At 72.4% G+C, this 57190-nt stretch carries 48 protein-coding genes (2 of these 48 cut by a window edge); 27 read left to right on the forward strand and 21 right to left on the reverse strand.

Annotated features, from left to right (window positions below; genetic code table 11):
- From ABZ851_RS04370 to ABZ851_RS04405, 8 genes are all read right to left on the reverse strand, one after another.
- A protein-coding gene (locus ABZ851_RS04370; protein ID WP_361121981.1) for an IucA/IucC family protein crosses the window boundary here: on the reverse strand, positions 1-900 show its 5' portion. It extends 882 nt beyond the left edge of the window; the window shows 900 of its 1782 coding nt (coding positions 1-900); it begins with the start codon at positions 898-900; its stop codon lies off the left edge, out of view.
- Positions 900-2177, reverse strand: coding sequence for an MFS transporter (locus ABZ851_RS04375; RefSeq protein ID WP_361123692.1), 1278 nt, complete (start codon positions 2175-2177; stop codon positions 900-902). Before ABZ851_RS04375 ends, ABZ851_RS04370 begins: the two co-directional genes overlap by 1 nt.
- Positions 2178-2182: 5 nt before the next feature.
- On the reverse strand, positions 2183-3991 hold the full coding sequence (locus ABZ851_RS04380) for an IucA/IucC family protein (protein WP_361121984.1): 1809 nt from the start codon (positions 3989-3991) through the stop codon (positions 2183-2185).
- Positions 3988-5178, reverse strand: a complete 1191-nt coding sequence (locus tag ABZ851_RS04385) for an ATP-grasp domain-containing protein (RefSeq protein ID WP_361121988.1) — start codon at positions 5176-5178, stop codon at positions 3988-3990. The genes ABZ851_RS04380 and ABZ851_RS04385 overlap by 4 nt, the downstream gene beginning before the upstream one ends.
- A 93-nt stretch (positions 5179-5271) precedes the next feature.
- Positions 5272-6285, reverse strand: coding sequence for an iron-siderophore ABC transporter substrate-binding protein (locus tag ABZ851_RS04390; protein WP_361121991.1), 1014 nt, complete (start codon positions 6283-6285; stop codon positions 5272-5274).
- A gap of 57 nt (positions 6286-6342) precedes the next feature.
- Positions 6343-7155 carry an ABC transporter ATP-binding protein gene (locus ABZ851_RS04395; RefSeq protein WP_336048809.1) on the reverse strand — a complete coding sequence of 271 codons (813 nt, stop codon included), beginning with the start codon at positions 7153-7155 and terminating at the stop codon, positions 6343-6345.
- Positions 7152-8228 (reverse strand): iron ABC transporter permease, encoded by a 1077-nt coding sequence (locus tag ABZ851_RS04400; RefSeq protein ID WP_361121995.1) that lies wholly within the window; start codon positions 8226-8228, stop codon positions 7152-7154. The genes ABZ851_RS04395 and ABZ851_RS04400 overlap by 4 nt, the downstream gene beginning before the upstream one ends.
- Positions 8225-9235 (reverse strand): iron ABC transporter permease, encoded by a 1011-nt coding sequence (locus ABZ851_RS04405; RefSeq protein ID WP_361121998.1) that lies wholly within the window; start codon positions 9233-9235, stop codon positions 8225-8227. The genes ABZ851_RS04400 and ABZ851_RS04405 overlap by 4 nt, the downstream gene beginning before the upstream one ends.
- A 335-nt stretch (positions 9236-9570) precedes the next feature.
- Between ABZ851_RS04405 and ABZ851_RS04410 the strand changes: the two genes are divergently transcribed.
- From ABZ851_RS04410 to ABZ851_RS04425, 4 genes are all read left to right on the forward strand, one after another.
- Entirely contained in the window at positions 9571-10722 is a 1152-nt protein-coding gene (locus tag ABZ851_RS04410; protein WP_361122001.1) for an NAD(P)/FAD-dependent oxidoreductase, read from the forward strand.
- A gap of 132 nt (positions 10723-10854) precedes the next feature.
- Positions 10855-11619 carry a VOC family protein gene (locus tag ABZ851_RS04415; protein ID WP_336048805.1) on the forward strand — a complete coding sequence of 255 codons (765 nt, stop codon included), beginning with the start codon at positions 10855-10857 and terminating at the stop codon, positions 11617-11619.
- Positions 11620-11805: 186 nt separating this feature from the next.
- A complete protein-coding gene (locus tag ABZ851_RS04420) occupies positions 11806-12225 on the forward strand; it encodes an SH3 domain-containing protein (RefSeq protein ID WP_361122004.1) in 420 nt (139 codons plus the stop codon).
- A 258-nt stretch (positions 12226-12483) separates the two neighbouring features.
- Positions 12484-13707: an acyl-CoA dehydrogenase family protein gene (locus ABZ851_RS04425; protein WP_361122007.1), complete on the forward strand. Its 1224-nt coding sequence runs from the start codon at positions 12484-12486 to the stop codon at positions 13705-13707.
- 55 nt (positions 13708-13762) lie between these two features.
- Here ABZ851_RS04425 and ABZ851_RS04430 read toward each other — a convergent pair whose 3' ends face one another.
- On the reverse strand, positions 13763-14338 hold the full coding sequence (locus ABZ851_RS04430; protein ID WP_361122010.1) for a CGNR zinc finger domain-containing protein: 576 nt from the start codon (positions 14336-14338) through the stop codon (positions 13763-13765).
- A 103-nt stretch (positions 14339-14441) separates the two neighbouring features.
- Between ABZ851_RS04430 and ABZ851_RS04435 the strand changes: the two genes are divergently transcribed.
- From ABZ851_RS04435 to ABZ851_RS04445, 3 genes are all read left to right on the forward strand, one after another.
- The gene (locus ABZ851_RS04435) at positions 14442-15614 is read left to right on the forward strand and encodes an epoxide hydrolase family protein (RefSeq protein WP_361122013.1); all 1173 of its coding nucleotides are present in this window, start codon (positions 14442-14444) and stop codon (positions 15612-15614) included.
- Positions 15615-15927: 313 nt separating this feature from the next.
- Positions 15928-16776, forward strand: a complete 849-nt coding sequence (locus ABZ851_RS04440) for an oxygenase MpaB family protein (protein ID WP_361123696.1) — start codon at positions 15928-15930, stop codon at positions 16774-16776.
- A gap of 25 nt (positions 16777-16801) precedes the next feature.
- Positions 16802-18922, forward strand: coding sequence for a serine/threonine-protein kinase (locus ABZ851_RS04445; protein WP_361122016.1), 2121 nt, complete (start codon positions 16802-16804; stop codon positions 18920-18922).
- Positions 18923-18943: 21 nt separating this feature from the next.
- Here the strand turns inward: ABZ851_RS04445 and ABZ851_RS04450 are convergent, their stop codons facing one another.
- A complete protein-coding gene (locus ABZ851_RS04450) occupies positions 18944-20251 on the reverse strand; it encodes a glycoside hydrolase family 27 protein (RefSeq protein ID WP_361122019.1) in 1308 nt (435 codons plus the stop codon).
- 179 nt (positions 20252-20430) lie between these two features.
- On the opposite strand from ABZ851_RS04450, the gene ABZ851_RS04455 reads away from it, so the two are divergent.
- The 5 genes from ABZ851_RS04455 (at position 20431) to ABZ851_RS04475 (ending at position 27529) form a co-directional block, all read left to right on the forward strand.
- Positions 20431-22011 carry an NAD(P)/FAD-dependent oxidoreductase gene (locus ABZ851_RS04455; protein ID WP_361122022.1) on the forward strand — a complete coding sequence of 527 codons (1581 nt, stop codon included), beginning with the start codon at positions 20431-20433 and terminating at the stop codon, positions 22009-22011.
- 122 nt (positions 22012-22133) lie between these two features.
- The gene (locus tag ABZ851_RS04460; RefSeq protein ID WP_361122025.1) at positions 22134-23237 is read left to right on the forward strand and encodes a nitronate monooxygenase family protein; all 1104 of its coding nucleotides are present in this window, start codon (positions 22134-22136) and stop codon (positions 23235-23237) included.
- Positions 23238-23256: 19 nt separating this feature from the next.
- On the forward strand, positions 23257-24816 hold the full coding sequence (locus tag ABZ851_RS04465; protein WP_361122028.1) for an acyl-CoA synthetase: 1560 nt from the start codon (positions 23257-23259) through the stop codon (positions 24814-24816).
- Between the two features lie 100 nt (positions 24817-24916).
- On the forward strand, positions 24917-26557 hold the full coding sequence (locus ABZ851_RS04470) for an acyl-CoA synthetase (RefSeq protein WP_361122031.1): 1641 nt from the start codon (positions 24917-24919) through the stop codon (positions 26555-26557).
- A gap of 171 nt (positions 26558-26728) precedes the next feature.
- Positions 26729-27529, forward strand: a complete 801-nt coding sequence (locus tag ABZ851_RS04475; protein WP_361122034.1) for a VOC family protein — start codon at positions 26729-26731, stop codon at positions 27527-27529.
- Between the two features lie 189 nt (positions 27530-27718).
- On the opposite strand, the gene paaK is transcribed toward ABZ851_RS04475, so the two are convergent.
- On the reverse strand, positions 27719-29047 hold the full coding sequence (paaK, locus tag ABZ851_RS04480; RefSeq protein WP_361123699.1) for a phenylacetate--CoA ligase PaaK: 1329 nt from the start codon (positions 29045-29047) through the stop codon (positions 27719-27721).
- Between the two features lie 121 nt (positions 29048-29168).
- On the opposite strand from paaK, the gene ABZ851_RS04485 reads away from it, so the two are divergent.
- Both ABZ851_RS04485 and ABZ851_RS04490 read left to right on the forward strand, forming a co-directional pair.
- Positions 29169-29861, forward strand: a complete 693-nt coding sequence (locus ABZ851_RS04485) for an alpha/beta hydrolase (protein ID WP_361122037.1) — start codon at positions 29169-29171, stop codon at positions 29859-29861.
- 62 nt (positions 29862-29923) lie between these two features.
- Complete coding sequence (locus ABZ851_RS04490) at positions 29924-30613, forward strand: chorismate mutase (RefSeq protein ID WP_361122040.1); 690 nt, start codon at positions 29924-29926, stop codon at positions 30611-30613.
- A 40-nt stretch (positions 30614-30653) separates the two neighbouring features.
- Here the strand turns inward: ABZ851_RS04490 and ABZ851_RS04495 are convergent, their stop codons facing one another.
- Positions 30654-32282, reverse strand: a complete 1629-nt coding sequence (locus ABZ851_RS04495; protein WP_361122043.1) for an acyl-CoA synthetase — start codon at positions 32280-32282, stop codon at positions 30654-30656.
- A 165-nt stretch (positions 32283-32447) separates the two neighbouring features.
- Here ABZ851_RS04495 and ABZ851_RS04500 point away from each other — a divergent pair, with 165 nt between their 5' ends.
- From ABZ851_RS04500 to ABZ851_RS04520, 5 genes are all read left to right on the forward strand, one after another.
- Entirely contained in the window at positions 32448-33248 is an 801-nt protein-coding gene (locus tag ABZ851_RS04500; protein WP_361122046.1) for a crotonase/enoyl-CoA hydratase family protein, read from the forward strand.
- 15 nt (positions 33249-33263) lie between these two features.
- Positions 33264-34247 (forward strand): OB-fold domain-containing protein, encoded by a 984-nt coding sequence (locus ABZ851_RS04505; RefSeq protein ID WP_361122049.1) that lies wholly within the window; start codon positions 33264-33266, stop codon positions 34245-34247.
- Positions 34247-35329, forward strand: coding sequence for a thiolase domain-containing protein (locus ABZ851_RS04510; RefSeq protein ID WP_361122052.1), 1083 nt, complete (start codon positions 34247-34249; stop codon positions 35327-35329). The genes ABZ851_RS04505 and ABZ851_RS04510 overlap by 1 nt, the downstream gene beginning before the upstream one ends.
- On the forward strand, positions 35329-36495 hold the full coding sequence (locus tag ABZ851_RS04515) for a thiolase domain-containing protein (RefSeq protein ID WP_361122055.1): 1167 nt from the start codon (positions 35329-35331) through the stop codon (positions 36493-36495). Before ABZ851_RS04510 ends, ABZ851_RS04515 begins: the two co-directional genes overlap by 1 nt.
- A gap of 161 nt (positions 36496-36656) precedes the next feature.
- Complete coding sequence (locus ABZ851_RS04520) at positions 36657-36896, forward strand: DUF397 domain-containing protein (RefSeq protein WP_042160231.1); 240 nt, start codon at positions 36657-36659, stop codon at positions 36894-36896.
- Positions 36897-37267: 371 nt separating this feature from the next.
- On the opposite strand, the gene ABZ851_RS04525 is transcribed toward ABZ851_RS04520, so the two are convergent.
- Genes ABZ851_RS04525 through ABZ851_RS04535 form a run of 3 tightly spaced genes read right to left on the reverse strand, consistent with a single transcriptional unit; the run spans position 37268 to position 39457 of the window.
- Entirely contained in the window at positions 37268-38008 is a 741-nt protein-coding gene (locus ABZ851_RS04525; RefSeq protein ID WP_361122059.1) for a leucine-rich repeat domain-containing protein, read from the reverse strand.
- Between the two features lie 43 nt (positions 38009-38051).
- Complete coding sequence (locus ABZ851_RS04530) at positions 38052-38807, reverse strand: maleylpyruvate isomerase family mycothiol-dependent enzyme (RefSeq protein WP_361122062.1); 756 nt, start codon at positions 38805-38807, stop codon at positions 38052-38054.
- Positions 38804-39457 carry a pyridoxal 5'-phosphate synthase gene (locus ABZ851_RS04535; RefSeq protein WP_361122065.1) on the reverse strand — a complete coding sequence of 218 codons (654 nt, stop codon included), beginning with the start codon at positions 39455-39457 and terminating at the stop codon, positions 38804-38806. Before ABZ851_RS04535 ends, ABZ851_RS04530 begins: the two co-directional genes overlap by 4 nt.
- Before the next feature lie 49 nt (positions 39458-39506).
- On the opposite strand from ABZ851_RS04535, the gene ABZ851_RS04540 reads away from it, so the two are divergent.
- The 3 genes from ABZ851_RS04540 (at position 39507) to ABZ851_RS04550 (ending at position 41118) form a co-directional block, all read left to right on the forward strand.
- Complete coding sequence (locus ABZ851_RS04540) at positions 39507-40115, forward strand: CGNR zinc finger domain-containing protein (protein WP_361122068.1); 609 nt, start codon at positions 39507-39509, stop codon at positions 40113-40115.
- A 9-nt stretch (positions 40116-40124) separates the two neighbouring features.
- On the forward strand, positions 40125-40520 hold the full coding sequence (locus tag ABZ851_RS04545) for an ACT domain-containing protein (protein ID WP_088796513.1): 396 nt from the start codon (positions 40125-40127) through the stop codon (positions 40518-40520).
- A gap of 97 nt (positions 40521-40617) precedes the next feature.
- Positions 40618-41118, forward strand: a complete 501-nt coding sequence (locus tag ABZ851_RS04550; RefSeq protein ID WP_018090673.1) for a hypothetical protein — start codon at positions 40618-40620, stop codon at positions 41116-41118.
- Positions 41119-41219: 101 nt separating this feature from the next.
- Here ABZ851_RS04550 and ABZ851_RS04555 read toward each other — a convergent pair whose 3' ends face one another.
- Positions 41220-43217, reverse strand: a complete 1998-nt coding sequence (locus ABZ851_RS04555) for an N-acetylmuramoyl-L-alanine amidase (protein WP_361122072.1) — start codon at positions 43215-43217, stop codon at positions 41220-41222.
- Between the two features lie 409 nt (positions 43218-43626).
- Positions 43627-44760 (reverse strand): aminoglycoside phosphotransferase family protein, encoded by a 1134-nt coding sequence (locus tag ABZ851_RS04560; protein WP_361122075.1) that lies wholly within the window; start codon positions 44758-44760, stop codon positions 43627-43629.
- Positions 44761-45045: 285 nt separating this feature from the next.
- Here ABZ851_RS04560 and ABZ851_RS04565 point away from each other — a divergent pair, with 285 nt between their 5' ends.
- Positions 45046-46575 (forward strand): hypothetical protein, encoded by a 1530-nt coding sequence (locus ABZ851_RS04565; protein ID WP_361122078.1) that lies wholly within the window; start codon positions 45046-45048, stop codon positions 46573-46575.
- Positions 46576-46757: 182 nt separating this feature from the next.
- Here ABZ851_RS04565 and ABZ851_RS04570 read toward each other — a convergent pair whose 3' ends face one another.
- The gene (locus ABZ851_RS04570; RefSeq protein ID WP_361122080.1) at positions 46758-48230 is read right to left on the reverse strand and encodes a SpoIIE family protein phosphatase; all 1473 of its coding nucleotides are present in this window, start codon (positions 48228-48230) and stop codon (positions 46758-46760) included.
- Positions 48231-48541: 311 nt separating this feature from the next.
- Here ABZ851_RS04570 and ABZ851_RS04575 point away from each other — a divergent pair, with 311 nt between their 5' ends.
- From ABZ851_RS04575 to ABZ851_RS04590, 4 genes are all read left to right on the forward strand, one after another.
- A complete protein-coding gene (locus ABZ851_RS04575; protein ID WP_361122083.1) occupies positions 48542-49957 on the forward strand; it encodes a HEAT repeat domain-containing protein in 1416 nt (471 codons plus the stop codon).
- A gap of 745 nt (positions 49958-50702) precedes the next feature.
- A complete protein-coding gene (locus tag ABZ851_RS04580) occupies positions 50703-52499 on the forward strand; it encodes a DEAD/DEAH box helicase (protein WP_361122086.1) in 1797 nt (598 codons plus the stop codon).
- 374 nt (positions 52500-52873) lie between these two features.
- Positions 52874-53515: a helix-turn-helix domain-containing protein gene (locus ABZ851_RS04585; RefSeq protein WP_361122089.1), complete on the forward strand. Its 642-nt coding sequence runs from the start codon at positions 52874-52876 to the stop codon at positions 53513-53515.
- A gap of 129 nt (positions 53516-53644) precedes the next feature.
- Positions 53645-54424, forward strand: coding sequence for a S16 family serine protease (locus ABZ851_RS04590; protein ID WP_088797868.1), 780 nt, complete (start codon positions 53645-53647; stop codon positions 54422-54424).
- A gap of 30 nt (positions 54425-54454) precedes the next feature.
- Here the strand turns inward: ABZ851_RS04590 and ABZ851_RS04595 are convergent, their stop codons facing one another.
- The 3 genes from ABZ851_RS04595 to ABZ851_RS04605 all read right to left on the reverse strand — a co-directional run.
- On the reverse strand, positions 54455-55348 hold the full coding sequence (locus ABZ851_RS04595; RefSeq protein WP_361123702.1) for a glycine betaine ABC transporter substrate-binding protein: 894 nt from the start codon (positions 55346-55348) through the stop codon (positions 54455-54457).
- A 113-nt stretch (positions 55349-55461) separates the two neighbouring features.
- Positions 55462-56343: an ABC transporter permease gene (locus ABZ851_RS04600; protein ID WP_361122092.1), complete on the reverse strand. Its 882-nt coding sequence runs from the start codon at positions 56341-56343 to the stop codon at positions 55462-55464.
- Positions 56340-57190, reverse strand: the 3' portion of a protein-coding gene (locus ABZ851_RS04605; protein WP_361122095.1) for a betaine/proline/choline family ABC transporter ATP-binding protein. Its footprint extends 388 nt past the window's final position; only the last 851 of its 1239 coding nucleotides appear in the window; the start codon falls outside the window, past its right edge; its stop codon occupies positions 56340-56342. Before ABZ851_RS04605 ends, ABZ851_RS04600 begins: the two co-directional genes overlap by 4 nt.

Genomic DNA, 57190 nt, shown 5'->3' on the forward strand with positions numbered 1-57190 from the left:
ACTGGCGTTCTTGCGGAGGCAGTTGGTGATGCGGACGTTCAGGCTGAACTTCAGGAAGGCGTCGCCGTCGTAGAGCGTGCGCACCGACGCGGTGGCGGCGAACGGCGTCTCGCTGCTGCCCAGGACGCGGATGTCGTCGCGCTCCAGCGCCTGTGAAAGGCCCGCGTGGTCGCGCAGCAGCTCGTACTGCCAGGGGTGGACGGGCAGCAGCCGGTAGCCCTCCGGGACATCGGCGTGCAGCGCGTCCAGCGGGGCGGTGGCGCCGTCGCCGGACCCCTCCTCGGCGATCAGCTCCGCGCGCACGGCGAGCAGCAGCAGCGGGAAGACGGCCCCGGTCTCGGGGGCGTAGGACTGCCAGGCGGTGGGGTCGCCGGTGCGGGCCTTCGGGGTCGGGTGGAAGCGGTGGCCCAGGAGCAGCGACTGCTCGGAGGCGACGTAGGCGGCCTGCCAGTCGTCCCCGTCGGCCGGGCCGGCGGCGCTGTCCTGCCCCGTACGGGCCGCCAGCGCGGCCGAAACGGCCTGGTGGCTGGAGGCGATCTGGTCCAGGAACTCCTCGTTGTCGACACCGGTGCGCAGGGACAGCTCGGCGTGCACATATTCGGCCAGCCGGCGCCAGCCGACCTCGGCCCAGCCGTCGGCGGTCTGCTCGGACACCGGGCCGGTGAACCGGTGCGCGCCGAGCAGCGAGGTACGGCGCAGCGCGACCCGCAGCAGCACTCCGCGGCGCGGCAGCCGCAGCAGCAGCCGGCCGTGGTCGACGGCGGTCTGGTGCTCGGGTCCGGACACCTCCCGCAGCAGACAGTTGAGCAGGGTGTGCGCCACGGCCTGGTCCGCGGTGGGCAGTGTGGTGGGGGCGGCGCAGGCCGTGGCGGGGGCGGGCGAATTGGTCAGCGAGGGCATCACAGGCTCCTGCGGGTGCGGATGGTACGGGGAAGGCGGGGGACGGCGGTCGCCACCACGGTGACCAGCGCAATCGCGGTGCCGGTCAGGACGGGCGCGGTGGGGCCGAACCAGTCGTTGCCGGCCGCGGCGGCCACCCCGGCGGCGACCGCGCCGGCCTTGGAGAAGAATTCGATCGAGCCGAACAGCCCGCCGGGAGCGCGGCCCCTGGCACAGTCGGCGGCCAGCACCGACATACAGACCAGGCCCAGGGTGAGGCCGGCGCCGAGCACCAGACGCACCGCGACGAAGGCGGTCAGCGAGTGGGCGATGCCGTGCCCGGCCAGGCCCAGCGCGATACAGCCGAAGCCGAGCGCTATGCCGGCCCGGGGGCGGCTGCGGAAGAGCGAGTGCACCGGGATCGCGGCGATCAGGTAGCACATGTGCGGCAGGGCGAACAGGACACCGGACACCATCGGTCCGGTGCCGGGTATCCGCTCCTTGATGAGGGAGATCAGGTACGGGAAGGAGATGACGGTGGAGAAGACGAAGGCGAACTCGATGGCGTACAGGGCCCGCAGGGAAGCGGCCGGGGCGCGCCCCGAGGGCTCGGCCGCGGCCTCGACCACCGGCGTTCCGTCCGCCTCGGTCTCCGCGGTGGTGGCCCGCGGCGGTGCGGGCCGGGTGCGCGGCGGCTCGGGGAGCGCGGCCAGCATCACGGCGGCGGCCAGCGGCAGCACGGCCAGCAGTGCGTACTGACGGTGCGGCGACAGCCACGGCGTCAGCGAGCCGACCACGATCGGGGCGCACACCAGCGCCGCGCGGGCGCTGGCCTGCATCAGCGTCAGCGCCCGGGACAGCGCATGGCCCTCCAGTGCGGCCCCCAGGTAGCCGTTGGACGCGGCGAAGGTGCCGCCCAGCACGCCCTGGAGCACCAGCGCGGCGGCGAAGGTGCCGATCGAGTCGGCCCAGCCCGCCAGCAGGAACGCCGCGGCCAGCCCCAACTGCGCCCGCAGCAGCAGCCGTTTGCGGCCGAACCGGTCCGCGAGCCGCCCCCACAGCGGCGCGCCGACGGCCCCGAAGATGGTGGGCACGACATAGAGCAGACCGGCCCAGCGGGCGGCGCCGTCGCCCAGCTCGGGCAGGATCTCGGTGAGGTACGGCGGCAGGCCCAGCGCGGCGAACGAGGCCACGAAGTAGCAGCCGGCCACGGCGAACACCTGGCGGCGGGCGAGTCCGGGGCTGACCTTGGTCTCGACGGCGTTCGGTTCGACCCGTGCGGCCGTGGCGGTTTTCATCGGGCTCATCGGGAAATCCCCGTCGGCAGCAGATAGTTGGGGCCGGTGGTGTAGTGCTTGTTGATATCGGCCGCGCCGGACCGCTCCTTGGACAGCAGGGTGCCGGCGCTGACCATCGCCTTGACCGGCAGCTCCGGGGCGTCCAGGACATGTGCGCGCAGCGCGGCGCCCGGCCCGCCCGGCGCGGTGCCCAGGCGTGCGACGGCCTCGGCGAGCCGGTCGCGGACCAGGCCCAGCAGCCGGTCGAGCGGCGCCCGCCCGTGCCGGGCCAGCCCGAAGGCGTAGGAGCCCGCGCACAGATGGAGGGTGATGGTGGTGAACAGGTCGAGCACCGGCCGGTCGTGGTCCGCGAAGATCCGCGGATCGGCGAAGTCCGCGGGGTCCGGGGCGTCCTCGCCCAGGGTCTCCCGCAGCCGTACGGCGTTGATGCGCGGCGCGTCGTTGTCCTTGAACAGCAGCCGCAGCCGGGTGCCGTGCGCGCCGTCGTCCAGGACCAGCGAGATGTTCTGCTGGTGCGACTCCAGGCCGAAGCCGTAGCCGAACAGGGTGGTCTGCCAGTCGAAGAGCAGGGTGAGCACGGCGTCCAGCAGGGCCAGCGGGTCACCGCCGTAGAAGCGGTCGGCGAGCTCGTCGATCACCAGCCGTCCGCCGGGCGCCCGGCCCAGCAGTGCGGCCATCGGCACCACTGCGCTGCCGTCCAGCCCGGCCGGGTAGCGCCGGCACAGCACGGCCAGCAGCTCGTGCCCGGCGTGCGCGTAGACCGTCTCGTCGGCCTGCAGAATCGATTCTGCGAACCGCGGTTCGCGGGCGATCACCTGGTCCAGCAGCCGCTGGCCCTCGGCGCCGTCGATGAGCGTACGGGGCTTGATGGTGCGCCGGTTGCGCAGCCCCAGCGTCGCGGTGGCCAGCGGCAGCTTCAGATGCAGCCGGGGGTCGGCGTCCAGCGCCACGGTCCGCATCGACAGGGTCGGCACCGCCCGGAGCAGGGCGCGCCCCGACAGCACCGCCTCGCCCTCCAGACCCCTCTCGCGCAGCGCCTCGTCCAGCGGTCCGCCGAGCGTCAGCGGGTGGATGGGCAGGGCGAGATGACTGTCGTCGAGGTGCGGCAGATCCAGCTCCGCCGGCGTCGGCCAGCAGCCGGGCAGCGCCGCGGTGCCGCCCGCGACGGTCATCGCGGCGCGCGGTACGGCCAGCCAGCGCAGCGGGAACTCCGGGTGGAACTCGGGGGCGTAGGACCGCAGGTGGTCCTCGTCCAGGCCGGAGCGGCCCCGCGAGGTCGGGTAGACGGGGTGGTCGATACGCGCGGCGAGGGCGTCGTGGGCCAGTCCGCCGTCCACTCCCCGCCAGGTACCGGCCGAGGAGCCATGGCGCTCCGTCAGCAGCCGGTCGACCTCGTCCCGGGTGCGGGTGTGCAGCCGCATCGTCGCCAGGGTCTGCCGGCACTCCTCGGCGAAGGCGTCGAAGCCGGGGCGGTCGGCCGGGTCGGCGAGCGCGCGCAGCGCGGTGAGGACCGCGTCGAGTGAGGTGAGCCGGGCACCGTCGGATTCGCGGACGAGCAGCGGCAGCCGGGCCGCATGGGTGCTCTGGTAGCCGTCCGCGCCCAGCGGCAGCAGCAGGGCGCCGGCGTCCGGGCCGGCGGGCAGCCGCAGCCAGGGGCCGTCCGGCCGCTCCAGCAGCGTGCCGCGGGTGCGCAGACCGACCACGTCCTCGCGCAGCAGCGCGCTCAGCACCCGCACCAGCAGCGCGGACTCCTCGTCCGGGCCGGCCGTCTCCTGCCCGGCCGGCGCGTCGGTGAGATCGGGGGAGACGGTCATGACGAGATCTCCCAGCGCTCCGCGGCGAAGAAGCCCTCCGCGGCTCGGTCCAGGGCGCCGCGGTCGGTGCCGGTGGCCCGCAGGACGCCCAGGTAGTCGCGGTTGGTGCGGTAGTGCGGGTGCTCGGTGCCGACCGCGCGCAGCGGCCGGTAGGCCAGCCGTACGCCGTCCGTCTCGCGGTCCGTGGCGGCGGGCGCGGCGGTGAGCGTCCCGGCCCGGTCGGCGAGGGCGTACTCCACCCGGCCCGCGCCGTCGCGCCGGGCACCGAGATCGGCGGGCAGCGGCTCGCCGAGATGGGTGCGCAGGACGTGCTCGAACAGCTCGATGCCCAGGACCCGGGCGAGCAGCAGATCGCACTGGTCGCCGATGACGCGGTAGTTCACCTCGATGAGCCGCGCCCGGCCCTCGTGCACCACGAACTCCGTGTGGCAGGCGCCGAACCCGACGCCCAGCGCGTCGAGTTGGGCCAGCACCTGGGCGAGGACCGGCTCCGGGTGGGCGGCGACGAAGTCGTGCCGCTCCTCGATGAAGGACGGCGGGGCGGAGAGGGTGGTGTGGAATCCGCCCAGGACGTGGCGTCGCCGGCCGTCACCGAGGGTTTCCAGCGTGTACAGCTCGCCGGCCAGGAACTCCTCGGCGACCAGCGCAGCCTCTGGACGCCGGGCCTGTATCTCCTCGGCGCGCGCCACCAGTTCCCCGGGGCCGTCGGCCAGCATCACGTCCTCGCTGGCCACGCCCTCGCGGGGTTTGACGACACAGGGGTAGGGGAGCCCGGCGGCGGTGAGCGCCGAGGGGTCCTGCCCGGGGGCGAGCTCCACGGACCGCACGGTGTCGGCGCCGGACGCGGCGAGGTGGCGGCGCATCTCGGCCTTGTTCTTGGCGCGCAGTGTGGCCCGCCAGTCCTTGCCCGGCAGCCCGAAGTACTCGGCGGCCAGGGCCGCCTGGGTCTGCAGGTGGTCGCTGTTGGTGAAGACCGCGGCGGCCGGGTGGTGGGTGGCGATGCGGGTGATGACGGCACGGAAGTCACGGACGTCGCACTCCAGGACCTCTGCCCGGCAGCCGGTGCGCCGGTGGGCCTCGGGCTGGTCCGTCAGCAGCGTGACATCGAGACCGAGGCGGGCGGCGGCGGGGAGGAATCCCTCGGTGACCGAGTCGGTGGGGTTGAGAGCGAGCAGGTACATCCGCATGTGGCGGGGCCCTTCAGGATCAAGGGTGGTGCGGGGGACATCGAGGACGGGGGCGGGCCGTGGGGACGGCGGCCCACCCCCGTTGCGGGCGGGTCAGCCCTTGGGCAGCGGCACGCCGGTGGCCTTGGCCACGTCGGCGAGCATGTGCTCGGCGGCCTGGATGCCGATGCCGGACATCCAGGTCTCGTCGGGCACGTTGATGACCTTGTGCTTCTTGACGGCCGGCAGGTCCTTCCAGACCGGGTTGGACGTGACGTCTTTCTGCTGGGTCTTGCTCGGCGTGTCCGCGGTGGTGACGAACACCAGGTCCGCGTCGGCCTTGTCGATCTGCTCGGGGCTGACGTCCAGCATCGTCTTGGCCGGGTCGGTCGAGCTCTGCGACTTCGGCCGGGCCAGGCCGATGTCGTCGAGGACCACACCGCTGTAGGAGGACTTCTGGTAGAGACGGGTCGGGCCGGCGACGAAGCGCACCACGGACGCCGACGGCATCTTGCCGTGGTACTTCTTCTTGATGGCCTCGCCCAGCGCCTTGGCCCGGCTCTCGTACTCCTTCAGCTTCCGGTCGGCTTCCTTCTCCAGACCCAGCGCCTTGGCGTGGACCTTGAGATTGGCCTTCCAGGGGCCGCCGGTGGTCTCGGTGAAGACGGTCGGCGCGATCTGCCGGAGCTTGTCGTAGATCTTCTCGTGCCGGACCTTGGAGGACAGGATCAGGTCGGGCTTCAGGGCGATGATCTTCTCCAGGTTCGGCTCCAGCAGCGGACCGACGTCCTTGACACCCCCGATCTCGTCCTTGAGGTAGGTGGGGAAGCCGCCCTCGGTCTTCATGTGCGGGGAGACCGCGCCGACGGGCTTGATGCCGAGCGTGGCGACGTCGTCGAGCTCACCGGTGTCCAGCACGACCACGCGCTTGGGCTTGGCGGGGATCTTCACGTCGCCGCCCATGGCGCTCTTGACGGTGCGCGGGAAGCCGGCGCCGCTCTTCGCCGCGTCATCGCCGCCCGAGGAGGTGCCGCCGCCGCACGCGGTGAGGGCGCCCGCGCCCAGGACGACGGAGAGCAGCGCGGCCGGCAGCCGGCCGGCGCCGTGGAAGGTGGATCTGGTCAGCATGAGGGTTCGACTTCCTGAGGGGGAGCGGAAAGGGGAGAGGCCGTGGGGGAGGCCGGGTCAGGCGGAGACGGCGGTGTGCCGTTTCGCGCTGCCTTTGGGGACGACCAGCGGGGTGCCGGTCTCGGGGTCGGGGATCACCCGGCAGTCCACGTCGAACACGGACTTGACCAGCTCCGCGTCGAGGACGTCCGCCGGTGCGCCGGCCGCCGCCAGCTGCCCGTCCTTGAGGACCACGAGGTGATCCGCGTACCGGGCCGCCTGGCCGAGGTCGTGCAGCACCATCACCACGGTGCGGCCCGCCTCGGAGTGCAGTGCGGCGACCAGATCGAGGACATCGAGCTGGTGCCGCAGATCGAGGAAGGTGGTCGGCTCGTCGAGCAGCAGCAGTTCGGTGTCCTGGGCCAGCGCGAGCGCGATCCAGGCGCGCTGCCGCTGGCCGCCGGAGAGCCGGTCGACGCTCTGGTCGCGCAGCTCCAGGGTGCCGGTGCGCCGCAGCGCCTCCTCCACCGCCTGCTGGTCCGCCGTCGACCAGGGGCTCAGCAGCCGCTGGTGCGGGTAGCGGCCCAGCCGGACCAGCGCCTCGACCGTGATCGCGTCGGGGGTGACCGGCTGCTGGGGGAGCAGCCCCATCCGCAGGGCCAGCGCCTTGGCCGGCATCCGGTGGATGTCGGAGCCGTCCAGCGCGACGGTGCCGGCGGACGGCGCCAGCAGCCGGGTCAGCCCGCGCAACAGCGTCGACTTGCCGCAGGCGTTGGGGCCGACGATCGCGGTGACGGCGCCGCCGGGCAGCACCAGATCGAGGCCGCCGACGATCAGCCGGTCGCCGTAGCGCAGATCGAGTCCCTGGGTGGAGAGCTGGTTGGCGGTCATCGGACACTCCTGTTGACGGAACTGCTCTGACGGATCATCAACACCAGCAGCCACGGTGCGCCCAGCGTGGCGGTGACCACGCCGACCGGCAGCCCGCCGACCGGCAGCAGGTACTGCGCCACGAGGTCGGAGGCGAGCAGCAGCACCGCACCGGCCAGGCCGGACAGCGCCAGCGTCCCGGCGGTCGGCGGTCCGGCGAGGAAGCGCACCATGTGCGGGACGGCGAGCGCGACGAAGGCGACCGGCCCGGTCAGCGCGGCGGCCAGCGAGGCCAGCACGATGGCGACGACCAGGATCTGCAGGCGGGCGGTGTGGGTGCGCAGACCGAGCGCGCCCGCCGAGTCGTCGCCCAGGTCGAGGACCGCGAGCCGGCGCTGCAGCACAAAGGCGGCGAGCAGCGCCACGGCCATCGCCCCGCCCGCTGACCACACCTCGGTCCAGGTCCGCCCGTACACCGACCCCGTGGTCCACTGCAGGGCCGAACCGGCCAGCTCGGTGGGGAAGCGGACCACCATGAAGCTCACCGCCGCGGACAGCCCCGCCTGGACGGCGAGACCTACCAGCACCAGGCGGGTCACGCTGACCCCGGCGCGCCAGCCGAACACCCCCAGCAGGACCGCGGCCAGCAGCCCGCCGCCGAGGGCGGCCAGCGGCATCAGCGCCTGTGAGGCCCCGGCGGCCAGCATCGCCACCGCGCCGAACGAGGCTCCGCCGGTCACCCCCATCACATCGGGGGAGGCGAGCGGATTGCGGAACAGCCGCTGCAGCAGGGCACCGGCCACCGCCAGGCCCGCGCCCGCCACGATGGCCGCGACCATCCGCGGGGCCCGGAACTCCTGGACCACCAGCACGGTGGCGGAATCACCGGTCCCGAACAGGCCCTGGACCGCATCGGCGGGCGGCAGCGGCATATCGCCGTTGGCCACCGACACCGTCACCAGCGCGCCGAGCACCACAAGACCGGCGAGGGCGAGCAGCAGGGTCCGGCGGACCGTGCGCCGGCGTCGGGGGGCGGGGGAGGGAGCGGGGGACGGCGGGCCGAGCGGCTTCTCGTCCCGTGCGAGGTCGGTCATCGGGCCACCTTCCGGGCCAGCAGGGCCAGCAGCGGCGCGCCGAGGAACGCGCTGATGATGCCGACCTGCAGCTCGGACGGCCGGATGACGACCCGTCCGAGAATGTCGGCGGCGAGCAGCAGCAGGGGACCGGCGATCAGACAGCCGGGCACCACGATCCGGTGGTCGGAGGTGCGCAGCAGCTGGCGGACCAGGTGCGGGGCGGCCAGTCCGATGAAGGCGAGCGGACCGGCCACCGCCACCGCCGACGCGGCGAGCAGGACGACGGTCAGGCCGCCGGCCACCCGGATCCGGGTCACGCGCACGCCCAGCGCCTGCGCCGCATCGTCGCCCAGCGCCAGCGCGTTGAGGGCGGGGGCGAGGACCAGCGCGAGGAGCAGGCCGAGCACCAGGGTCGGCAGCACCGGATAGAGCACCGACAGCGGGCGCTCGGCCAGCGAACCGGCCATCCAGAACCGCGCCTCGTCCAGTGACCGCTTGCTGGCCAGCATGACCGTCGAGGTCCAGGAGACCAGGACGAGTTGGAGGACGGTGCCGCCCAGCGCGAGCCGCGCCGGGTCGAGATCGCCGGCGCGCCGGGCCAGCGCCTGGGCGAACAGTGCGGCGGCCGCGGCTCCGGCGAACGCGAACCAGACGTACTGGGCGGGACGGGTCAGATGCAGTGCGTAGATCGCGGTGACCACCGCGAAGCCCGCGCCGGCGTTGATGCCGAGCGTCGTCGGGGACGCGAGCGGGTTGCGGGTGACGCCCTGGACGACCGCACCGGCGACGCCGAGCGCCGCGCCGACCGCGAGGGCCACCACGGTCCGCGGCAGCCGAAGTCCGGTCACCACAAGGGCATCCCGCCCGTGGACGGCGCCGGACAGCGCGTCCCACACGGTGGACAGCGGTACGGACCGGGCACCGAGGGCGAGGCTCAGGGCGGCACAGGCCGCCAGAGCGCAGAGCCCGGCCACGAACAGCGGGACGCGCCGCAGGAGGTTCGCGGCGGGACGCGCATCGGGCACAGGGGGTGCAGTGGCAGGTGGTTTGAACGTCGGCACGCGTCGTTACATTAGGTTAGGCATACCTAATCATGCAACCGCGGAAGCGTTAACCGATCAACTGTCCTTTTTGTCGGGCGGATATCCGCCGATGGGCCCTCGTAAGGCCCCGACCTGGGGTGATCTACCCACCCCCGCCCCCGCTCACTCCGGTGAACCACCGCGATTCCCGTGCCGCGCTCCTCGCGTACAGGGGGAGAGTGGTGGTGAGTTGTGCGAAAAGCTCATCGATGGAGCTTTTGGGGCGATGTGCTTTTCTGAGGGGGAGGCCCCGCCGTCCTGCCCGTCTGAGGAGCGCCATGACCCCCACCACTCCCCGTATCGCGATCATCGGCGCCGGCCCCGGCGGACTGACCTGCGCCCGCGTTCTGCAGCGCAACGACGTACCGGTCACCGTCTTCGAGCACGACGCCTCCGACGGCGCCCGCCCGCAAAGGGGTACACTGGAGCTGCACATGACGACATGTCAGGCAGCGCTGCGGGCCGCCGGTCTGCACGAGGAGTTCGCCGCCGTGGCCCGCCCCGCGGGTCAGGAGACCCGGCTGCTCGACCACACCGCGACGGTCCTCTTCCAGTACGCCCCCACTCCCGCCCCCGGCGCGGCCGACCGCTCCGAGATCGACCGGGGCGAGCTGTGCCGGCTGCTGCTGGACTCCCTCACCCCCGAAACCGTGCGCTGGGGCAGCTATCTGCGCACCCTTCATCCGCTCGGCGACGGCCGCCACCGGGCCGAGTTCGACGACGGCCACACCGAGACCTTCGATCTGGTCATCGGTGCCGACGGCAGCTGGTCCAGGGTCCGGCCGATGCTCTCCGACGCCACCCCCCACTACACCGGGGTCACCTTCGTCGAGTCCGGATTCGAGGACGCCGACACCCGTCACCCCGAGGTCGCCCGGCTGGTCGGCGCCGGCCGCATGAGGGCGGAGTCCGCCGGCCGGGCGCTGATCGCCCGGCGCGACAGGCGCGGCCGCGTCCGCCTCTATGCCGCCTTCCGCGGCTCCCAGGACTGGGCACTGGAGGCCGGGGTGCGGATGACGGACACCGAGGCCGTCCGCGCCGTACTCCTCGACCGGTTCGCGGGCTGGGACGAACGGCTGCTGGCACTGCTGCGGGACAACGACGGCGGCTTCGCCCATCGGCCGCTGTTCGCCCTGCCGGTGCCGCACACCTGGACGCACACCCCCGGCCTGACCCTGCTCGGCGACGCCGCGCACCTGATGCCGCCGTTCGCGGTTCCGGGCGCCGGCCTCGCCATGCTCGACGGCGCCGAACTCGCCCGGGCCCTCACCGGGCGCCGCGACCCGGACGAGGCGGTACGCGCTTACGAGGCAGCCCTGCTGCCCCGCGCCACCGAGGCCGCCGAGCGTGCCGCCCGCGGCCTGGCGCAAGCCCTCGCCCCGGACGCCCCGCGCGGCTCGCTGCGCCATCTGCGCGACCGCCCGCGGTGATCCGCCGCCCTCCGGTTGCGGCCGCGCCGCCCCCGTCGGACGATCGGCAGCGTACGAACGCCGACCGGCGGTGCGCGGCCGCGAGCGCGGCACCGTCCGGCCACGGCCGGGCGCGGAGGGACGGAACGCACCGTGAAGATCACTGAGCCCACACCCGGCGCGCCCTGCTGGGTGGAGCTGGGCACGTCGGACGTGGACGCCGCCAAGGTGTACTACCGCCAGGTCTTCGGCTGGCGCGCCGAGACCGACCCGCGCGACGAGGCGGGCGGCTACACCATGCTGTACCTCGGGGCCGCCCCGGTCGCCGCGCTGACCCCGCTCCACACCCCCGGGCAGCCGACCGCCTGGACCGTGTCGTTCGCGACGCGGGACGCCGATGCGCAGGCCGCGGCGGTCACCGAGGCGGGCGGGCGCCGGCTGTCGGGCCCGATGGACGTCTTCGACCTGGGCCGCTTCGCCGTACTGGCCGACCCGGAAGGCGCGGTCTTCTCGCTGTGGCAGGGCCGGTCGTTCGCCGGCGCCGCGGTGTTCAACGCACCGGGCTCGCTCGGCTGGGTCGAGCTCGCGACCCGGGACGAGGAGGCCGCCAAGGCCTTCTACACGCGGATCTTCGGCTGGACCGTGGGCACGCACAAGGACTACCCGCAATGGGGGATTGATGGCGCCGATTTCGGCGGGATGAGCGCGCTGGACGAGTTCTACCCGGACGACGTGCGGGCGCACTGGCTGCCGTACTTCGCGGTCGCCGACGTCGACGAGACGGCCGCGCGGGCCGCCGAGTCGGGCGGCATGCTGCTGGTGCCTCCGACCGATGTGCCCGCGGGACCGCGGATCGCGGTGATCAGGGATCCGCAGGGAGGGCACTTCGGGATCCACCGCGCCGGTACGGAGGGCTGAGGGGGCCTGACTCCGGCAGCGCTCCGGTGTCCCCGCGGTGCGGCGACTGCCCGTGCCACGGGCGCACTTGCGCCGTCACACGATCGGCGGCCTGCCCGTCGTTTCACCCCATTCCAGGAGTGGTTTACGCGTAATGTCCACTTCGCGGCAATGGGTGGCATTGCGCGTCGAGAACAGGAGACCCCTATGCCCACGACCGACCTCCTCGTGGCCCGAGGCAAAAAGCTCGCAGCCGGCGCGGGCGCACTGGCCGCGGCCGCCGCTCTCGGTGCGACGCTGCTGGCCGCGGCCCCGGCGCAGGCGGCTCCCGAACCCGCCAAGCCGTTCGGCGTGGTCACCGCCAAGACGGGCCTGAGCCAGCGTCAGTACCCCAGCACGGACTCCTCGGTGCGGGGGCACCTCCACCACCGTGCGCAGGTCGGCCTGGTGTGCAAGGTCCGCACCCAGAGCGTCGGCGGCAACACCGTCTGGTACCTCACCCGCGAGGAGCGCGCGACCTGGGTCGCGGCCAGGTACGTGACCAGTAACGGCCCCGTCAGGTTCTGCAAGGACGTCCAGCGCGGCCGGCTGCTGCCGCCCCACGCGGCGAAGCACGCCGTGGGCTGATGGAACCCCAGCAAGGCCCGGTCCGGTGCCGCGGAGGTACCGGACCGGGCCTTCGTGTGTGCGTCGGGCGGCGTCCGTTCGCGGGGTTCAAGGGGGCGTCGTGGAGCCAGGGGGGGGAGGGTGGCGCGGAGCGTCGCCGCACCCTTCCGAATTACTGAAACAAGTTCTACTGTGCCCCTCGGTCCGGCAGCCGACGGGGCGTCAGCATCCCGCGCCCCTCGGACCGGACGACAACGGACCGGACGATCTGGAGGGGCCGTGCACCTCGAATACACCCCCGAGCAACAGCAGTTGCGCGCCGAGCTGCGCACCTACTTCACCGAGCTGGTGCCGGACGGTGCCCTCGCCGGCCCCCACGGTTCCGAGGCCGGCGCAGGCGGCTCCCCGGGCGGCGCCGCCGACCGGAAGCGTTTCTACCGTGAGACCGTACGGCGGCTGGGCGCGGACGGCTGGCTGGGCGTCGGCTGGCCCAAGGAGTTCGGCGGGCGCGGCCTGTCCCCGACGGAACAGTTCATCTTCTTCGACGAGGCGGCCCAGGCGGGCGTGCCACTGCCGCTGATGGCGCTGAACACCGTCGGCCCGACGATCATGCAGTTCGGCACCGACGAACAGAAGGCCTACTTCCTGCCCCGTATCCTCTCCGGCGAGATCGACTTCGCCATCGGCTACAGCGAACCGGACGCCGGCACCGACCTGGCCGCCCTCAAGACCCGTGCCGTCCGCGAGGGCGACGAGAAGAGCGGTCACTACATCGTCAACGGGCAGAAGATCTGGACGACCAACGGCGACACCGCGGACTGGGTGTGGCTCGCCGTGCGCACCGACCCTCAAGCCCCGCCCCACAAGGGCATCACCATGCTCCTCGTCCCCACCAGCGACCCCGGCTACTCCTGCACCCTGATCAACACCCTCGCCTCGCACGACACCACCGCCAGCTACTACGAGAACATCACCGTCCCGGCCTCCCGCCGCGTCGGCCAGGAGAACAAGGGCTGGCGGATCATCACCAACCAGCTCAACCACGAGCGGGTCACCCTCGCCGCCCACGGCACCATGGCCATCCGCGCCCTGCACGACGTCCAGCGCTGGGCCGCCGCCACCAAGCTCACCGACGGCCGCCGGGTCATCGACCTGGGCTGGGTACGCGGACGGCTGGCCCGCACCCACACCAGACTCGACGCCATGAAGCTGCTGAACTGGCAGATGGTCGACGCCCTCCAGCAGAACACCCTCACCCCCCAGGACGCCTCCGCCGTCAAGGTCTACGGCTCCGAGGCCCGCCGGGACGCCTACGCCTGGCTGATGGAGGTCGTCGGCGCCGCGGGTCCCCTCAAAGAGGGCTCGGCGGGCGCCGTACTCCACGGCGAACTGGAACGCGGCTACCGCTCCGCCGTCATCTTCACCTTCGGCGGCGGCAACAACGAGATCCAGCGCGAGATCATCTCGTGGATCGGCCTGGGGATGCCCCGCGTACGGCGCTGAGCGGGGCTGACGAGGGCGCAGGGGTGGGGACCGCTTGGCGGTGCCGAGGTAATGATCACTCCGTTGATCTGGGGTTTTTGCGCTGGTTGGCATGGAAGCGCGCCTTCTTCTGACGATTCCCGCACGTGTTCATGTCGCACCATTTGCGGGTGCGGCTCCGGCTGGTGTCGAAGAAGGCGGCTTGGCAGGTCGGTGAGGCGCACAGGGCCAATTTTCCGTCTCGTTCGCCTGCGATGATGCTGATCGCGTCGGCGGCGATCACGCTGAGGGCATCTTCCACGCAGGAAGCCGGGCTGAGCCGCCATTGCCGCTTGCCCTCGGGCGTCAGGATCGCTGCGGCCCGACCCTGAGCGCTGCGGTCATTGATGACGTGGACGGCAGACGCAGGCAGAGCGTCCTGGATCGCGGCCGCTGTCGCGGCGGCGTGAATCGACTCCCGCAGTTCCCGGGCGAGGCCGAGCTGGGCAGTGCTGCAGGAGTCCACGGCGAGGCCGTTCACCGTCAGCCAGTCGACGAGCCGCTGCGGCGTGGGAATGCGCTCCACGGCGTCGCCATAACGCTCCGACAGAGTCCCCGTGAAGCTGGTCGCCAGCACCTTACCGAGGCGGAAGTCAGGGAACGCGGCATGCATGGAACCACCTTAGCTGGTTGCGGCGTGGCTCGGAGAGCTGCTAGAACCGCCTTAGCCGGTTCGCGATCGGTCGTAGCCGGTTCCACGACGGCCAGGAGGCCTCATGCCCCTTCCGACCAGCGACGTGCAAGCGTTTGAAGCCCATGCGACGGACGCTGACCTCGACGATCTGCGCGCGCGACTGGCCGCGGCACGACTGCCGGAGGCCGAGACGGTCCATCGCGCCGCGCCCGGCCCTCGCCGATGGGAACAGGGCGTTCCTCTCGCCGACCTCGTCGAGGTCGTGAACTATTGGCGCACCGGGTACGACTGGCGGTCGTTCGAAGACCGCCTCAACCGGATCGGCCAGTTCCGCACGACCATTGACGATCTGGGAATCCACTTCCTGCACCGCCGGTCCGCGCGCGCGGATGCCACTCCGCTGATCTTGACGCACGGCTGGCCGGACAGCATTGCCCGGTTCATCGATGTAGTGGACGAGCTGGCCGATCCGAAGGATGCGGACGCGCCGGCGTTCCACGTCGTGGTCCCGTCGCTTCCCGGCTTCGGTTACAGCGACCGGCCGGCCACCACCGGGTGGGGAACCGAAAAGATCGCGGCCGCATGGGTGGAGCTGATGGGGCGGCTCGGCTACCGCAGGTTCGCAGCCCACGGGGGCGACTGGGGAGGCAATATCACCACGGTGCTCGGTGGCAGGTTCCCGGCGCACGTTCTCGGCATCCACACCACGTTCGCGGAGGGACCGCCCGGTGTGACGACGGACGGGCTGACGGCGGTCGAGCGCGAGTGGAGCGAGGAGACCCGCGATTTCTGGCGGCACCGCGCGGCGTACGCGAAGCAGCAGGCGACCCGGCCGCAGACCATCGGCTACTCGCTCGTCGACTCGCCGGTCGGGCTTCTTGCCTGGATCCTCGACAAGTTCGCCGAGTGGTCGGACACCGAGGACAGCCCGTTCGAGACGATCTCCCAAGACCGCATTCTTGATGACGTCACCCTGTATTGGCTGACGCGGACCGGCGCCTCGGCGGCCCGCATTTACTACGAGAGCCACAACTCGCTGGACCCCGGGCTCCGGGTCGACGTCCCGTCAGCGATCACTATGTACCCCCGCGACGTCGAGAAGTGTCCGCGCCCCTGGGCGCAGGAGCGCTACCGGCAGATCGTCCGGTGGCAGGAGCCCGAAAGCGGGGGACATTTCCCGTCGCTGGAGGTTCCCGGGTATTTCGTCAAGGACCTGCAAGAAGGCCTCGCGGCAGTGCTGGCCGCTCAGCGGTGAACGCGGCCGGGTGCCGGACCCGGTCACCGCCGGCTCCGGCTCAAGGCGTCTCCCGACGGCTTCCGGACCGAGTGCGGGGGCGTGACCTCCGTCGCCGGGCACCTCGACGACCGGCACGGCGCGCTCGGCCCCCCCGTACGCCCCGGCGGCCGGACCGCATCTGCCGTACCGGGCCCGCCGAGCGCATGATGCACAGGAACCACGGCACGACCCACAATGGAGATACGCCGGAGGCAATGCGGTCCGGCAGCGGGAGGTGGAGCACGTGGCAGGCGACCCGGGGCTTTTCGGGCCCCGTTCCGTGACCTGGCAGATGCACAGTGATCCGATGATGTGGATCGCGGGCATCCGTGCGCTGTACCTCCAGGCGCTGCACCCGCGCGCGGTACGCGGGGTCCTCCAGAACTCGGACTTCAGGAGTGACGCCTGGGGCCGGCTGATGCGGACCGCGCAGTTCGTCGGCACCCTCACCTACGACACCGCCGAGGCCGCCGAACAGGCCGGCGCCACGGTCCGTGGTATCCACCGCCGGCTGTCCGCCACCGATCCCGCCACCGGTGAGCGCTACGGCGTCGACGAGCCGGAGCTGCTGTTGTGGGTGCACTGCGCGGCGGTGGATTCCTACCTGCACGTCCTGCGCCGCTCCGGCTACCCCCTCGGCGACGCCCATGCCGACGCCTACCTCCACGAGCAGCGCGAAAGTGCCCGGCTCGTCGGCCTCGACCCGGCCGGTGTGCCCGGCAGCCGGGCCGCGCTCGCCGCCTACTTCGCCCGTGTGCGGACCGAGTTGGCGCTGACCCCCGAAGCCGGTGAGGTGGACGCGTTTCTGCGCCGGCCGCCGGCCCCGGCCCCGCTCGTACCGGCCCGTGCCCTGTTCTGGCAGCGGGTGGCGCAGCTCGCCTACGGCGCACTCCCGGCGTATGCCCAGGAGCTCTACGGGCGCCCCGCACCCCCGCCCGCAACCGTCACCCGGCGGCTGCGCGCCACCGGCCGCCTCCTTCGCGCCATTCCGCCCGGCGTCCGCTGGCAGCTCCCGCCCCGGCACATCCCGCGCGCCGTCGCACGACTCGGCCCCGGCGCCCGCCCAGCGCCCTACAAGCTCCGTCCTTCCGCCGCCATACTGGACGGGCAGCAGGACACGCAGGGGGAACTGCGCGGCTGACCACGGGGGACGGGGGCGGCGACACATGGGTGCGGACGAGAGACTGGTCCAACGGCGGTACCGGCTGCTCGACACCATCGGGCGCGGCGGCATGGGGGAGGTGTGGCGGGCCCGTGACGAGTCGCTGGGCCGGCAGGTCGCGGTCAAATGCCTCAAGCCCACGGGGCCGCGGCATGAACCCTCGTTCCTGCAGGTACTGCGCGAACGTTTCCGCCGTGAGGCCCGGGTCGCCGCGGCGCTGCAGCACCGCGGCATCACCGTCGTCCATGACTTCGGTGAGGACGAGGGCACCCTCTTCATCGTCATGGAGCTGCTGAGCGGACGTAACCTCAGCCAGTTGCTGGACGACAACCGCCGCCAGCCGCTGCCCGTACCGGACCTCGTCGAGATCGCCGAGCAGGTCACCGCCGCGCTCGCCTACACCCACGAAGAAGACGTCGTGCACCGCGATCTGAAACCGGCGAACATCGTCCGGACCGCCGACGGCACGGTCAAGATCTGCGACTTCGGCATCGCCCGGCTCGGCCACGACATCGGCTTCACCGCCCGCCTCACCGGCACCGGCATCGCCATGGGCAGTCCGCACTACATGTCGCCCGAACAGATCGGCGCCCACGGCGTCGACCACCGCAGCGATCTCTACTCCCTCGGCTGTGTGCTGTACGAGATCGCCACCGGTGTGCCGCCCTTCGACCTGGGGGATGCCTGGGCGGTGCTCGTCGGACACCGTGACCAGGCGCCGAAACCGCCCCGCACACTGCGCCCCGACCTTCCCGAGGCCTACGAGCGCATCATCCTCGAACTCCTCGCCAAGGACCCCGACGACCGGCCCAGGGACGCCGATGAGCTGGGCAAACGCCTCGCCGACGCCCGCCGTCCGCACTCCGGCCGGGGCGCCGCGGCCGGCTCCGGCGACGCGACGGTTCCTGCCGGCCGGCTGCCCTCCTGGACCCGTGGCATCACCCTTGGCTCCTTGGCGGCCCCCGGGCGGCGGACGCACGGGCACCCGGCGGAACGGTCCGCCACCGTCCTGACCGACACCTGGACCGGCGGAGGGAAGGACGCGCAGTGCGGTGAGGCGTCCCCGGCCGCCGGTATCGCCAGCCCGGCACCGCCGGACGACCGCCGCGCCACCCTCGCCGCGCTGGCCGGACGGCACACCGCCGCGCTGAACCTCGGCCGGCTGGGCCGCTGGGAGGAGGCGGGCGAGGCACACCGTGCGCTCGCCGCGGAACGCGAGCGGCTGCTCGGCCCCGACCACCCCGACACGCTCACCAGCCGGCTGGAAGCCGGTCATGCCCTGAGCCGCCTGGGCCGGAGCTTCGAGGCGCACCAGATCTACACCGAGGTGCTGACGGGCCGTGAACGCGCGCTGGGCCCCGACCACCCCGACTCGCTGAGCTGCCGCCACCATGTCGCGCTGAACCTCGGCCGGCTGGGGCGGCTGGAGGACTGCCGCGCCATGGCCCGGGAGGTGGCCGAGGCCCGTGCCCGGGTCCTCGGCGCGGACCACGCCGACACCCTCGCCACCCGCTGCGAACTCGCCCATGTCCTGGGCAGGCTGGGCCAGTGGGCGGAGGCGCTGCACACCTACCGGGACATCGCGGCGGCGCGCACCGCCTCGCTCGGCCCCGACCACCCCGACACCCTCGCCGCCCGCTACGAGGTCGGCATCGGCCTCGGCCGGCTCGGCCGCGGCGGCGAAGCCCTGGCGCTCTACCGGGACCTGACCGCCGCCCGTACCCGTGCCCAGGGCGCGGACGATCCGGAGACGTTGCGCGCCCGGCACGGCCTGGGCGTCAGCCTCGGACGGCAGAACCGCTGGCAGGAGGCGCTGGTGGAGGGGCGGGCGGTCGCCGCGGCACGTGCCCGGGTGCTCGGCCCCGACCACCCCGACACCCTGGTCAGCCGCCGGGAGACCGCCGTGGCGCTCGGCTGGCTCGGCCGCTGGGACGAGGCGCTGGACCTCTACCGCGAGGTCGCGGACGCCCGCGAACGGGTCCTGGGCGCCGGTCATCTCGACGCGCTGGCCAGCTACGGCGACTTGGCCCAGTGCCTGGAGCAACTGGGCCGTACGGATGAGGCGGCCGCCCTCCACCGCCGGGTCGCGGCACTGCGCCGGGAGCGCGCCGCGCGACGGCGGTAGGGAACGGACCAAGAGCCCCGGTCAGTCCGGCGTGACCCGGTAGAGCACCGTGCCGTGGGGCGGCACCTCGCGTCCCACGATCGTGTCACCGCTGTGCGCACGGCGGCCGCTGACCAGATCGTGCAGCTGGTAGGAGCCCGCCTCCGGCAGTCCGGCCGTCCCGGCGGTGACCGACAGCGTGCGTGGCGCGTCGCCCGAGTTGAACAGGGCGACCGCCCAGTCACCGTTCTTCAGCGGCTTGGCCAGCACCGCCGAGCCGTCGTCCTCCTGCACGACGGTCCCCTGGACGCCGAGCGCATCCTGGTCGACGGCGATGACCTTCTTGTTCCCGAGCACCTTGCGTGCCGCCGGGGACAGCCGGCTCAGATCCGTGCTGGAGATCAGGGGAGCGGCCATCATCGCCCACAGCGACATCTGGCTCTGCATCTCCTGCTGCGTCATGCCCGTGTCACCGGCCAGCAGGAAGTCCGGGTCGTTCCAGCGGCCGGGACGCTGGAGGCCGGCCAGCCGCGCGTTGTAGCGGAAGTTGTAGAGGATGGAGGACCACTTCACGGCCGGTGCGTGCTTCTCCAGCGCGATGTCCCGCCCGCCCCGCCACAGATTGCCGAGCGCGGCCGACCAGCCGATGACCTTGTGCCAGACGCTGTCACCGTCGTACTGGAAGTAGGCAGGCGCCGACACCGAGAAGGTGATCGGGCGGCCGGTGGCCCGCAGCGCACGGCTCATCTGGCCGTACAGGTCCCGGTAGGTCTCCTCCTTGGTGCGCCCCGGGGCGACGGGCACATTGCAGCCGTCCGCCTTGACGTAGTCGACCTTCCAGCGGGCGAACAGCTCCGCATCTTCCCGGAAATGGCCGAGACTGCCCGGATATTTCTCACAAGTCAGGGTGCCGACGTCCTCATAGATCCCGAACTTCAGTCCCAGCTCGTGCAGCTTCCGCCCGAGGTAGGCCATGCCGTGCGGGAACTTCGTCCGGTCCGCCGTCAGTTCGCCCTCGGGGCCGCGCCGTTTGCTCATCCAGCAGTCGTCGACGGTGACGGTGCGGTAGCCGCGCCGGGCCAGCCCCGAACGGACCAGCGCCCGCGCATTGTCGAGGATCACCTTCTCGTTGATGTCGCACATGTAGTACGACCAGTCGTTCCAGCCCATCGGGGGTCTCGGCGCCAGGTTCGGGTACCTCTCCGCGAGGTGCCGGGCGCCGGACGCACGGGCCGGGCCGGGGGCCGCGGAGGCGGGAGCGGGGGCCGCGAGCAGCCCGGCCGAACAGGCGGCGACGGCGGTCAGTCCGGCGACGGTGCGGCCGATGCGGGGTACCGGCGAGTGGGACACGGGTCACCTCACGGGTGGGCGGGACGGTCTGACGGGAGCGCGGCGGGAGTGGTGCCGGGGCGGAGCACGGCCGGACGCTAGGAGCAGCCCCCTGCCCGGTCAAGAAGCCGCACCGCCCCGGGTGAAGGTTTCAGCCGCCTGCACCTGGCGACCGCGATCACCGCGTGCTACCAAGGGGCATGCCGGAACGGACTTCGTATGACGCGGTCATCGTCGGTGGCGGGCACAACGGACTGGTGGCCGCCGCCTATCTCGCACGCGCCGGGCGCAGCGTGCTGGTGCTGGAGCGGCTGGACCACACCGGTGGTGCCGCCGTGTCGACCCGGGCGTTCGCCGGGGTCGACGCCCGGCTGTCCCGTTACTCCTACCTCGTCAGCCTGTTGCCGCCGAAGATCGTACGGGACCTCGGTCTGCGCTTCGCGGTCCGCAAACGCACGGTCTCCTCCTACACCCCCACCGTGCGCGACGGCCGGCCCACCGGTCTCCTGGTCGGCGGCGGCGAGGCCCGGACCCGTACCGCTTTCGCCGAACTCACCGGCTCCGACCGGGAGTTCACCGCCTGGCAGGGCTTCTACGGCACCACGGCCCGGCTGGCCGAGCGGGTCTTCCCCACCCTGACCGAGCCCCTGCCCACCCGTGCCGCGCTACGCGCCACGGTCGACGACGACGCCACCTGGCACGCCCTGTTCGAACGCCCCCTCGGGGAGGTGATCGAGGAGACCTTCACCGACGACCTGGTCCGCGGTGTGGTCCTCACCGACGCCCTCATCGGCACCTTCGCCACCGCCCATGACCCGTCGCTGCGTCAGAACCGCTGTTTCCTCTACCACGTCATCGGCGGCGGCACCGGCGACTGGGACGTCCCCATCGGCGGGATGGGCGCCCTCACCGACGCACTGGCCGACGCCGCCCGGCGGGCCGGCGCGGAGATCGTCACCGACTGCGCGGTGACCGGTATCGCGACGGACGGCCGCAGTGCGGAGGTGACCTGCGAGCGGGGCACCATCGGCGCCCGCCGGGTCCTCGTCAACGCCGCCCCGCGCGAGCTGGCCCGCCTGCTGGGCGAGGCCCCGCCGCCACCCGCCGAGGGTGCCCAGCTCAAGGTGAATATGCTGCTCACCCGGCTGCCACGGCTGCGCGACACCGGGGTGGACCCGCGGGAGGCCTTCTCCGGCACCTTCCACATCGCCGAGGGCTACGGCCAGCTGGAGAGCGCCTACCAACAGGCCGCGTCCGGCACCCTGCCCGCTTCGCCGCCCTCCGAGATCTACTGCCACTCCCTCACCGACCCCTCGATCCTCGGCGCCGACCTGGTCCGGCAGGGCTACCAGACCCTCACCCTGTTCGGCCTGCACGCCCCCGCGAGTCTCTTCACCGCCGATACCGCCGACCACGCAGCCACCCGTGACCGCCTCCTGGCGGCCACCCTCGCCGAGCTGGACGGCCATCTCGCCGAACCGCTCGCCGACTGCCTGGCCCACGACGCCGACGGCCGCCCCTGCATCGAGGCCCGGTCGCCCCTCGACCTGGACCGTGAACTGGGCCTGCCGGGCGGCAACATCTTCCACCGCGACCTGGCCTTCCCCTACGCGGACCCCTCGGACGAAGCGCTCGGTGACACCCGGTCCGCCCCGGCCCGCTGGGGCGTGGCGACCACCCACCCCAACGTCCTCCTGTGCGGGGCGGGCGCGGTACGCGGCGGGGGCGTGAGCGGCATCCCGGGACACAATGCGGCGATGGCGGTGCTGGAGGAGGGGTGACGGGGCGGGTGCCGGGCGGACGACGGGGCGAGTGCCGCCCGGCCGGCCCCTCCCCGGCAAGTTTCTGACGCTGCATCAGAGACTCTCTTCCCTCGTACGGCCCGCTGCGGCATCCTTCGCCCATGCAGACGGAGCTGAGCAACACGCTGGGAGTCGAGCACGCCGTCTTCGGGTTCACCCCCTTCCCCGCGGTCGCCGCGGCGATCACCCGGGCCGGCGGGTTCGGGGTGCTCGGCGCGGTCCGCTACACCGCCCCGGACGAGCTGGCCCGCGATCTGGACTGGATGCAGGACCACACCGGAGGGCTGCCGTACGGGCTCGATGTGGTGATGCCCGCCAAGAAGGTGGAAGGCGTCACCGAGGCCGAGGTCGAGGCGATGATCCCGGAGGAGCACCGCCGCTTCGTCACCGCACTCCTCGACAAACACCAGGTGCCGCAGCTCGCACAGGGCGAGGCGTCCGGCTGGCGGATCACCGGGTGGATGGAACAGGTCGCCCGCACCCAGCTCGATGTGGCCTTCGACTACCCGGTCAAGCTGCTGGCCAACGCCCTCGGCTCACCCCCGCCCGACATCGTCCGGCGCGCCCACGACCACGGCATCCTCGTCGCCGCGCTGGCCGGCAGCCCGCGCCACGCCCGGCACCACAAGGCCGCCGGCATCGACATCGTCGTCGCCCAGGGGTACGAGGCGGGCGGCCACACCGGTGAGATCGCCACCATGGTGCTGACCCCGGAGGTGGTGGCGGCCGTCGACCCGCTGCCGGTGCTCGCCGCGGGCGGCATCGGCACCGGTGAGCAGATCGCCGCCGGTCTCGCCCTCGGTGCCCAGGGCGTCTGGCTGGGCTCGCTCTGGCTGACCTGTGAGGAGGCGGACCTGCACTCCCGGCGGCTGACCGCGAAACTGCTCGCCGCCGGGCCGGGCGACACCGTCCGCTCCCGCGCCCTGACCGGCAAACCCGCCCGCCAGCTGCGCACCGAATGGACCGATGCCTGGGACGAGCCGAGCGGCCCCGGCCCCCTCCCGATGCCGCTGCAGGGGCTGCTGGTCGCCGAGGCCAATTCCCGTATCCAGCGCTACGAGGTCGAGCCGCTGCTCGGCACCCCGGTCGGCCAGATCGTCGGCCGGATGAACAGCGAACGCAGCGTGCAGGAGGTCTTCGACGACCTCACCCGCGGCTTCGAGCGGGCCATCGACCGCATCAACCGCATCGCCGGACGCGCCTGACCCCGAGGAGGACAGCGGAATGACCCACGACTCCCCACCGCCCAACGGCTTCTGGGCGCAGGCAACCGCCGACCCGGACCGTACGGTCCTGATCGCCCCCGACGGCGAGGAGTGGACCGCCGGCCGGCTGCATGCCGCGAGCAACCAACTCGTCCACGGGCTGCGTGCGGCGGGCCTGCGACGCGGTGACGCCTTCGCCGTGGTCCTCCCCAACGGCGTCGAGTTCTTCACCGCCTACCTCGCCGCGTCCCAGGCCGGTTTCTATCTCGTCCCCGTCAACCACCACCTGGTCGGTCCGGAGATCGCCTGGATCGTCGCCGACTCCGGGGCGAAGGTGCTGATCGCCCACGAGCGCTTCGCCGGGGCGGCCCGGCAGGCGGCGGACGAGGCGAAGCTGCCCGCGTCCCACCGCTACGCCGTCGGTGCGGCCGACGGCTTCCGGCCCTACGCCCAACTCCTCGACGGACAGCCGGAATCCGCGCCCGGCGACCGCACACTGGGCTGGGTCATGAACTACACCTCGGGCACCACCGGACGCCCGCGCGGCATCCGCCGCCCGCTGCCCGGCACCGAGCCCGAGGCCGCCCACCTCGGCGGATTCCTCGCCATCTTCGGCATCACGCCGTTCGGCGACCACGTCCATCTGGTCTGCTCGCCGCTCTACCACACCGCCGTCCTGCAGTTCGCCGGAGCCTCGCTGCACATCGGCCACCGCCTCGTCCTGATGGACAAGTGGACGCCGCAGGACATGCTGGCCCTGATCGAGGCGCACCGCTGCACCCACACCCATATGGTGCCCACCCAGTTCCACCGGCTGCTCGCGCTGCCGGAGGAGACCCGCGCGGCGTACGACGTGAGCTCGATGCGGCACGCCCTGCACGGCGCCGCGCCCTGCCCCGACCACGTCAAACGAGCGATGATCGACTGGTGGGGCGACTGCGTCGAGGAGTACTACGCGGCCAGCGAGGGCGGCGGCGCCTTCGCGACCGCCGAGGCCTGGCTCAAGAAGCCCGGTACGGTCGGCAAGGCCTGGCCGATCAGCGAGCTGGCCGTCTTCGACGACGACGGAAACCGGCTGCCCCCGGGCGAACTCGGCACCGTCTACATGAAGATGAGCACCGGCGGCTTCCAGTACCACAAGGACGAGGGGAAGACGAAGAAGAACCGGATCGGAGACTTCTTCACCGTCGGGGACCTCGGGTACCTGGACGCGGACGGATACCTCTTCCTCCGCGACCGCAAGATCGACATGATCATCTCGGGCGGGGTGAACATCTACCCCGCCGAGATCGAATCCGTCCTGCTCGCCCACCCCGCGGTCGCCGACGCGGCCGCCTTCGGCATCCCCCACGACGACTGGGGCGAGGAGGTCAAGGCCGTCATCGAGCCCGCCGACGGCCACCTGCCGGGGCCCGAGCTGGCCGCCGACATCATGGCCCACTGCGCACGGCAACTGGCAGCCTACAAACGCCCCAAGTCGGTCGACTTCCTCACCGCCATGCCACGCGACCCCAACGGCAAGCTGTACAAGCGCCGACTGCGCGCCCCGTACTGGGAGGGGCGGGAGCGTTCCGTGTAGCCGGCGGCGCCCGGCCCGGGCGCCGCGCACCGGCGGCTGCCGGCTCCGGGCTCCGGTCGGGTGGCTTGACCGGTGGTGAGGGGCGGTCGAGGATCGCGCCATGACGCAAGCGCGGAGCAATACGGTCGACGGGGTCCTGCGGCGCAGCGCCCGTCGGGTGCCCGGACGGACTGCGGTGCGGTACGCGGACCGGGCCTGGACCTATCGCGAGCTGGACGACGCGGTGACCGGCGCGGCCCGGGCGCTTCGGGCGGACGGCCTGCGGCCCGGCGACCGGGTCGCCTCCTACGGGCACAACTCGGATGCGTACCTGATCGGGTTTCTGGCCTGTGCCCGCGCCGGGCTGGTGCATGTGCCGGTCAACCACGCCCTCACCGGCGAGGACCTGCGTTATGTCCTGGAGCAGTCGGGCAGTGCGCTGGTGCTCACCGACGCCGCGCTCGCGCCTCGGCTGCCGGATTCCGTACGCACCATGGCGCTGTACGGGACGCCCGACGGCCTGCTGGAGCGGCTTGCGTCCCGCGGCGAGCCGGTGGCGGACGCCGACGAGCGGGACGCGGACGCCGACGAGCCGCTGACCGAGGCGGCCGAGTCGGCCGAGGTGTCCGACGAGGATCTGGTCCAGCTCCTCTACACCTCGGGGACCACCGCCCTGCCCAAGGGCGCGATGATGACGCACCGTGCCCTGGTGCACGAGTACACCAGCGCCGTCGTCGCCCTGGACCTGAAGGAGACGGACCGGCCGCTGCACTCGCTCCCGCTCTACCACTCCGCGCAGCTGCACGTCTTCCTGCTGCCCTATCTGGCGGTCGGCGCGGAGAACACCATCCTGGACGGCCCCGACCCGGAACGGATCTTCGACCTGGTGGAAAAGGGGCTGGCCGACAGCCTGTTCGCGCCGCCGACCGTGTGGATCGCGCTGTCGAACCACCCCGACTTCGCCACCCGCGAGCTGAGCGGCCTGCGCAAGGCTTACTACGGTGCCTCGATCATGCCGGTGCCGGTACTGGAACGGCTCCGCGCCCGGCTGCCCGGGCTCGCCTTCTACAACTGCTTCGGGCAGAGCGAGATCGGGCCGCTGGCCACCGTGCTCGGCCCCGGCGAACACGAGGGCCGGATGGACTCCTGCGGGCGCCCGGTGCTGTTCGTCGAGGCACGGGTGGTGGACGAGGAGGGCCGGGAGGTACCCGACGGCACCCGGGGCGAGGTCGTCTACCGCTCCCCGCAACTGTGCACCGGCTACTGGGACAAGCCGGAGGAGACCGCGGAGGCGTTCCGGGACGGCTGGTTCCACTCCGGCGATCTCGCCGTGCGCGACGCGGAGGGCTATTTCACGGTGGTCGACCGGGTCAAGGACGTCATCAACTCCGGTGGCGTACTGGTCGCCTCGCGCCAGGTCGAGGACGTCCTCTACGAGCATCCGCAGGTGGCCGAGGTCGCGGTCATCGGGCTGCCGGACGAGCGCTGGATCGAGGCGGTGACCGCGGTGGTCGTGCTCCGTACGGACGGGCCGCAAGGCACGGGCGGTACGGGCGGGCCGCAAGGCACGGGCGGTACGGGCGGTGCCGGGGGCGAGCCGGGCGACGCGGGCGTGGGGGAGCAGGAGCTGATCGCGATGGCCCGCGCCCGCCTTGCGCCGTTCAAGGCACCCAAACGGGTGATGTTCGTGGACGCACTGCCGCGCAACGCCAGCGGCAAGGTCCTCAAGCGGGAGCTCCGCGCACGGTTCGGCGCGCCCTGAGCCGGGACGGCCGGGCGCGCGGAAGGGCGGTTGTCAGTGCCCCCTGCCATCCTGAGAAGCGGCGGGAAACGGCCCCGAACGCCACGATCCGTGCGACGGAAGCGCGCCGTTGACCGACCGAGACCGACGGAGGTCAACGGAGATGCGACGGAGCTCAACGGAGGACCCTTCATGCTGACGACCCACTACGTCCCGGGCACACCCAATTGGCTCGACCTCGGCGCCCCCGATATCGACGACGCCGTCTCCTTCTACGGCGCCGTGTTCGGCTGGCGCTTCCAGTCGGCCGGCCCGGACGCCGGCGGCTACGGCTTCTTCCAGCTCGACGGCAAGACGGTCGCTGCCGTCGGCCCGCTGATGGACGAGGGCGCGCGCTCCGCCTGGACGGTGTACTTCCACACCCCGGACGCGGACGCCACGCTCAAGTCGGTGGAGCAGGCCGGCGGCTCGGTGCGCGTCCCGCCGATGGACGTCTTCACCGCGGGCCGGCTGGCCGCCTTCACCGACCCGACGGGCGGCGAATTCGCCGTATGGCAGCCGGGCGACGTCCAGGGCCTGGAGATGGTCATGGAGCCGAACTCCCTGTGCTGGACGGAGCTGTACACCACGGATGCGGCCGCCGCGAAGGACTTCTACCGCGCGGTCTTCTCCTGGAGCCACCAGGACATGCCGATGGGCGGTGACCTCGTCTACTCCGTCGTCTCCGCGCCGGGCGGCGGCAAGGACGACGACACCGGGCACGGCGGCATCATGCAGCTGCAGAAGGAGCATCTGCAGGCCGGTTCGAGCTCGGAGTGGCACCCGTATTTCGGCGTGACCGACTGCGACGCCACCTTCGCCGCGGCCACCGAGCGTGGCGCCACGGTCCTGATCCCGCCCACCGACGCCCCGGGCGTCGGCCGGCTGGCCATGGTCAAGGACCCGGCGGGTGCCCCGTTCGCCCTCATCAAGGGGGATCCGACGCTGGGTTGAGCCCGCCCTGGACTGCTGAGCTGACCTGGGAACCGGGGCTGGGCTGAGCTGAGCCGATCTGGGCTGGGCTGAGCTGACGTGGGCTGAGCCGACCGGCGGCCCGCGTTCCCGGATCCGCCTGGCTGGTCGATCTGCCCGGCGACGGTTCCCACCGTGGCCTGCCCGACGGGCCGCACGTCCTGCACCCCGCTATGGGGTCTCCGCAGCCTTGTCACGCGGCCGGGCGTCCACGATGCGCTTGATCTTGCCGACCGAGCGCTCCAGGGTCTCCGGGTCGACGATCTCGACCGCGACCGACACCCCGATGCCGTCCTTGACGCCCCGCGCGATCAGCCCGGCGGCGGCGGTGCGCGCCTCGGGGGCCGCGTCCGGCCTGGCCTCGGCGCGTACGGTCAGATGGTCCATCCGGCCCTCCCGGGTCAGCCTCAGCTGGAAGTGCGGGGCGACCCCGGGTGTCCGCAGCACGATCTCCTCGACCTGCGCGGGGAAGAGATTGACGCCGCGCAGGATGATCATGTCGTCGCTGCGTCCGGTGATCTTCTCCATCCGGCGGAAGGCGGCGCGTGCGGTACCGGGCAGAAGCCGGGTCAGATCACGGGTGCGATAGCGGATGACCGGCATCGCCTCCTTGGTGAGCGAGGTGAAGACCAGCTCGCCGTGCGCACCGTCCGGCAGCACCTCGCCGGTGATCGGATCGACCACCTCCGGGTAGAAGTGGTCCTCCCAGACGTGGAGCCCGTCCTTGGTCTCCACACACTCCTGGGCGACACCGGGGCCCATCACTTCCGACAGGCCGTATATGTCCACGGCGTCGATCGCGAACCGTTCCTCGATCTCGCGGCGCATCTCCTGCGTCCAGGGCTCGGCGCCGAAGACGCCCACCTCGAGCGAGGTCGTGCGGGGATCGATGCCCTGCCGCTCGAACTCGTCCAGCAGCGTGAGCATGTAGGACGGCGTGACCATGATGATCTCGGGCCGGAGGTCCTGGATGATCTGCACCTGGCGGCTGGTCATCCCACCGGACGCCGGTACGACCGTGCAGCCGAGCCGCTCCGCGCCGTAGTGGGCACCCAGACCGCCGGTGAACAGTCCGTATCCGTAGGCGATATGGACGGTGTGCCCGGGCCGTCCGCCGGCCGCATGGAGGGAGCGGGCCACGACGTCCGCCCACTGCGCCAGATCGCGCTCGGTGTAGCCGACGACCGTCGGCCGGCCCGTGGTGCCGCTGGAGGCGTGGATACGGCGCACCTTGTCCTTCGGGACGGCGAACATCCCGAAGGGGTACTGGGCGCGCAGATCGTCCTTGACGGTGAACGGGAAGCGGGCGAGATCGCCGAGCGAGCGGCAGTCCTCCGGATGCACCCCGGCCCGGTCGAAGGATTCCCGGTAGAACGGGACGTGGTCATAGGCGTGCTGCAATGAGGCGCGCAGCCGGGTCAGTTGCAGGCTGTGCAGCGCGTCCGCCGAAAGCCGCTCCGCCTCGTCGAACGTCTCACTGCCCGTGGCCGCTTCCGGCATGGAGTCCACCGCCTCGCTTCCCTACCGATCATTCGGTAGCCATCTGCTGATCCAAGTAATCAGCGCGCGGCGAACACGTCAAGGGGCGTGACGCCGGCGTCGCCCGGGTAGCGTCCAGCGCATGAGTGACGTCCGGAAGGTGCAGGTCGGTGAGGTCCAGCTGGCATACCGGGTGTGGGGGGAGGAGGACGCGCCCCCGGCCGTGCTGCTGCACTGCCTCGGGGAGGACGGCGAGGACTGGCGCGGTGTGGTCGGCCGGCTCGCCGGCACCCACCGTGTCTACGCCCCCGATCAGCGGGGTCACGGCCGCAGCGACTGGCCCGGTGCGTACGGCTTCGAACGGTGGCGGGACGACGCGATCGGCTTCCTGCAGGCGCTCGGACTGAAACGGGTGGCCCTGATCGGGCACTCGCTGGGCGCGGTGGCCGCACTCCTGCTGGCCGCGGACCGGCCCGAGCTCGTGGACCGGCTGGTCCTGGAGGAGGTACCTGTGCCGCTCCCCGCCGAGCCGCCGCAGGAGGTGCCGGAGCAACCGGCCGGCCCGCAGCCGTTCGACTGGCACGCCAAGGCCGCGGTGGTGGCGGAGCGCAATGCGCCCGACCCCGCGTGGTGGGACGCACCGGCCAAGGTCACCGCACCGACCCTGATCATCGGCGGCGGCGAGTCCAGCCATATCCCGCAGGACCACCTCGCCGCCCTGGCCGAGCGGATCCCCGATGCCCGCCTGGTGACGGTGGAGGGCGCCGGCCATCTCGTCCACGAGGAACGCCCCGGAGAATTCCTCGCCGCGGTCACCTCGTTCCTGGCGCCGTAGCCGTAGCCGTAGCCGTAGCCGTCTCCCCGGGGATTCCCGGGGTCCGAGAAAGGCCGCCGACCGTGCACCCGACCCCCTCGTTACGGAGCGCCCTGGCCGTCGGTGCGGCCGCGGCCGTCCTGTTCACCGCAACCGGCGCGGCTGCCGCGGCACCGGCCGCACCGCCTGCCGCAGCCGCAGCCGCACGGTCTGCCGCGCCCGTACCACCTTCCGCTGCCGCACCGCACGCCGCATCCGCACCACCTGCCGCCACCGCCCACTCCCCCTACGCCCAACTCCGGCCGCTCGCCGAGCTGTCCGCCGAGCGGCTGGCCACCGGCGATCTGGTGGCCGCGGCGAAGTGGGGCACCGGCAGCCCGATCGACGATCCGGCGCGTGAGCAGGAGGTGCTGGAGACGGTGGCGGACCAGGCCCGGCGGCTGGGCGCCGGCCCGGCCGCCACGGTGCGGGTCTTCCGGGACCAGATCGAGGCCAACAAGGTCGTGCAGCGCGGGCTGTACCGCCGGTGGGACGCGGACCCGGCGCAGGCCCCCACTCAGCGGCCCGACCTCCAGGAGGTCCGCAAGGAGATCAACCGCATCAATGGCGCGCTGGTACGGGCCCTGGCCGGCTCCCCGCGCGCCCGTTCGGCGCCGTACTGCGCTCCGCTGCTGACCGCGGCCACCGTGCGGGTACACCAGCAGCGACGCCTGGACACGCTGCACACTGCGGCCCTGGCCCGCTCGCTGCGCTCGGTCTGCACCGGAGCCTGACCGACGGCGGCCCGCCCGGCCCGCCGCCGAACCGCCCGGCTCACCCCGTCCCTCCGCCCGCCGCCACCGCCCGCGCCCAGCGGTAATCCGCCTTGCCGCTGGGTGAGCGCTGGATGTGGTCGGTGAAGACGGCGGCACGCGGGATCTTGTACCCCGCCAGCCGGGTCCGGCAGTGGCGCTGCAGCCCTTCCAGGTCCAGCGGCGCCGCACCGGCGCGCAGCTGCACCACGGCCGCGACGCGGCTGCCCCACCGTTCGTCCGGTACGCCCGCGACCAGGGCGTCGTAGACGTCCGGATGCGCCTTCAGCGCCTGCTCGACCTCTTCCGGGTAGACCTTCTCGCCGCCGGAGTTGATGCACTGCGAGCCCCGGCCGAGGACGGTGACGATGCCCGCCTCGTCCACGGTCGCCATGTCGCCCAGCAGCACCCAGCGGTCGCCCTGCGCCTCGAAGAAGGTCTCGGCGGTCTTCTTGGGGTCGTTGTAGTAGCCCAGCGGGACATGCCCGCGCAGCGCGATACGGCCGACCTCACCGGCCGGCACCGGCTCATGGGTCGCCAGGTCCACCACCGCCGTACGGGAGTTGACGTGCAGCCGGAAGCCCTTGCCGGGGCCCGAGTCGTCGGTGGCGGTGCCGTTGAAGCCGGACTCGGACGAGCCGAAGTTGTTGAGCAGCATGACCTGCGGGAGCAGCGCCGCGAACTGGGCGCGTACGGTCTCGGAGAGGATCGCGCCGGAGCTGCTGACGCTGAACAGCGAGGAGCAGTCGGTGCCCTTGAGCGGCCCGGCGAGGGCGTCGACGAGCGGACGCAGCATCGCGTCGCCGACCAGCGAGACGCTGGTGACCCGCTCCCGTTCGATGGTCCGCAGCACCTCCTCGGGGACGTATTTGCGGTGGATGACGACCTTCTGGCCGAAGTGGAAGGCGATGAACGCGGTGAGGGTGGAGGTCCCGTGCATCAGCGGGGGAGCGGGGAAGAAGACGATGCCGTCACCGCCGGCCGCGACCCGCTCGGCCAGCTCCTGCGGCCGCGTGACCGGCTCACCGGTCGGTGCCCCGCCCCCCATTCCGGCGAAGAAGAGGTCCTCGTGGCGCCACATCACGCCCTTGGGCATGCCGGTGGTGCCGCCGGTGTAGATCACGATCTGGTCGTCGGCCGAGCGCGGCCCGAAGCCGCGCGCGGGGGAGGCGGCGGCCTCGGCGTCCGCGAGCGCGACGGGCGTGACGGGCGGTTCGGGGGCGCCGGCGGGCGGGGTGCCGACCCGTACGAGATGCCGCAGCCCGGGCGCCTGCGGGAGGGCGGCGGCCACCCGCGCGGTGAACTCCGCGTCGAAGACCAGCGCCACCAGGTCGGCGTCCCGGTAGAGATAGATCAGCTCCTCCTCGACGTAGCGGTAGTTGACGTTCACCGGGACGGCGCGGATCTTCAGGCAGGCGTAGACGGCCTGGAGGTATTCGATGCCGTTGTAGAGGTGCAGTCCGACGTGCTGACCGGGGCGGACGCCCCGGTCGGCGAGGTGGTGGGCCAGACGGTTGGCGGCGCGGTCCAGCTCGGCGTAGGTCAGCCGCCGTTCGCTGCCGGTCCCCGGATGGTCGACGTACACCAGCGCCTCGCGGTCCGGGACCGTGTCGACGATCGACTCGAAGAGGTCGGCAAGGTTGTACTCCACGTCTCCTCCAGACCGGGCGGGCGTCGGCTTGGCGGTCATTAGAGCGCCGCCGGAAGGAGCAGGGAAGGGCCGTGGCGAAGAAATCTGACTACCTGTCAGAAAGGTCTTGAAGTCGGTGTGCCGCTCCTGCAACCTGTTCTCCGTCGTGAGACGGGAGGACGGAACATGGGTGGTACGGAACATCTGTCGGTGGAGCGCGTCGGCGCGACACTGGTGCTCACCCTCAACCGGCCGGAGGCGAAGAACGCGCTCTCGCTGCCGATGCTGGTGGGCCTGTACGACGGCTGGATCTCCGCCGACGAGGACGACACGATCCGCTCCGTCGTCCTCACCGGCGCCGGCGGCACCTTCTGTGCCGGCATGGACCTCAAGGCCCTCGCGGGCGACGGCATGGCCGGCGAGCAGCACCGCGACCGGCTGCGCGCCGACCCCGACCTGCACTGGAAGGCGATGCTGCGGCACCACCGCCCCCGCAAACCCGTGATCGCCGCCGTCGAGGGACACTGCGTCGCGGGCGGGACGGAAATCCTGCAGGGCACCGACATCCGCGTCGCCGGCGAGAGCGCCACCTTCGGGCTCTACGAGGTCCGGCACGGGCTGTTCCCCATCGGCGGCTCCACCGTCCGCCTCGCCCGCCAGATCCCCCGCACCCATGCCCTGGAAATGCTGCTCACCGGCCGGCCCTACCCCGCGCGCGAGGCCGAACGCATCGGCCTGATCGGCCATGTCGTGCCCGAGGGGACCGCGCTGGAGGCGGCCCTGGAGATCGCGGAACGGGTCAACGGCTGCGGACCGCTCGCCGTCGAAGCCGTCAAGGCGTCCGTCTACGAGACCGCCGAGATGACCGAGACCGACGGGCTGGCGGCCGAACTCGCCCGCGGCTGGCCGGTTTTCGACACCGCCGACGCCAAAGAAGGCTCCCGGGCCTTCGCCGAGAAGCGCCCGCCCGTCTACCGGCGCGCCTGACCCAAGGAGCCCCGCATGCCAGAGGTCCTCACGGCGCCCCTCGTCGTGGAATTCCCCTTCACCCGCTCCCTCGGGCCCGTCCAGAGCGCCTTCCTCACCGGGCTGCGCGAGCGCACCGTCCTGGGCGTCACGGCGAGCGACGGCCGGGTGGTCGTCCCACCCGTCGAATACGACCCGGTCACCGCGGAGGAGATCCGCGACCTGGTCGAGGTCGGCACCAGCGGCACCGTCACCACCTGGGCCTGGAACCCGTCCCCCCGCCGCGGTCAGCCCCTCACCACCCCCTTCGCCTGGGTCCTGGTCCGGCTCGACGGCGCCGACACCGCCCTGCTGCACGTCCTGGACGCACCCGGCCCCGAGGCCGTACGCACCGGCATGCGGGTCCGGGTCCGCTGGGCCGCGGAGCGCACCGGCGCGATCACCGACATCGCCTGCTTCGAGCAGGACGACGGCGCCGCCGAGAACGCCCTGCCGGCACCGGGCGACAGCGCCGGAGCCGCCCGCCGGCCGGTACCGCACCACGGGGAGTTCGCGGACCCCGTCACCGGGATCGTCACCCCCGCCCGGCTCGACTACACCTATGCGCCCGGCCGCGCCCAGTCCCGCTACCTCCAGGCGCTCTCGGAGCACCGGATCATGGGCGAGCGCTGCCCCTCCTGCCGCAAGGTCTACGTCCCGCCCCGCGGGGCCTGTCCCACCTGCGGCGTCGCCACCGACACCCAGGTCGAGGCCGGCCCCCGCGGCACCGTCACCACCTTCTGCATCGTCAACATCAAGGCCAAGAACCTCGACATCGAGGTCCCCTACGTCTACGCCCATATCGCCCTGGACGGCGCCGACCTGGCCCTGCACGCCCGGATCGGGGGCATCCCCTACGACCGGGTCCGCATGGGGCTGCGCGTCGAACCCGTCTGGGCCGAGGACAGCCGCTTTCCCGACCACTACCGCCCCACCGGCGAACCCGATGCCGACTACGACAGCTACAAGGAGCTGATCTGATGCGCGACGTCGCCATCGTCGCCTTCGGGCAGAGCGATCACGTCCGCGACAGCGCGGAGACCTCCGAGGTCGAGATGCTGATGCCGGTGCTCCACGACGTGCTGGCGCAGACCGGCCTGGCCGCCCGGGACATCGGCTTCACCTGCTCCGGCTCGTCCGACTACCTCGCCGGCCGGGCCTTCTCCTTCACCATGGCCCTGGACGGCGTCGGTGCCTGGCCGCCGATCTCCGAATCCCATGTCGAGATGGACGGCGCCTGGGCGCTGTACGAGGCCTGGGTGAAGCTCCTCACCGGCGAGGCGGAGACCGCACTCGTCTACTCCTACGGCAAGTCCTCGCCGGGCAGCGTCCGCGACGTCCTCACCCGCCAGCTCGACCCGTACTACGTCGCCCCGCTGTGGCCCGACTCCGTCGCACTCGCCGCCCTCCAGGCGCAGGCCCTGATCGACGCGGAGCTGACCGACGAGCGGGAACTGGCCGGCATCGCCGCCCGCCGCCGCGCCGCCGCCGGGGCCAACCCGCACGCCCAGCTGCGCGGCGAGGTGCCCATGGGCGAACCGCTCGTCGCCCCCCTGCGCACCGGCGACTGCCCGCCGATCGGCGACGGCGCGGCCGCCGTCGTCCTCGCCGCCGGTGACACCGCCCGCCGGCTGACCGACCGCCCCGCCTGGATCCGCGGCCTCGACCACCGCATCGAGGCACACGGCCTGGGCGTCCGCGACCTCACCGACTCACCGTCCACCCGGCTCGCCGCAGAGCGCGCCGGCGCCTTCGAGGTCCCCCATGGCCGCAAGGGCAGGGGAGGTGCCCCCGTGGTGGACACCGTCGAACTGCACGCCCCCTTCACCTCCCAGGAGGTCGTGCTGCGCCGCGCCCTGAAACTCGACGCGCCGGACAGCACCGTACGCATCAACCCGTCCGGCGGCGCGCTCGCCGCCAACCCCGTCATGGCCGCGGGCCTGATCCGCCTCGGCGAGGCCGCCGCCAGCATCCAGCGGGGCGCCTGTGACCGCGCCCTCGCCCACGCCACCTCGGGTCCGTGCCTGCAGCACAACCTGGTCGCCGTCCTGGAAGGTGAGTGATGAGCAAGGAGCCCGTGGCCGTCGTCGGCATCGGACAGACCACACACGTCGCCGCGCGCCGCGACGTCTCGCTCGCCGGGCTCGTCCGTGAGGCGGCCCGGCGCGCCCTGGACGACGCCCAGTTGGCCTGGGCGGACATCGACGCCGTGGTGATCGGCAAGGCCCCCGACTTCTTCGAGGGGGTGATGATGCCCGAGCTGTACCTCGCCGATGCCCTGGGCGCCGTCGGCAAACCGATGCTGCGGGTGCACACCGCCGGCTCGGTCGGCGGCTCCACCGCCCTGGTCGCCGCGAACCTCGTCGCCGCCCGGGTCCACCGCACCGTCCTCACCGTCGCCTTCGAGAAGCAGTCCGAGTCCAACGCCATGTGGGGCCTGTCCCTGCCCGTCCCCTTCCAGCAGCCCCTGCTGGCCGGCGCCGGCGGCTTCTTCGCCCCGCACGTCCGCGCCTACATGCGGCGCACCGGCGCCCCGGACACCGTCGGCTCCCTCGTGGCCTACAAGGACCGCCGCAACGCCCTCAAGAACCCCTACGCCCACCTCCACGAACACGACATCACCCTGGAAAAGGTCCGGGCCTCGCCGATGCTCTGGGACCCGATCCGCTACTCCGAGACCTGCCCGTCCTCCGACGGCGCCTGCGCGATGATCCTCACCGACCGCGCCGGAGCCGCCCGCGCACCGCACCCGGCGGCCTGGGTGCACGGCGGGGCCATGCGCAGCGAACCCACCCTCTTCGCCGGCAAGGACTTCGTCTCCCCGCAGGCCGGCAAGGACTGCGCCGCCGATGTCTACCGGCAGGCCGGCATCACCGACCCGCGCCGGCAGATCGACGCGGTGGAGATGTACGTCCCCTTCAGCTGGTACGAGCCGATGTGGCTGGAGAACCTGGGCTTCGCCGAGGAGGGGGAGGGCTGGAAGCTCACCGAGTCGGGCGTCACCGAGCTGGACGGCGACCTCCCGGTCAACCCGTCCGGCGGGGTGCTCTCCACCAACCCCATCGGTGCCTCCGGCATGATCCGCTTCGCGGAGGCCGCCCTCCAGGTACGCGGACAGGCCGGCGCCCACCAAATCGACGGCGCACGGCGGGCGTTGGGACATGCGTACGGCGGCGGCTCCCAGTTCTTCTCGATGTGGCTGGTGGGCGCCGACGCACCGGCCACCTGACACCCGCCGGGGGCGGCCGCGCGTCACGGGCACGCCCCCCACCCGGACCCACACCCCACCCACACCCCACCACCACTCCACCGCCTCGCCACGTCCCCTGTCCGCCCCCGGACACAGTGGTTAGGCTGACCGCGGACGACGATCCGGGAGGAGCGGGACACGTGACCGACAGCATCACCGAGCAGCGGCTCGTGGGCGGGCCAAGGCCCGATCTCGACCTGACGCAGGCCGAGTGGCAGTCGAGCACCCAGGGCGTGGGCGGCGTCCAGATCGCCTTCGTCGAGGGCTATATCGCCATGCGAAACCGCCGCAGCCCGGAGATCCCAGCGGTGATCTTCACCCCCGCCGAGTGGCGCGCCTTCGTCCTCGACGCCCGCGAGGGCGAATTCGATCTGACCTAGGGCCTGTCTTCAAAGTCCCGCCTGCCTCGCGGCGCCTGGCACGCACTCCCCCACGCCTGAACGGCGCGGGGGGACCCCCATCCGCGTTGTCGGATCTGCCCGGTACACCCAGTACCGGGCAGACCCTCCGCCTTGCGATCGCGCTCGGCATCCACCGGCTTTATGAGGAGCCGAGACGGAGCGAGCGCAGCGAGTGAAGTGCACCAGACACCGCGAGGCCGCCCTACGGGCGAACGACGGGACTTTGAAGACAGGCCCTGGGGAGCCGGCGCCCGGTCGGGACGACGCCGGTGCCGGGCGGCCTCCCCCTCGCGGCCGGGTTCGCGAGGGGAGGCCGCCCCTCACTCACGCCGCGGGTCGTGGCACAAGCGTCAGGTGAGCACCACACACCCCCGCCGCCGCAACGCCAGGACCGCTTCGGCCGCATCGTCCACGCGGTTCCAGCGCAGATCCAGCTTTTCCAGCGACGGCAGCTGCGCGAGCCACCGCGGCAGCACCTCGATCCGGTTCCCCCGCAGGTCCAGCCGGCGCAGCAGCGGCAGCGCGCGCAGCGCGTCGGGCATCCGGGGGAGCGCGTTGTCCCGGAGCTCCAGCACCCTCAGCTCGTGCAGCGCAGCGACGCCCGCGGGCAGCTCGGTCAGCGCATTGCCGCCCAGCCACAGCTCCCGCAGGCCGGCGAGCCGTCCCAGCGTGTCGGGCAGCGATGTCAACTCCGCCCGCTGAGCGCGGAGTTCGACCAGCCCGGCCATCCGGCCGAGCGATGCCGGCAGCGCGCCGAGCGGATTCTCGCCGACGTTGAGATAGCCGAGCCGGTCCAGGTCGCCCAGCGTGTCCGGCAGGGCGGTGAGCCGGTTGTCGTGCAGGTAGAGGAAGCGGGTCAGCCCGGCGAGCGCACCGATCTCGTCGGGGACCGTCGTCAGCGCGTTGTGACCGAGGTCGAGAGTGTGCAGCGCGTGCAGTCGGCCGAGCGCCGCCGGCACCTCGGTCAGGGCGTTGTCGGCCAGGACCAGCACCTCCCAGTCCGCGCGCCGCCAGACCTCGGCGGGCACCGAACGCAGGCCCGCCTTCCAGAGGTTGAGGACGGGCGGCGCGGCGGAACCGGGACGGGGCATGGGGCAGTGGTCTCCTTCCGGAAAACGGTGACGGGAGCGCCGGCTACGGCCAGGCGAGCAGTTCAGGCGGCCGGATGGTCCTCCCCGACCTGTGACAGTCGAGCGGCTGATGCGGTGTGCGGCCGGCCAGCCAGGCCGCGAGGTCGGTGAGCGGGCCGCTGACGGTGACCGCCGGGGCGCCGGCGTCACCGTACCGCCGGGAGAAGGTGTCGTCCGTGGACGTCAGGACGACAGGCAGATCCTCCGGCACACGGGGGGACAGGTGATCCAGCAGGTGATGACACAGCTCCCGTGGCCAGTCGCGCGGAGCGTGGCCGATCCGGGCGTCCGCCGTGTGGATCTCCAGCTCCCGCCACCATGCCAGCAGTGCGGAGCGCAGATCGCCGTTGCGATGCTTCACCGGCCGCTGCCAGTCGGCCGGACCGACCGCCGCCCAGGCCGCGGACGCCTCGGCCAGGGCGGCCCGTACGGCCTCCCCGAGCGCAGCCGCCCCGCGCACCGCACCGGCCTCGATCGCGGCCGCGCGCGCCGGGCGCCCGCCGTCGTACGGCTCGATCAGCTCACCGCGCAGCGCATAACGGGCCTGCCGGGCCAGGGCCAGCGCGACGCCTTCGATGTGCGAGAGGACATGGGCGCGGGTCCAGCCGGGCAGCTCGCCCGGCTCCCGTACCTCGTCGTCGGTCAGGGCGGCCAGCAGGGCGCGCAGTCGCTCCTGCCCCGTCTCGGTCGCCGCCCGTACGGCCTCGGCCGGCAGCGCATGCGTCTCCGCTTCCGCCGGTTGCGCGTGCGCCTCCGTCACGGCCACAGCAGCTCCTTCCGCCATCCGTCGTCGGCCCGGTGGTAGGCCAGCCGGGTGTGCTTGCGCTCCTTGTCGCCCTGCCAGAACTCCACCGACTCCGCCCGCACCGTGTGCAGCGTCCATCCGGGCGCGACCAGACCGGGCTCGCGGGCGAGGCGGTCCGCCGACTCCGCCACCGCTGCGTCCCGTTCGGCCAGGTCGCCCAGGGGGCGGCTCTGCCGCCCGAGCAGCGCCTCGGCACGGGCGCCGGGGCTGCGGGCGAGGAAGTCCGCGGCCGCGCGCTCCGCGCTCTCCTCCACCACCGGTCCCCGGACGCGCACTTGGCGGGCCAGGGGCTGCCAGTAGAACGTCAGCGCGGCGTACGGGCGGGCCGCCAGCTCACGTCCCTTGGCGCTGTCGCGGTGTGCGGCGAACCGCCAGCCGTCCGCGTCGATGTCCTTGAGGATCAGGGTGCGGGCCGAGGGATTGCCGTCGGCGCCGGCGGTCGCGACCGTCATCGCATGGGGCTCGGGGACCTGGGCCCGTATGGCGCCGAGCAGCCAGGCGGTGAAGAGTTCCACCGGGTCGTCGGGCGTCTCCAGCGGATCGAACGCGGGCAGTTCGCCCGCGAACACCGGGAGGTCCCGCAGTAGTTGACGCACGTCAGCCATACCGCCCCCTCAGGTATGTAATGGTTGGAGGCGACCTACCATTAGCTCCATGACCGCACCACGGCTCGCACTCGAACTCGCCGTCACCCTCCGCCACGACGGGCACGGCGGCGTCACCGATGACCTGGCCGGTCCGGAAGGGCTCGCGGTCTGGGTGCACGAGCGGGCCGCGCTGCTGGACCGTGCGGCCGGTCCGGCCACCCCCGACGAGGCGCTGCACACCGCCGTCCGGGAGCTGCGGGCCGCGGTCCGGTCGCTGTTCGCCCGAGCCGTCCGGCCGGGGCCGCCCAGCTCCGCCGATGCCCACCGGCTGCTCCCGGAGGAGGAGGCGGTGCGCCGGCTCAACGCCGCCGCGGCCCTGGTCCCCACGGTCCCCCGGCTCAGCTGGGAACCCGGCGCACCGCCTGTCGTCCGGCATGAGCCTGTCGGCTCCCCACCGCCCGCCGACCGGATCCTCGCCGCACTGGCCCGCGCCGCCCTCGACTTCCTGGCCGGTCCCGACCGGCTGCTGCTGCGGGCCTGCCCCGCCCCGCGCTGTGTGCGCTACTTCGTCAAGGACCACGCCCGCCAGGAGTGGTGCACCCCCTCCTGCGGCAACCGCGCCCGGGTCGCCCGCCACCACGAGCGGCGCAGGGAAGGACGGGACGGGGCCCCGTAGGGTGGTGGCATGACGGGTGAACGTGATCTCCGGGCCCTGCTGAGCGGGATGCGTCCCGAGCGGAACGAGGGGCGCTTCGTCTTCGTGAGCGTGCCCGGCGCGGTCCCCGACGGGCTGACGCCGGTGGTCACCGTCACCGAACCCGAGGGCCGCACCCTCGTCGTCCACCAGGAGGAGGCCGACCGCGCGGGCCTCTCGTACGACTACGTCGCCGGCTGGATCACCCTGCGGGTGCACTCCGCGCTGGACGCCGTCGGACTGACCGCCGCCGTGGCCACCGCACTCGCCCAGGCCGGCCTCAGCTGCAATGTCGTCGCCGGCTTCCACCACGATCACCTCTTCGTGCCACATGCCGCGACCGACGAGGCGCTGCGCCGGCTGCGCGCACTCGCCGACCAGGCATAACGACCGCCGGCAAGAGGAGGCGGCGGCTCCGTACGCGGGGCGCCCCACACGCCGACGTCCGCGCCGCGTGCCCGGCCGGGCCACGTACGATGGCGGCATGTCCTTCCTCCGCCGCCGCAGCGCAGCCACGCCCGCCGGGCCTGACTTCGACGTCCTCGCCATGGACCCCGGGGACTGGCCGGGCAATCTCGGAGCCGGGCTGCTGCCCGCGCCCGACGGGAGCTGCCAGGGCGTCTTCCTCCGCTACGACCTGTTCGGCGGCCGCGGCCCCGCGATGATCATCGGCAATCTGCCGGAGGGGTCCCCGGCCCGCGAGCTCGAGGACGATCAGGTGCCCTTCGAGGTGGCCCAGCTGCTCGCCGCGCTCGGCAACGACGAGCCGGTGACGGTCGTCGAGAGCGAGGACACCCCCGTGATGCACGAGGACAACCTGCTGATCGTCAAGCGCATCAAGTGCTCCGAGAGCCGGATCTCCTGCGCCCAGTTCGACCGCAGCGACGGCGTGCTGGTCACCATCGCCAGCTGGGACCGGCCGATCACCGACGATCTCTACGCGCTGCTCAAGCCGCTGCCGGCGGAACTCTTCCAGCAGGGCTGAGCCCCGGCACGCAGGCACCGGAACGGACACCGGCGCGCCCGGTGGACGGCAGACCGTCCACCGGGCGCGTACGCGCTCACCCGATCGGTGCGCGCGGGGGCTCAGGAATCCGAGCGCCGCACATCGACATCGGCCGCCCGCACATAGCCGACCCGGTGCCCGAGCTGGATCTCGTAGTAGACGTCCTCGCCGCGCACGATCGCGTGCTGGGAGAGGTCGAAGGTCGGCGCGTAGAAGTAGTCGCCCGTCATCCGGTCCCCGACGGCGTACTTCTGGCCGGCGGCGAGCTTGTACGGCAGCGGGGAGACCGCCTGGTAGGGCACCCCGGCCGGGTAGGCCCCCTTCTCCGGGTACGCGCGGCCGTAGACCGGAATCTCCTCCCGTTCCGCCTTCGGCGTGGCGATCATGCCCTGGGCGTTCACCGCCGTCGGCGCGTGGTGCGGATTGCGGAACCATGCCTTCTGCCCGAGGTACCAGATCGCCGTCCAGTCGCCGGACCGGCCCGCCACCGCGAACCGCTGGCCGGTGGAGGCCCGGGCACCGGTGTCGTTCACGCCCGTGGTCGTGTCACTGCCGTCCGGGTGCAGACCGATGTCCTTGACCAGCGGCGCGTCGGCGTCCGGCGCGGTGTGCAGCCGGACCGCCGCGGAACCGTGCGGCGCGCAGGGGTCGCCCGCCTTCTCGCAGCCCGTGTAGACCGGCTTGTTGCGGGCGTAGTCCGGGCGGATGGTGACCAGCCCGCCGTGCGAGCCCGGGGCGGCCTTGAACGGCTTGCCCAGCAGGGAGAAGTAGTGCGCCCAGTCCCAGTACGGGCCGGGGTCGGTGTGCATCCCGGGGAGGGTGGCCGTGGTCGTGCCGGGCACATTGTCGTGGCCCAGGATGTGCTGCCGGTCGAGCGGCACCTCGTACTTGCGGCTCAGGTACTTCACCAGCCGGGCCGACGTGCGGTACATCGCCTCCGTGTACCAGGCGTCCGGCGCGGCGAGGAAGCCCTCGTGCTCGATGCCCACGGAGTGCGAGTTGATGTACCAGTTGCCCGCATGCCAGGCGACGTCCTTGGCCGGCACATGCTGGGCGATCAGGCCGTCCGAGGAGCGGATGGTGTAGTTCCAGGACACATAGGCCGGGTCCTTGATCAGCTTGAGGGTGGTCTCCCAGGAACCCTCGGTGTCGTGGATGACGATGGTGCTGATCCGCAGGTCCTCGGGCCGGTCCGCCTTGTCGTGATTGCCGTAGTCGCCGTCCCCGAACTCCTCGTACGGCGCGGGGACGGACTCGCAGGCGACGCTGTGCGGGCACTCCAGCTTGCGGCCCGCCCGTGTCGGCGCGGCCGGTGCGCCGAGACGTTTCTGCTGCGTGGCGTCGGGGATCAGCCCCGGCGTGGCGGCCAGCGTGACCCGCTGTCCCGCGTCGGTGGTCCGCGTCTGGCCGTGGCGCATGACCTCGTAGACCTCGTCCGCGAAGGCCCGGCCGCCGCGTGTACTGTCCTGACCGCCGTAGCGCGCCACCGCCTCGTACCACTGCGCCGGGTCGCCGCCCGTCCGGTGTCCCAGCTTGCGCTGCTCCGCGGCGAGCAGCGCCGCACCGCCGAGCACATTCGCCGCGGGGTCGGTACGCAGCCGCTCGGCCGACAGCCCGGCCAGCGTGGCGGCTGTCGTCAACGTCCGCAAACGGGCGGGGAGTTCGGGCGGAAGCGCGGCCCGCTTCGCCGCACCGGCCGGCACCCGCTTACGGGGCCGTGCGCCGTCGCCACGGGCGTCCTCGGCCCCTCCGCTGAACTCCGGCGTGCGCGTCAGCGCGGTGCGGGCATCGGTCAGATGCATCGGACCGTAGCCCCCGGAGACACTGGGCGCGCCACCATGGGTGTCCCAGCGCGACTCCAGGTACGAGACGCCGAGCAGCACACTGCGCGGCACCTGGAAGCGGGCGGCGGCGTCGGTGAAGGCCCGCTGCAGAACATCGGTCCGGGGCTGGCCGGCGTGCGCGGACGGCGTTCCCGCGAGGGGCAGCAACAGCACCGCCGCCGCAACGGCGGTGGCGGACCTGCGCAGGGCGGGGCGGTGGAATCTCTTCTCGTCTTCCGGGGCGGATCCTCGCAAAGCAACCTCCTCGAGCCGGCCCGAGCCGGGGCGGTGTGACGGTGGGTGCGCAAACGGCCGCACGGGCGGGACCCGAGACTAGAGCCCCCATCGGCTTAGAGCTATACGTTTGCCGAGGGTCCGTCAATCACCGCGCCCTCTCGGGATTCCGCATGTCAGGGCGTCTCCACCGGAGCCTTCCCGGACGGGTGTCCGGCCTGCGGGGCGTCAGTGGAATGGACCAATGGCCGGCCGGACTCGACCTGACGCGGACGGGGGCCGCGCAGGCGGGCCGCCTGGGGAGGGAAGCCCGAGGGGCTGGGGAAGGGAGGCGAGTTGGCGCACATGGGTGAGCGGCGCACCCCGTACCCGGGTGCGCCGCTCATGGTCCCCCCTGCGGTGCCGGGTGACGTCCGGCACCTGTCGGCGGTCAGCGGGTGCCGACCGCCGCCCGTACCGCACGGCGCGCCATCTGGCAGTCGTCGTGCAGCCGGCGGAGGAGCAGCCGCTGCTCCTCGCCCGCCGCGGGCACGCCGGGTAGTCCCGGACCCGGTGTCCCCGTCGGCGTGGGTTCGCGCATGGTCCGTTGGACCGCGGTTTCATAACGCCGGATCTCGCGGGTGAGCACCAGCATCAGATTCACCAGGAAGGCGTCCCGCGAGGCCGGGCCCGCGTTCTGGGCGAGCTGGCTGATGTGCCGGCGGGCGACCGGCGCGTCGCCGAGCACCGACCACAGGGTCGCCAGGTCGTAGCCCGGCAGATACCAGCCCGCGCTGTCCCAGTCCAGGAGGACCGGGCCCGCGGGGGAGAGCAGCACATTGTTCAGCAGTGCGTCACCGTGGCAGAACTGGCCCTGGGTGTGCGACAGACCGTGCAGCAGCTTCTGCAGATCGCCCAGGTCACGGTCGGTGAGCAGCCCCAGGTCGTGGTAGCGGCCGATCCGGCCCGCGTAGTCCAGCGGGGTGTCGAACAGCCCGGCCGGCGGACGCCAGAGGTTGATCCGGCAGATCGCGCCCAGCGCGGCCCGTACGTCGGCCCGGGGCGGAGCCTCGGACGGGTGGCGGGTCAGCGCCGCGACGCGGCCGGGCATCCGCTCCACGATCAGCGTGCAGTTGTCGGGATCGGCCGCCACCAGACGCGGCACCCGTACCGGCGGACGATGCCGGACGAATGCGCGGTATGCACTTATTTCCTGCCGGAACCTGTCCACCCACGCGGGGGAGTGGTCCAGTAAACACTTGGCGACCGCGGTCATACGGCCCGTCGTGCCGACGAGGAGGACGGACCTGCCGCTGCGGCGCAGCACCTGCACCGGGTTGAACTCCGGGCAGATGCGGTGCACCGAAGCGACGGCGGCGCGCAACTGGGCGCCCTGCGGGCCGGACAGGTCGATTCTCCCGCTGAGCGGCTGGGAGCTTGTCCCCTGCATGCGCCGGGTGCGGCCGCCGGGCAGACCGGTGACCGCACCCGCGGAAGGCGCGGGGTCGAGATACGGCCCGCTTCCGGTGGGATGCGGGCGGTACGGCCGGGTGGGGGCGGTCACGGCGGACGATGCTGCATACATGGGTGAAACAGATCCCTTCGTGCGCCGGCGAGTTGCGTGCGCTCCCCGGCCCGGTGGTGGGAACCCGTGAACGGGCCCCGTGCAGGAGGCCGATCCAGGGTCCCCGTGAGGGGCGCGCACCCTGGGGAATGCGGTCCCGCCACCAGGCCGGGGGCGGCATATCTACAGAACACGTGCCTACGGGTGGCAGACCATCTGGCGCACCCTGGCGAACCCTGGCGAATGCCCACAGCCCATGTCAGCGGCCGTTACTGTCAACTCAGTCGAGGAACCTGGGGGCTTGACGTGGACAGGCAGCCGAACACCCGTCTCGCGGACCTTTTCGGCCTGGCCGGCTGGTCCAAAGGAGAGCTGGCGAGAATGGTCAACCGGCAGGCGGCGGCCATGGGGCATCCGCAGCTGGCGACCGACACCTCGCGAGTGCGGCGCTGGATCGACATGGGGGAGACCCCGCGCGATCCGGTGCCCAAGGTCCTGGCTTCCCTGTTCACCGAGCGCCTCGGCCGTGTCGTAACCATCGAGGACCTCGGGTTCGCAAGAACCGGTCGCGCGGGGAAACGGCAGGCCCTGGACGGTCTGCCGTGGGCTCCCGAACGGACCGCCGCGGTCCTCACGGAATTCACGGGAATGGACCTCATGCTCAACCGACGCGGCTTGGTGGGTGCGGGCGCCGCACTCGCCGCGGGCTCCGCACTCACCGGCGCCATGTACGACTGGCTGCACACCGAACCGGCCCCGGCCGGCGCCCCGCGCCACGACGCCATGTTCGCCTCCGGCTCCCTCGACGAACTCGACCAGATCGGCCTCGACCGCTATGAGGCGGCCCCTGTGGGATCGCAGGAGATCGACGCGCTGGAGCGCTCGGTCGAGGTGTTCCGCGCCTGGGACGCGGCCCGCGGGGGCGGGCTGCAGCGCAAGGCCGTGGTGGGCCAGCTCAACGAAGTGGGCGGCATGCTCGCCTACCGCCACCCCGATCATCTGCAGCGCCGGCTGTGGGGGGTGGCCGCCAACCTGGCGGTGCTGGCGGGCTGGATGTCCCATGACGTGGGCCTGGAGCCCACCGCCCAGAAATACTTCATCATCGCCGCCCATGCGGCGCGCGAGGGCGGCGACCGCCCGCGCGCCGGCGAGGCGCTTTCCCGTGCCGCCCGTCAGATGGTGCATCTGGGCCGTCCCGACGACGCGCTGGATCTGATGAAACTGGCCAAGTCCGGCTCCGGCGCGGAAACCCTGCCGCGCACCCGCGCCATGCTGCACACCATCGAGGCCTGGGCGCAGGCGTCCAAGGGCCATGGCCAGGCGATGCGCCGCACCCTGGGCGAGGCGGAGGACCTTTTCGTCTCGGACAAGGGCGATGTGCCGCCACCGAGCTGGATGCAGATGTTCGACGAGGCGGATCTGCACGGCATGCAGGCGCTGGCATTCCGTACCCTCGCCGATCACGATCCGTCGGCCGCCAGGATCGCCCAGCATCACGCCCAACGGGCGCTGAAGCTGCGGGAGAACGGCCGCCAGCGGTCGCAGATCTTCGACTACATCTCGATGGCCTCGGCCTGCTTCATCGGAAACGACCCCGAACAGGCCGACCGCTACGCCCGGTTGGCGCTGGTGTCCATCGGCGAGAACTCCTCGCACCGCACCTGGGACCGGCTCCGCGAAATGTTCCGGCTCACGGGGCAGTATGCGAACTACGCCAAGATCCAGGATCTGCGCGAGGAGATCCAGCATGTCCTGCCGAAGGAGAAGCCCAAGACCAAGGGGTCGGGCCTCGGCCCCGGCATCGGATCGGGAGTCGCGAAGAACTTCTCGGCCTGAGGCGGGCGGATGCACGGAGCGTGACGGTGTGTCATCCGTAAGGGTGACGTCCTTCTCGGCTCCGCTGCCTCACCCGTGGGCCGGCGGATCGCCCGCCGACACGGCCGACGTGTGCGCCGACGTGTTCGGGGCGACCGGCTCCGGATGCGCCGGTCCGCCGCCGACACCCGCCGCGGTGTGTCTCAGTCGCCGACCCTGGCGACCAGTACACAGGCGTCGTCCTCGCGGTCGGCGGTGCCGAACTCCTCGACGACGATGCGGACGCCGTCCTGGGCGCTGCGGGCCGCGGCGAACCGCGGTGCCAGAGCGAGGAGCCGTTCGGTGCCTTCGTGGAGGGCATGTGCGCCGTGCGTATGGCGGGGGACGAGGCCATCGGTGTGCAGGACGAGCAGGTCACCGGGCTCCAGTTGCTCGGTGCGCTGGGTGTAGGCCGCACCCGAGGTCGCCCCGAGCAGGACGCCCTCGGGCGGGTCCAGCGCGCGCCCCGTGCCGCCGCGGAACAGCAGCGGCGCGGGGTGCCCGGCCTGAGCCCACTCCAGGGTCCGCGTAGCGGCGTCGAAGCGGCCGCACACCGTGCTGCCCAGCGCCGGCTGAGCGGCGGTGTCCAGCAGTTGGTTGAGGAAGCACATCAGGGGCCCCGGCCGGTGGCCGGCGACGGCCATACCGCGCAGCGCGCCCAGCACCATCGCCATCCCTGAGGTGGCGGTGACGCCGTGTCCGGTGAGATCGCCGACGCTCAACAGAGTGGTCCCGTCCGGGAGTTGCAGCGCGTCGTACCAGCCCCCGCCGACCAGCGCACGGGTGCCGGACGGCAGATAGCGCCCGGCGAGGTCGAGGGCTACGGGACCGCCTTGCGGGAACCGCAGGGAGCCGCGCCACGGGGGGAGCACGGCTTCCTGCAGCTCGACCGCAAGCCGGTGCTCGGTCTGCGCGATATGCCGCTCACGGTGCAGCGAGTCACGGGTCTCGCGTACCGCCTGCTGGCTGCGGCGCAGCTCGCTGACGTCCCGCAGCACGGCCCACATACAGGCGGTACTGCCGTCGGCGTCGAGCACCGGCTCGCCCACCATGTGCACCGTGCGCAGACTTGCGTCCGGGCGCACGATGCGGAATTCGCCGTCGATCGGGCGGCCGTCCACCAGGCAGTCGGTGACCATCGTGGCCAGCCCCTCCTGGTCGTCGGCGTGCACCAGGGACGGCAGCTCGTCGAGGGTGAGCGGGCCGTCGGACGGGGCCCTGCCGAACATCGCGAACAGCTCGTCGGACCAGCTGACCTCGTCGGTGAGGAGGTTCCACTCGGCGCTGCCGACCCGGCGCAGCAGCGCGCCGCGTTCATGGGGCGCGGGCTCCGGCGGGGCCAACGGCAGCCCGGCCTCCGGAGCGTCCTCCTCGCCGTCCTCGTTCTCGGCGGGCAGGCCCTCTCTCAGCTGGTCGAGATGGCCCCCGAGGTCGTCGAGGTGATGCACGGCGAGATCGCACAGCGCCCGCTGCCAGCGCAGCTGCGGGTCGGCGGCGAGGCCGGTGTCCAACCCGGACTCCCTGCGCACCGCATCGAGGTCACCGCGCAGGCGGCGGGCCTGCGTGATGAGGGACTCGACCGTCTCGCGCTCGGGGGGCCGGTCTGCTGGGTGATCCGCGAAGAGAGGGGACGGCATGACGTACTCCGTGATCAGGCGGCGCCGGGCTGAAGGGCCGGTAACGACTGTTGCACAGGCGGCGACCGTCCGTAAGGGATTTGGCACTACCCGATACGGTGGTGCAGCTGGCATATGCCCCCGGCTTTCCGGGGCAATCCCGGGGCGAATCGGCGGAATGACAGCTTCCAAGCTAGGCTTCGGCCGCTGTACAGCAGGCGTTCCCGCCGATCCATGGTGGGAACGAGGCTTACGGCCCGCGGTCACCGGCAAGAATGCCGGTCAGCGGAAATCCCGTTGCCAGCCCGTCCCCCGCACCGGATGCTGACCTCATGTTCGATCCAGACATAGCGCCCAGTGGCACCCTGCTCGGCCTCCTGCAGCGAGGCCGCGGCGACGGGACCCTGCATGCCCTCGCGGCGCCGCGGGCCGAGGCGCTCGCGGCACTCAACGACAGCGTGCTGCGCGATCCCCGTCGCGACTGGCAGGTCGAGAACCGCTCGCTCTACTACGCGCGCCTCTACATGCAGCTCGACGGCGCGCTCGAAGAGATCGAACGCCACCTCTTCCACCCCGACGACCTCGTCGACACGGGCGAGGAGCGCACCGGTCTCGCCCTCGCGGTCCTCGGCCACCTCGCCGCCTACGGCAAGGACGCCGCCCGTCTGCTGCTGCGCAGCTATGCCGCGGCGGGCAGCAACTGGCGCTGGGCCCTGGACGAGCTTGCGCTGCGTGACGACGACGCCGGGCTGATGACCCTCGCCCCCGCCGTCCTCGCCCGCTTCCCGGAGACCGAGGAGGGCGACGCCGGCCTGGCCATCGCCGTCCGCGACGCCTTCGAGCCCCGGCCCTGGCGGCTGTGGGCCGAGGACCCCCGCTACGGCCCCCGGCTGGCCGCCGCCGGGGAACGGGGCTCCTTCGACCGCTGGCAGCGGCAGATGCGTCCCCGTGGACCGCGCCCCGGCTGGAGCGTGACCGAGGTGCTCCGATGGGCAGAGGAGAGCCCGGAGCCGATGGGCGAGGAACACCGCCACCTCGCCGCCGCCCGCTGCCTGGCCGTCGTCGCCGGCCCCGAGGACCGCCCCGAGCTGCTGCGCGCCGCGCGCAGCGCACCGGACGCGGCCCGCGCCGCCGTACTGCACCACCTCGCCGAACGCGGCGACCGAGACGTCCTCGACCTGATCGAGGACGCGGTCGCCGACCCCTTCTCCTCCGAGCGGCTGGCCTCCGCCGCCCTCGCCGCCTTCGCGCGGATGCGCAGCGTGGCCGCCGTCGCACGGGCCAGGGTCTGGGCGCCGCGCGCGGACCGGCTGGGTGCGTCCGCCGCCGCCATGCTCGCCCGCCGCGGCGGACGGCGCGACGCCGAGCCGGTACTGGCCGCCCTGCGCCGGACCGTCCGCGAGGAGGGGCCGGACGCCGACGGCCTGTGGGAGCTGGTCGACGGCACCGGCCGCCTCGGTGTCGCCTGCGCCGCCCCCGTCCTGCGGCACATCTACCGCGAGACGTCCTCCTCACACCTGCGCGGCCGGGCCGCCGGCGCGCTCGCCGTCACCGACCCCGGCTTCGCGGCCGGTTTCGCGGTCGAGTGCCTGTGGGACTGCGAGGAGACCACCAGAGAGCTCGCCGCCCGGCATGCCGCCACCGGGGACGACCGGGTGGTCGAACAACTGCGGCGTCTCGCGGCCGATCCGGCGGAGGAGGCCGAGGTACAAACGGCTGTGCGCAGCCGGATCGGGCCGGAGGCCTAAGTTTTCCCCACGTTTTTGGCTTTCCCGCCGGTTCGCTGCGCTTTGCCTCGGCCCGTTTTTGGCTTTCCCGCCGTTTCGCCTGCGCCTGGCGGCGGGCGGGGCGGGTCCGCTGCGCGGGGCTGTGGGTGCGGTGACGGGCCTGCGGGGCCGGTGTGTGGGACTGCTTCGCTTTACGCTCCGCTGCGCTCCGCCTTTGCTCTTTCTCGGAGCCTTCGGAAGCAAAGCCCCACACCCCGGCCCCTCCGGCCCGTCCCCTCCCGTGGGGGAGAAAGTGAACGTGTGTGGGGGCGGGCCACGGTCATAGCCGTGCGGGCCTCTGGCCGTTCCCGGCCGCCCGTGGGCAGTTTCTGCGTCGTTCACGAGGCGCCCCGGACCAGCCACGTCCACCCCCACCGGCCTTCTTCCCACCCCTCCACGGGAGGGGACGGGCCGGAGCGGGTGGGTGTCCGGACGTAAAGCGAAGCAGTCCGGACACCCACCCGCGCAGGCCCGTCACCGCACCCCGACAGCCCCGCGCAGCGGACCCCGCCCCGCGCAGCGGACCCGCCCGCCGAAGGGGCAACGGCGAGAAAGCCAAAAACGGGCCGAGGCAAAGCGCAGCGCCCCGCGCAGCGGACCCGCCCCGCGCAGCGGCACCGCCCGCCGCCAGGCGCAACGACGGGAAAGCCGACACCGTGGGAACCCGGCCAAGCGCAGCGGATAGGCTGACGCGGTTGCCGATCGCCGAGTTCAGCCGACGGAGACCGTGACTACCACCACCAGCGCCACCAATAACCATCACCTGTCCCCGGCCTTCCCGGGACGGGCCCCTTGGGGTACCGCGAACAAGCTGCGTGCCTGGCAGCAGGCGGCCATGGACCGCTACATCCAGGCACAGCCGAGAGACTTCCTCGCCGTCGCGACGCCCGGAGCCGGCAAGACGACGTTCGCGCTCACGCTCGCCTCGTGGATGCTGCACCACCACGTCGTGCAGCAGGTGACGGTCGTCGCGCCGACCGAGCATCTGAAGAAGCAGTGGGCCGAGGCGGCGGCCCGGCTGGGGATCAAGCTCGACCCGGAGTACAGCGCGGGGCCGCTGGGCCGCGAGTACCACGGCGTCGCGGTCACCTACGCCGGTGTCGGCGTACGGCCCATGCTGCACCGCAACCGGATCGAGCAGCGCAAGACGCTGGTGATCCTCGACGAGATCCACCACGCCGGTGACTCGAAGTCCTGGGGCGAGGCGTGCCTGGAGGCCTTCGAGCCCGCCACCCGGCGGCTCGCGCTGACCGGTACGCCCTTCCGGTCGGACACCAACCCGATCCCGTTCGTGACGTACGAGGAGGGCAACGACGGCATCCGGCGCTCCTCGGCCGACTACACCTACGGCTACGGCAACGCGCTCGGCGACGGCGTGGTCCGGCCGGTCATCTTCCTCTCGTACAGCGGCAACATGCGCTGGCGGACCAAGGCGGGCGACGAGATCGCGGCCCGGCTCGGCGAGCCGATGACCAAGGACGCGGTCTCGCAGGCCTGGCGTACCGCGCTGGACCCGCGCGGCGAGTGGATGCCGAATGTGCTGCGCGCCGCCGACCAGCGGCTGAGCGAGGTCCGCAAGTCCATCCCGGACGCCGGGGCGCTGGTGATCGCCTCCGACCAGGAGCAGGCGCGGGCGTACGCCAAGCTGATCCGGGAGATCACCGGGGAGGGCGCCACGCTGGTGCTGTCCGACGACACCGGGGCCTCCCAGCGCATCGACGACTTCTCGCAGTCACAGGACCGCTGGATGGTCGCGGTCCGGATGGTGTCCGAGGGCGTCGACGTGCCGCGGCTGGCGGTCGGGGTGTACGCCACCACCATCTCGACGCCGCTGTTCTTCGCGCAGGCCGTCGGGCGTTTCGTGCGCTCCCGCAAACGCGGCGAGACCGCCTCCGTCTTCCTGCCCACCGTCCCGATGCTGCTCGGCTTCGCCAACGAGATGGAGGTCGAGCGCGACCACGTCCTGGACAAGCCGAAGAAGGACGGGGAGGAGGACCCGTACGCCGAATCCGAGAAGGAGATGGAGGAGGCGAACAAGGAGCAGGACGAGGACACCGGCGAGCAGGAGCAGTTCTCGTTCGAGGCGCTGGAGTCGGAGGCGGTCTTCGACCGGGTGCTCTACGACGGTGCCGAGTTCGGGATGCAGGCCCATGCGGGCAGCGAGGAGGAGCAGGACTACCTCGGCATCCCCGGGCTGCTGGAGCCGGACCAGGTGCAGATGCTGCTGCAGAAGCGGCAGGCCCGGCAGATCGCGCACAGCAAGAAGCGGCCGGACGCGGAGGCGGACCTGCTGGAGCTGCCGGCCGAGCGGCGGCCCGTGGTCACGCACAAGGAGCTGCTGGAGCTCAGGAAGCAGCTGAACACGCTGGTGGGGGCGTATGTCCACCAGAGCGGGAAGCCGCACGGCGTGATCCACACCGAGCTGCGGCGGGTGTGCGGCGGGCCGCCGAGCGCGGAGGCCACCGCCGGGCAGCTGGGTGAGCGGATCAAGAAGGTACGGGAGTGGGCCACGCGGATGAAGTGAGTCCGCTCGGGGCCTGTGGTCGGTGAACCGCAGGGGGCGGTGTGCCGGATGTGTCCGGCGCACCGCCCCCGCCGTCGTTTCCGCCCCTGCCGCCGGAACGACCCTGTCGCCCGAACGACCCTGTAGCCCTGCCTGAAACACCACGGGACGTTCTGAACGGACCTACAGGGATATTCAGGGCGGGAAAGCCCGGATTCTGGACGGACTCTTCCGCTTACCGGACCGGCTCGCTACTGTCCCGGTCACGCACACGCCCCGTGGCAGCGCCGCCGCGGAGCGCAGCCGGTGCCATGCGGCCGGCGGCCTCTAGCGCGCGCTGCTCCGGGACTCGCAGCGCGTCGCGTCCGAGGGCCGCCACTCACCCAGGAGGCGTCGTGACCGCAGAGACCTCCCAGACTCTCGACCGAGGGCTGCGCGTCCTCAAACTGCTTGCCGACACCGACCATGGGCTGACCGTCACCGAGCTCTCCCACAAGCTCGGCGTCAACCGCACGGTGGTCTACCGTCTGCTGGCCACGCTGGAGCAGCACGCTCTGGTCCGCCGCGACCTCGGCGGCCGCGCCCGGGTCGGCCTGGGCGTGCTGCGCCTGGGCCGGCAGGTGCATCCGCTGGTCAGGGAGGCGGCGCTGCCCGCGCTGCGGTCGCTCGCCGAGGACGTGGGGGCCACCGCGCACCTCACCCTCGTCGACGGCACGGAAGCGCTGGCCGTCGCCGTGGTGGAGCCGACCTGGACCGATTACCACGTGGCCTACCGGGCGGGCTTCCGTCATCCGCTGGACCGGGGGGCCGCGGGGCGGGCGATCCTCAAGGCCCGGCAGGGCCGCCTGCAGGACGCCGGACTCACCCTGACCCACGGGGAGTTGGAGGCCGGGGCGAGCGGCGCGGCGGCACCGCTGCTCGGGGTGAGCGGCATCGAGGGCAGCGTGGGCGTGGTGATGCTCGCGGACACCGTGTGCGAGCGGATCGGGCCGCGGGTGGTCGACGCGGCCCGCGAGGTGTCGGAGGCGCTGCGCTGAGGCAGGCGGGACGGTGAAGACCGGACCGGGGGACGGCCGGGACCACAGGGTGTGAAGGGGCGGTGGCCGTGTGGTGAGGCCGCAGCGCCTTACGGCCCTGGTGGTGCGGGGGTCAATTAGGCTGGCGGGGTGTCCTCACGCACCCGTGCCCTGGCGCTCTGCTCCGCCCTTGTCCTGGCCCTCGTCCTCACGGCGGTCCTCGCCCCGCTGCCGTTCGCTGTCGCCTATCCCGGTATGACGGCGAACGTCCTCGGCAACGACAAGGGCAAACCGGTGATCACCATCACCGGCGCCGGGACCCGTAAGACGAGCGGCCAGCTGCGGATGACCTCGATCGTCGCCACCGGACCGGACGCCTCCGTCCACCTGCCGGACATCATCGAGGGCTGGTTCCGTACGGACGAGGCCGTGATGCCGCGGGAGGCGGTCTACCCGGTGGGCAACAACACCGAGGAGATCGCCGAGCACAACGCCCGGCAGATGGAGCAGTCCCAGGACACCGCCACCAGCGCCGCGCTCGGGCAGCTCGGCAAATCCGCCAAGGACATCAAGGTCAAACTGAGCCTCGCGGACGTCGGCGGCCCCAGCGCCGGGCTGATGTTCGCCCTCGGCATCGTCGACAGGCTGGACGGCGACGGCGCGGGCCACGACCTGACCGGCGGGCGCACCATCGCGGGTACGGGGACCATCACCGCCGGCGGGAAGGTCGGCGCGGTGGGCGGGGTCCCGCTGAAGACGCAGGCCGCGCACCGCGACGGCGCCTCGGTCTTCCTGGTCCCGCGCAAGGAGTGCGCCGACGCGCAGGCGGAGCTGCCGAAGGGGATGCGGCTGATCCCGGTCACGACGCTCGACGGCGCGGTGGACGCCCTGAAGGCCCTGCGGACCGGCGGCAAGCTGCCCAGCTGCTGAGCGGCCCCTGCCCCCCGGGCGCCCCGTACCTCACCCCTCCTTGATGAACCCCTCCCGGATCAGCCAGTCCTTCGCGACCTCGTGCGGGTCCTCGCCGTCCACGTCGACCCTGCGGTTGAGCTCCTGGGCGACGGTGTTGTTGAGGGCCTTGGTGACCGGGGCCAGGACCTCGGCCATCGCCGGGTACTTCTTCAGGGCCTCGGCGTTGATCTCGGGGGCCACGTTGTAGTTGGGGAAGAAGTGCTTGTCGTCGGCGAGGACGTGCAGGTGCATCGCCTTGATCCGGCCGTCGGTGGTGAACACCTCGCCGAACGCGCAGGTGCCCTTCTGCGTCTCGGTGTAGACGACGCCGCCGGTCATCTTGCGGACGTTGGCCGACGGCACGTTCATGCCGTACGCCCGCGCCATGCCCGGCAGCCCGTCGTTGCGGGTGGCGAACTCGTTCTCCACGCACATCGTCACGGCGCCGGGCTTCCGGTGGGACAGCGCCGCGACGTCCGAGAGGTCGCGCACCGCCAGCTTCTTGTAGTTCGCGGTGTTCAGCGCCAGCGCGTAGGTGTTGTTCAGCCGGGAGGCCGGCAGCCAGACGATGCCGTTCTTCCGGTCCTCGTCGCGGACCGCCTTCCACTGCTCCCGCGGATTGACGATCGGTTTGGTGTGGCCGAGGTAGGTGATCCAGCCGGTGCCGGTGTACTCGTACGCGGCGTCCGCCGTGCCGGACTTGACGGCCTCCCGGGCGCCGATCGAGCCCTGGATGCTGGTCTTGTCGATGACCTTGGCACCGGCCGCCTCGAAGACGATGCCCATCATCTGGCCGAGGATGATCTGCTCGGTGAACTCCTTCGAGGTCACGGTCAGCTGGGCCCCGCTGAGCGGGCGGCCCGGGTAGCCGGCCTTCGGCCCCGGCAGCACGTTGTCGCTCATCGCACTGCCGCTGACCAGGCCGCAGGAGCTGAGCACGGTGGCGAGCAGGACGACGAGGAAGCGGGCGCCCCGGCGTCTTCCGGGGCGGCGGGGGGCCTCACGCGGGGGAGTCCTCATGCCGTCGCCTCCAGTCCGCGCGGCCGCAGCAGCAGCTCGGCCAGCGACGCCAGCCATTCGACCAGCAGGGCCAGCGCCACGGTGAGCACCGAACCGAGGATCAGTACGGGCATGCGCTGGGTGACGATGCCCGCCGAGATCAGGTCACCGAGGCCGCCGCCGCCGCCGAAGGTGGCCAGCGTCGCGGTGCCGACGTTCAGCACCAGCGCGGTACGGACACCGGCCAGGATCAGCGGTACGGCGAGGGGGAGTTCGACCTTGGTGAGCACACCCGTGGGGGACATCCCGATGCCGCGGGCGGCCTCGGTCAGCGTCGGCTCGATGCCGCGCAGCCCGGCGATGGTGTTGGCGAGGACCGGCAGCACGGCGTAGATGACCATGCCGACGATCGCCGAACGGGGCCCGATGCCCAGCCAGATGACCAGCAGGATCAGCAGACCCAGCGCCGGGACGGCCTGCCCGAGGTTGGCGAAGGCCATGGCGACGGGGGTGGCCCGGCGCAGCTTGGACCGGGTCAGCGCGATGCCCAGCGGGATCGCGATGATCAGTACGAAGAAGGTGGAGATCGCGGTGAGATAGATGTGCTGCTTCAGCGCCAGCCACACCTTGCCGTTGTCGACCGCCTGATGGGCGATGGAGTCCAGGCGGGCGCCGCGGAACCACAGCCAGGTGGCGAGCAGTGCGAGGACCAGGAAGGCCGGCATGAAGGTCCACTTCTGCCAGCTGATCCGACGGCGCCCCTTGGCGGCGGACGGGACCGGCGCCTCACCGGCCGCGCCCTCCCGCTCCCGCATCTCGACGTCGTCCCGCAGCGCGAAGCCCTCGTGGTCGCTCGGGTGCTCACCGTGCCGCGGACTGCTCCCGTCGCGCGGGCTCATGCCTCCAGGCCTTCCTGTTCCAGCTGCGTCTGGCGGGCGCGCAGCTCCCGGAGCTGGTGCTGGTGCTCCAGGGCCTCCATCCGGTCCGCCTCCAGCAGTTCCTGGACGTTGTTCATCAGCGTCTCCATGTCGACCACGCCGATGTACTCGCCGCGCCGCCCGGTGACCGCGACCCGGCCGGCGCTGTCGGTGAGCACCGCCTCCAGCGCGTCGCGCAGCGTCGCGTCCCGGGTCACGGTGTGCTGTACCGGCGTCCCGGCCCGCGCCAGCGACTCCTTGGCCAGGGCCAGATCGGCGCGGCGCAGCCATTTGTACGGGCGGCGGTTGGGGTCCAGCAGCAGCAGTTCGTTGTGGGAGCCGGAGCGGACCTGGTCGAAGATGGACTCCAGCGGGTCGTCGGTCCGGGCGGTGGGGAAGTCGACCACGCCCACGTCCCGCACCCGGGTCAGGTTGAGCCGCTTGAGCGCCGCCCCGGCGCCCACGAAGCCGGAGACGAAGTCGTCGGACGGGTTGGTGAGGATGGCCTCGGGGGTGTCGAACTGGGCGATGTGCGAGCGCTCGCGGAGCACCGCGATCCGGTCGCCGATCTTGATGGCCTCGTCGAAGTCGTGGGTGACGAAGCAGATGGTCTTGTGCAGCTCGTGCTGGAGCCGGATCAGCTCGTCCTGGAGGTGGTCGCGGGTGATCGGGTCGACGGCGCCGAACGGCTCGTCCATCAGCAGGACGGGCGGGTCGGCGGCGAGGGCACGGGCCACCCCGACGCGCTGCTGCTGGCCGCCGGAGAGCTGGCGCGGATAGCGGCCGTGGAACTCGCGCGGGTCCAGGCCGACCAGGTCGAGCATCTCCT

The sequence above is a fragment of the Streptomyces sp. NPDC047049 genome, from assembly GCF_040643995.1.
Taxonomy (GTDB): Bacteria; Actinomycetota; Actinomycetes; order Streptomycetales; family Streptomycetaceae; genus Streptomyces; species Streptomyces mooreae.

Coding starts and splice junctions, on each gene's coding strand:
- ABZ851_RS04375 (WP_361123692.1), bottom strand. CDS start 2,177: ATGAAAACCGCCACGGCCGCACGGGTCGAACCGAACGCCGTCGAGACC.
- ABZ851_RS04575 (WP_361122083.1), top strand. CDS start 48,542: ATGTTCGATCCAGACATAGCGCCCAGTGGCACCCTGCTCGGCCTCCTG.
- ABZ851_RS04410 (WP_361122001.1), top strand. CDS start 9,571: ATGACCCCCACCACTCCCCGTATCGCGATCATCGGCGCCGGCCCCGGC.
- ABZ851_RS04510 (WP_361122052.1), top strand. CDS start 34,247: ATGCGCGACGTCGCCATCGTCGCCTTCGGGCAGAGCGATCACGTCCGC.
- ABZ851_RS04390 (WP_361121991.1), bottom strand. CDS start 6,285: ATGCTGACCAGATCCACCTTCCACGGCGCCGGCCGGCTGCCGGCCGCG.
- ABZ851_RS04545 (WP_088796513.1), top strand. CDS start 40,125: ATGACGGGTGAACGTGATCTCCGGGCCCTGCTGAGCGGGATGCGTCCC.
- ABZ851_RS04455 (WP_361122022.1), top strand. CDS start 20,431: ATGCCGGAACGGACTTCGTATGACGCGGTCATCGTCGGTGGCGGGCAC.
- ABZ851_RS04420 (WP_361122004.1), top strand. CDS start 11,806: ATGCCCACGACCGACCTCCTCGTGGCCCGAGGCAAAAAGCTCGCAGCC.
- ABZ851_RS04470 (WP_361122031.1), top strand. CDS start 24,917: ATGACGCAAGCGCGGAGCAATACGGTCGACGGGGTCCTGCGGCGCAGC.
- ABZ851_RS04515 (WP_361122055.1), top strand. CDS start 35,329: ATGAGCAAGGAGCCCGTGGCCGTCGTCGGCATCGGACAGACCACACAC.
- paaK (WP_361123699.1), bottom strand. CDS start 29,047: ATGCCGGAAGCGGCCACGGGCAGTGAGACGTTCGACGAGGCGGAGCGG.
- ABZ851_RS04440 (WP_361123696.1), top strand. CDS start 15,928: ATGCACAGTGATCCGATGATGTGGATCGCGGGCATCCGTGCGCTGTAC.
- ABZ851_RS04435 (WP_361122013.1), top strand. CDS start 14,442: ATGCCCCTTCCGACCAGCGACGTGCAAGCGTTTGAAGCCCATGCGACG.
- ABZ851_RS04570 (WP_361122080.1), bottom strand. CDS start 48,230: ATGCCGTCCCCTCTCTTCGCGGATCACCCAGCAGACCGGCCCCCCGAG.
- ABZ851_RS04550 (WP_018090673.1), top strand. CDS start 40,618: ATGTCCTTCCTCCGCCGCCGCAGCGCAGCCACGCCCGCCGGGCCTGAC.
- ABZ851_RS04500 (WP_361122046.1), top strand. CDS start 32,448: ATGGGTGGTACGGAACATCTGTCGGTGGAGCGCGTCGGCGCGACACTG.
- ABZ851_RS04540 (WP_361122068.1), top strand. CDS start 39,507: ATGACCGCACCACGGCTCGCACTCGAACTCGCCGTCACCCTCCGCCAC.
- ABZ851_RS04595 (WP_361123702.1), bottom strand. CDS start 55,348: ATGAGCGACAACGTGCTGCCGGGGCCGAAGGCCGGCTACCCGGGCCGC.
- ABZ851_RS04385 (WP_361121988.1), bottom strand. CDS start 5,178: ATGCGGATGTACCTGCTCGCTCTCAACCCCACCGACTCGGTCACCGAG.
- ABZ851_RS04485 (WP_361122037.1), top strand. CDS start 29,169: ATGAGTGACGTCCGGAAGGTGCAGGTCGGTGAGGTCCAGCTGGCATAC.
- ABZ851_RS04460 (WP_361122025.1), top strand. CDS start 22,134: ATGCAGACGGAGCTGAGCAACACGCTGGGAGTCGAGCACGCCGTCTTC.
- ABZ851_RS04380 (WP_361121984.1), bottom strand. CDS start 3,991: ATGACCGTCTCCCCCGATCTCACCGACGCGCCGGCCGGGCAGGAGACG.
- ABZ851_RS04560 (WP_361122075.1), bottom strand. CDS start 44,760: ATGTATGCAGCATCGTCCGCCGTGACCGCCCCCACCCGGCCGTACCGC.
- ABZ851_RS04400 (WP_361121995.1), bottom strand. CDS start 8,228: ATGACCGACCTCGCACGGGACGAGAAGCCGCTCGGCCCGCCGTCCCCC.
- ABZ851_RS04445 (WP_361122016.1), top strand. CDS start 16,802: ATGGGTGCGGACGAGAGACTGGTCCAACGGCGGTACCGGCTGCTCGAC.
- ABZ851_RS04600 (WP_361122092.1), bottom strand. CDS start 56,343: ATGAGCCCGCGCGACGGGAGCAGTCCGCGGCACGGTGAGCACCCGAGC.
- ABZ851_RS04475 (WP_361122034.1), top strand. CDS start 26,729: ATGCTGACGACCCACTACGTCCCGGGCACACCCAATTGGCTCGACCTC.
- ABZ851_RS04535 (WP_361122065.1), bottom strand. CDS start 39,457: ATGGCTGACGTGCGTCAACTACTGCGGGACCTCCCGGTGTTCGCGGGC.
- ABZ851_RS04465 (WP_361122028.1), top strand. CDS start 23,257: ATGACCCACGACTCCCCACCGCCCAACGGCTTCTGGGCGCAGGCAACC.
- ABZ851_RS04395 (WP_336048809.1), bottom strand. CDS start 7,155: ATGACCGCCAACCAGCTCTCCACCCAGGGACTCGATCTGCGCTACGGC.
- ABZ851_RS04505 (WP_361122049.1), top strand. CDS start 33,264: ATGCCAGAGGTCCTCACGGCGCCCCTCGTCGTGGAATTCCCCTTCACC.
- ABZ851_RS04430 (WP_361122010.1), bottom strand. CDS start 14,338: ATGCATGCCGCGTTCCCTGACTTCCGCCTCGGTAAGGTGCTGGCGACC.
- ABZ851_RS04525 (WP_361122059.1), bottom strand. CDS start 38,008: ATGCCCCGTCCCGGTTCCGCCGCGCCGCCCGTCCTCAACCTCTGGAAG.